The organism is Pseudomonas sp. FYR_7 (assembly GCF_043106155.1).
Taxonomy (GTDB): domain Bacteria; phylum Pseudomonadota; class Gammaproteobacteria; order Pseudomonadales; family Pseudomonadaceae; genus Aquipseudomonas; species Aquipseudomonas parafulva_B.
In genome coordinates this window covers 1-56059 of sequence record NZ_JBICMI010000080.1, presented here as the reverse complement: position 1 = coordinate 56059, position 56059 = coordinate 1, and the positions used below count along the sequence as shown (strand labels likewise).

The 56059-nt window shown below is 62.3% G+C and carries 49 protein-coding genes and 3 pseudogenes (1 of these 52 cut by a window edge); 23 read left to right on the top strand and 29 right to left on the bottom strand.

Annotated elements, in window-relative coordinates; all coding sequences use genetic code 11:
* The 3 genes from ACF8R3_RS20845 to ACF8R3_RS20835 all read right to left on the bottom strand — a co-directional run.
* Positions 1–1940, bottom strand: partial view of a putative bifunctional diguanylate cyclase/phosphodiesterase gene (locus ACF8R3_RS20845; protein WP_392516084.1) — the 5' portion only. The gene continues 115 nt to the left of window position 1, outside the view; only the first 1940 of its 2055 coding nucleotides appear in the window; its start codon is at positions 1938–1940; its stop codon lies beyond the left edge, outside the window.
* 234 nt (positions 1941–2174) lie between these two features.
* Entirely contained in the window at positions 2175–2771 is a 597-nt protein-coding gene (locus ACF8R3_RS20840) for a superoxide dismutase (RefSeq protein ID WP_023534404.1), read from the bottom strand.
* Positions 2772–3021: 250 nt separating this feature from the next.
* On the bottom strand, positions 3022–3621 hold the full coding sequence (locus ACF8R3_RS20835) for a LysE/ArgO family amino acid transporter (protein WP_058603268.1): 600 nt from the start codon (positions 3619–3621) through the stop codon (positions 3022–3024).
* A 91-nt stretch (positions 3622–3712) separates the two neighbouring features.
* On the opposite strand from ACF8R3_RS20835, the gene ACF8R3_RS20830 reads away from it, so the two are divergent.
* From ACF8R3_RS20830 to ACF8R3_RS20820, 3 genes are all read left to right on the top strand, one after another.
* Positions 3713–4603: a LysR family transcriptional regulator ArgP gene (locus ACF8R3_RS20830; RefSeq protein ID WP_058637137.1), complete on the top strand. Its 891-nt coding sequence runs from the start codon at positions 3713–3715 to the stop codon at positions 4601–4603.
* A gap of 50 nt (positions 4604–4653) precedes the next feature.
* The gene (locus ACF8R3_RS20825) at positions 4654–5649 is read left to right on the top strand and encodes an NAD(P)-dependent oxidoreductase (protein WP_058637136.1); all 996 of its coding nucleotides are present in this window, start codon (positions 4654–4656) and stop codon (positions 5647–5649) included.
* Between the two features lie 82 nt (positions 5650–5731).
* Positions 5732–6562 (top strand): hypothetical protein, encoded by an 831-nt coding sequence (locus tag ACF8R3_RS20820; RefSeq protein WP_058637135.1) that lies wholly within the window; start codon positions 5732–5734, stop codon positions 6560–6562.
* A gap of 42 nt (positions 6563–6604) precedes the next feature.
* Here ACF8R3_RS20820 and ACF8R3_RS20815 read toward each other — a convergent pair whose 3' ends face one another.
* Positions 6605–7654: an alkene reductase gene (locus tag ACF8R3_RS20815; protein ID WP_392516083.1), complete on the bottom strand. Its 1050-nt coding sequence runs from the start codon at positions 7652–7654 to the stop codon at positions 6605–6607.
* A gap of 113 nt (positions 7655–7767) precedes the next feature.
* On the opposite strand from ACF8R3_RS20815, the gene ACF8R3_RS20810 reads away from it, so the two are divergent.
* Positions 7768–8364, top strand: coding sequence for an ACP phosphodiesterase (locus tag ACF8R3_RS20810; RefSeq protein WP_196126406.1), 597 nt, complete (start codon positions 7768–7770; stop codon positions 8362–8364).
* A gap of 36 nt (positions 8365–8400) precedes the next feature.
* Here the strand turns inward: ACF8R3_RS20810 and ACF8R3_RS20805 are convergent, their stop codons facing one another.
* Both ACF8R3_RS20805 and olsB read right to left on the bottom strand, forming a co-directional pair.
* Positions 8401–9192 (bottom strand): lysophospholipid acyltransferase family protein, encoded by a 792-nt coding sequence (locus tag ACF8R3_RS20805; protein ID WP_392516082.1) that lies wholly within the window; start codon positions 9190–9192, stop codon positions 8401–8403.
* Positions 9189–9944 (bottom strand): L-ornithine N(alpha)-acyltransferase, encoded by a 756-nt coding sequence (gene olsB, locus ACF8R3_RS20800; protein ID WP_392516081.1) that lies wholly within the window; start codon positions 9942–9944, stop codon positions 9189–9191. Before olsB ends, ACF8R3_RS20805 begins: the two co-directional genes overlap by 4 nt.
* A gap of 206 nt (positions 9945–10150) precedes the next feature.
* On the opposite strand from olsB, the gene ACF8R3_RS20795 reads away from it, so the two are divergent.
* Genes ACF8R3_RS20795 through ACF8R3_RS20785 form a run of 3 tightly spaced genes read left to right on the top strand, consistent with a single transcriptional unit; the run spans position 10151 to position 12521 of the window.
* On the top strand, positions 10151–10732 hold the full coding sequence (locus ACF8R3_RS20795; RefSeq protein WP_196121581.1) for a YceI family protein: 582 nt from the start codon (positions 10151–10153) through the stop codon (positions 10730–10732).
* A gap of 1 nt (position 10733) precedes the next feature.
* Positions 10734–11891 carry a phosphatidylserine/phosphatidylglycerophosphate/cardiolipin synthase family protein gene (locus tag ACF8R3_RS20790; protein WP_182139217.1) on the top strand — a complete coding sequence of 386 codons (1158 nt, stop codon included), beginning with the start codon at positions 10734–10736 and terminating at the stop codon, positions 11889–11891.
* A 51-nt stretch (positions 11892–11942) separates the two neighbouring features.
* Positions 11943–12521: a DJ-1/PfpI family protein gene (locus ACF8R3_RS20785; protein WP_058637230.1), complete on the top strand. Its 579-nt coding sequence runs from the start codon at positions 11943–11945 to the stop codon at positions 12519–12521.
* A 25-nt stretch (positions 12522–12546) separates the two neighbouring features.
* Here the strand turns inward: ACF8R3_RS20785 and ACF8R3_RS20780 are convergent, their stop codons facing one another.
* Positions 12547–12945, bottom strand: a complete 399-nt coding sequence (locus tag ACF8R3_RS20780) for a nuclear transport factor 2 family protein (RefSeq protein ID WP_027914521.1) — start codon at positions 12943–12945, stop codon at positions 12547–12549.
* A 115-nt stretch (positions 12946–13060) separates the two neighbouring features.
* Here ACF8R3_RS20780 and ACF8R3_RS20775 point away from each other — a divergent pair, with 115 nt between their 5' ends.
* Together ACF8R3_RS20775 and ACF8R3_RS20770 are read left to right on the top strand one after the other, a co-directional pair.
* Positions 13061–13651 carry a GNAT family N-acetyltransferase gene (locus tag ACF8R3_RS20775; RefSeq protein WP_058603257.1) on the top strand — a complete coding sequence of 197 codons (591 nt, stop codon included), beginning with the start codon at positions 13061–13063 and terminating at the stop codon, positions 13649–13651.
* A complete protein-coding gene (locus ACF8R3_RS20770; protein ID WP_392516080.1) occupies positions 13648–14517 on the top strand; it encodes a carbon-nitrogen hydrolase family protein in 870 nt (289 codons plus the stop codon). The genes ACF8R3_RS20775 and ACF8R3_RS20770 overlap by 4 nt, the downstream gene beginning before the upstream one ends.
* Positions 14518–14624: 107 nt before the next feature.
* On the opposite strand, the gene ACF8R3_RS20765 is transcribed toward ACF8R3_RS20770, so the two are convergent.
* Positions 14625–16148: a fumarate hydratase gene (locus tag ACF8R3_RS20765; protein ID WP_058603255.1), complete on the bottom strand. Its 1524-nt coding sequence runs from the start codon at positions 16146–16148 to the stop codon at positions 14625–14627.
* Positions 16149–16428: 280 nt separating this feature from the next.
* Here ACF8R3_RS20765 and ACF8R3_RS20760 point away from each other — a divergent pair, with 280 nt between their 5' ends.
* The gene (locus ACF8R3_RS20760; RefSeq protein WP_392516079.1) at positions 16429–17349 is read left to right on the top strand and encodes an iron-sulfur-binding ferredoxin reductase; all 921 of its coding nucleotides are present in this window, start codon (positions 16429–16431) and stop codon (positions 17347–17349) included.
* An 80-nt stretch (positions 17350–17429) separates the two neighbouring features.
* Here the strand turns inward: ACF8R3_RS20760 and pyk are convergent, their stop codons facing one another.
* Positions 17430–18884 carry a pyruvate kinase gene (gene pyk, locus ACF8R3_RS20755; protein ID WP_027914526.1) on the bottom strand — a complete coding sequence of 485 codons (1455 nt, stop codon included), beginning with the start codon at positions 18882–18884 and terminating at the stop codon, positions 17430–17432.
* A 212-nt stretch (positions 18885–19096) separates the two neighbouring features.
* Here pyk and ACF8R3_RS20750 point away from each other — a divergent pair, with 212 nt between their 5' ends.
* The 3 genes from ACF8R3_RS20750 to sbcB all read left to right on the top strand — a co-directional run bounded on the left by ACF8R3_RS20750 (position 19097) and on the right by sbcB (position 21557).
* Positions 19097–19483 (top strand): hypothetical protein, encoded by a 387-nt coding sequence (locus ACF8R3_RS20750; protein ID WP_023534272.1) that lies wholly within the window; start codon positions 19097–19099, stop codon positions 19481–19483.
* A 115-nt stretch (positions 19484–19598) separates the two neighbouring features.
* Entirely contained in the window at positions 19599–19964 is a 366-nt protein-coding gene (locus ACF8R3_RS20745; protein ID WP_196185186.1) for a PilZ domain-containing protein, read from the top strand.
* A gap of 159 nt (positions 19965–20123) precedes the next feature.
* The gene (gene sbcB / locus ACF8R3_RS20740) at positions 20124–21557 is read left to right on the top strand and encodes an exodeoxyribonuclease I (protein WP_392516078.1); all 1434 of its coding nucleotides are present in this window, start codon (positions 20124–20126) and stop codon (positions 21555–21557) included.
* Between the two features lie 70 nt (positions 21558–21627).
* Here sbcB and mvaT read toward each other — a convergent pair whose 3' ends face one another.
* Positions 21628–22005, bottom strand: a complete 378-nt coding sequence (gene mvaT / locus ACF8R3_RS20735; RefSeq protein ID WP_023534419.1) for a histone-like nucleoid-structuring protein MvaT — start codon at positions 22003–22005, stop codon at positions 21628–21630.
* A gap of 281 nt (positions 22006–22286) precedes the next feature.
* Here mvaT and purU point away from each other — a divergent pair, with 281 nt between their 5' ends.
* Positions 22287–23138: a formyltetrahydrofolate deformylase gene (purU, locus tag ACF8R3_RS20730; RefSeq protein WP_023534293.1), complete on the top strand. Its 852-nt coding sequence runs from the start codon at positions 22287–22289 to the stop codon at positions 23136–23138.
* Between the two features lie 182 nt (positions 23139–23320).
* On the opposite strand, the gene ACF8R3_RS20725 is transcribed toward purU, so the two are convergent.
* From ACF8R3_RS20725 to ACF8R3_RS20705, 5 genes and pseudogenes are all read right to left on the bottom strand, one after another.
* Positions 23321–24313, bottom strand: a complete 993-nt coding sequence (locus ACF8R3_RS20725; RefSeq protein ID WP_058637124.1) for a lysylphosphatidylglycerol synthase transmembrane domain-containing protein — start codon at positions 24311–24313, stop codon at positions 23321–23323.
* Positions 24310–25074: a DUF2334 domain-containing protein gene (locus ACF8R3_RS20720; protein WP_058637123.1), complete on the bottom strand. Its 765-nt coding sequence runs from the start codon at positions 25072–25074 to the stop codon at positions 24310–24312. The genes ACF8R3_RS20725 and ACF8R3_RS20720 overlap by 4 nt, the downstream gene beginning before the upstream one ends.
* Entirely contained in the window at positions 25067–26218 is a 1152-nt protein-coding gene (locus ACF8R3_RS20715) for a glycosyltransferase family 1 protein (RefSeq protein ID WP_081321260.1), read from the bottom strand. The genes ACF8R3_RS20720 and ACF8R3_RS20715 overlap by 8 nt, the downstream gene beginning before the upstream one ends.
* 146 nt (positions 26219–26364) lie before the next feature.
* Positions 26365–26961: pseudogene (locus ACF8R3_RS20710) on the bottom strand (methyl-accepting chemotaxis protein); the annotation flags it as partial.
* A gap of 261 nt (positions 26962–27222) precedes the next feature.
* Positions 27223–28095 (bottom strand): annotated as a pseudogene (locus ACF8R3_RS20705) (cache domain-containing protein); the annotation flags it as partial.
* Between the two features lie 311 nt (positions 28096–28406).
* Between ACF8R3_RS20705 and ACF8R3_RS20700 the strand changes: the two are divergent.
* The gene (locus tag ACF8R3_RS20700) at positions 28407–29882 is read left to right on the top strand and encodes a helicase HerA-like domain-containing protein (RefSeq protein ID WP_392516077.1); all 1476 of its coding nucleotides are present in this window, start codon (positions 28407–28409) and stop codon (positions 29880–29882) included.
* Positions 29883–29948: 66 nt separating this feature from the next.
* On the opposite strand, the gene ACF8R3_RS20695 is transcribed toward ACF8R3_RS20700, so the two are convergent.
* Together ACF8R3_RS20695 and ACF8R3_RS20690 are read right to left on the bottom strand one after the other, a co-directional pair.
* Entirely contained in the window at positions 29949–31421 is a 1473-nt protein-coding gene (locus ACF8R3_RS20695; RefSeq protein WP_058603246.1) for an inorganic phosphate transporter, read from the bottom strand.
* Between the two features lie 307 nt (positions 31422–31728).
* Positions 31729–31929 carry a hypothetical protein gene (locus tag ACF8R3_RS20690; RefSeq protein WP_196141401.1) on the bottom strand — a complete coding sequence of 67 codons (201 nt, stop codon included), beginning with the start codon at positions 31927–31929 and terminating at the stop codon, positions 31729–31731.
* A 429-nt stretch (positions 31930–32358) separates the two neighbouring features.
* On the opposite strand from ACF8R3_RS20690, the gene pcaR reads away from it, so the two are divergent.
* The 3 genes from pcaR (at position 32359) to ACF8R3_RS20675 (ending at position 36054) form a co-directional block, all read left to right on the top strand.
* A complete protein-coding gene (pcaR, locus tag ACF8R3_RS20685) occupies positions 32359–33234 on the top strand; it encodes a pca regulon transcriptional regulator PcaR (protein WP_230375064.1) in 876 nt (291 codons plus the stop codon).
* Between the two features lie 191 nt (positions 33235–33425).
* Positions 33426–34628 carry a 3-oxoadipyl-CoA thiolase gene (pcaF, locus tag ACF8R3_RS20680; protein ID WP_392516076.1) on the top strand — a complete coding sequence of 401 codons (1203 nt, stop codon included), beginning with the start codon at positions 33426–33428 and terminating at the stop codon, positions 34626–34628.
* Between the two features lie 136 nt (positions 34629–34764).
* Positions 34765–36054, top strand: coding sequence for an MFS family transporter (locus ACF8R3_RS20675; protein ID WP_196126413.1), 1290 nt, complete (start codon positions 34765–34767; stop codon positions 36052–36054).
* A 64-nt stretch (positions 36055–36118) separates the two neighbouring features.
* On the opposite strand, the gene ACF8R3_RS20670 is transcribed toward ACF8R3_RS20675, so the two are convergent.
* The 4 genes from ACF8R3_RS20670 to ACF8R3_RS20655 form a co-directional block, all read right to left on the bottom strand.
* Positions 36119–36640: a DUF962 domain-containing protein gene (locus tag ACF8R3_RS20670; RefSeq protein ID WP_078478063.1), complete on the bottom strand. Its 522-nt coding sequence runs from the start codon at positions 36638–36640 to the stop codon at positions 36119–36121.
* 158 nt (positions 36641–36798) lie between these two features.
* Positions 36799–38253 carry an AdeC/AdeK/OprM family multidrug efflux complex outer membrane factor gene (locus ACF8R3_RS20665; protein WP_058637117.1) on the bottom strand — a complete coding sequence of 485 codons (1455 nt, stop codon included), beginning with the start codon at positions 38251–38253 and terminating at the stop codon, positions 36799–36801.
* Positions 38250–41402 (bottom strand): multidrug efflux RND transporter permease subunit TtgB, encoded by a 3153-nt coding sequence (gene ttgB / locus ACF8R3_RS20660; protein ID WP_144964826.1) that lies wholly within the window; start codon positions 41400–41402, stop codon positions 38250–38252. Before ttgB ends, ACF8R3_RS20665 begins: the two co-directional genes overlap by 4 nt.
* A gap of 3 nt (positions 41403–41405) precedes the next feature.
* Complete coding sequence (locus ACF8R3_RS20655) at positions 41406–42575, bottom strand: efflux RND transporter periplasmic adaptor subunit (protein ID WP_058603240.1); 1170 nt, start codon at positions 42573–42575, stop codon at positions 41406–41408.
* A 256-nt stretch (positions 42576–42831) separates the two neighbouring features.
* On the opposite strand from ACF8R3_RS20655, the gene ttgR reads away from it, so the two are divergent.
* The gene (gene ttgR, locus ACF8R3_RS20650) at positions 42832–43464 is read left to right on the top strand and encodes an efflux transport transcriptional regulator TtgR (RefSeq protein WP_058603239.1); all 633 of its coding nucleotides are present in this window, start codon (positions 42832–42834) and stop codon (positions 43462–43464) included.
* A gap of 79 nt (positions 43465–43543) precedes the next feature.
* Here the strand turns inward: ttgR and ACF8R3_RS20645 are convergent, their stop codons facing one another.
* The gene (locus ACF8R3_RS20645) at positions 43544–44995 is read right to left on the bottom strand and encodes an MDR family MFS transporter (protein WP_392516075.1); all 1452 of its coding nucleotides are present in this window, start codon (positions 44993–44995) and stop codon (positions 43544–43546) included.
* A 347-nt stretch (positions 44996–45342) separates the two neighbouring features.
* Here ACF8R3_RS20645 and ACF8R3_RS20640 point away from each other — a divergent pair, with 347 nt between their 5' ends.
* Positions 45343–46212, top strand: coding sequence for an oxaloacetate decarboxylase (locus tag ACF8R3_RS20640; RefSeq protein ID WP_058603237.1), 870 nt, complete (start codon positions 45343–45345; stop codon positions 46210–46212).
* A gap of 8 nt (positions 46213–46220) precedes the next feature.
* Here ACF8R3_RS20640 and ACF8R3_RS20635 read toward each other — a convergent pair whose 3' ends face one another.
* Positions 46221–47126, bottom strand: a complete 906-nt coding sequence (locus tag ACF8R3_RS20635) for a LysR family transcriptional regulator (RefSeq protein WP_058637225.1) — start codon at positions 47124–47126, stop codon at positions 46221–46223.
* A 103-nt stretch (positions 47127–47229) separates the two neighbouring features.
* Between ACF8R3_RS20635 and ACF8R3_RS20630 the strand changes: the two genes are divergently transcribed.
* Entirely contained in the window at positions 47230–48114 is an 885-nt protein-coding gene (locus ACF8R3_RS20630; protein ID WP_058637114.1) for an MBL fold metallo-hydrolase, read from the top strand.
* A gap of 44 nt (positions 48115–48158) precedes the next feature.
* On the opposite strand, the gene ACF8R3_RS20625 is transcribed toward ACF8R3_RS20630, so the two are convergent.
* Positions 48159–49079 carry an AraC family transcriptional regulator gene (locus ACF8R3_RS20625; RefSeq protein ID WP_058637113.1) on the bottom strand — a complete coding sequence of 307 codons (921 nt, stop codon included), beginning with the start codon at positions 49077–49079 and terminating at the stop codon, positions 48159–48161.
* Between the two features lie 195 nt (positions 49080–49274).
* On the opposite strand from ACF8R3_RS20625, the gene ACF8R3_RS20620 reads away from it, so the two are divergent.
* A complete protein-coding gene (locus ACF8R3_RS20620; RefSeq protein WP_058637112.1) occupies positions 49275–49568 on the top strand; it encodes an antibiotic biosynthesis monooxygenase family protein in 294 nt (97 codons plus the stop codon).
* Between the two features lie 81 nt (positions 49569–49649).
* Positions 49650–49892 carry a hypothetical protein gene (locus tag ACF8R3_RS20615; RefSeq protein WP_058637111.1) on the top strand — a complete coding sequence of 81 codons (243 nt, stop codon included), beginning with the start codon at positions 49650–49652 and terminating at the stop codon, positions 49890–49892.
* Here ACF8R3_RS20615 and ACF8R3_RS20610 read toward each other — a convergent pair whose 3' ends face one another.
* The 5 genes and pseudogenes from ACF8R3_RS20610 to ACF8R3_RS20590 form a co-directional block, all read right to left on the bottom strand.
* On the bottom strand, positions 49893–50498 hold the full coding sequence (locus tag ACF8R3_RS20610) for a flavin reductase family protein (RefSeq protein WP_058637110.1): 606 nt from the start codon (positions 50496–50498) through the stop codon (positions 49893–49895).
* A gap of 138 nt (positions 50499–50636) precedes the next feature.
* Positions 50637–50825: pseudogene (locus tag ACF8R3_RS20605) on the bottom strand (heme utilization protein); the annotation flags it as partial.
* A 380-nt stretch (positions 50826–51205) separates the two neighbouring features.
* The gene (locus ACF8R3_RS20600; RefSeq protein ID WP_058603230.1) at positions 51206–52525 is read right to left on the bottom strand and encodes an MFS transporter; all 1320 of its coding nucleotides are present in this window, start codon (positions 52523–52525) and stop codon (positions 51206–51208) included.
* Between the two features lie 242 nt (positions 52526–52767).
* Entirely contained in the window at positions 52768–54102 is a 1335-nt protein-coding gene (locus ACF8R3_RS20595; RefSeq protein ID WP_392516074.1) for a sigma-54-dependent transcriptional regulator, read from the bottom strand.
* Positions 54096–55853, bottom strand: coding sequence for an ATP-binding protein (locus ACF8R3_RS20590; protein ID WP_058637106.1), 1758 nt, complete (start codon positions 55851–55853; stop codon positions 54096–54098). Before ACF8R3_RS20590 ends, ACF8R3_RS20595 begins: the two co-directional genes overlap by 7 nt.
* Positions 55854–56059 lie beyond the last annotated feature (206 nt).

The window sequence follows — 56059 nt, the reverse complement described above, 5'->3', positions numbered from 1 at the left end:
ATGTAGGCTTCCTGTTCGGCGGTTTCCACGCCTTCGGCAATGACCTGCATGCCCAGGCTTTTGCCCAACTGAATGATGGCGCGCACGATGGTCGCGTCATCGTCGTCATCGAGCAGGTCCTGCACGAAGCTCTTGTCGATCTTGATCTTGTCCAAGGGCAAGGACTTGAGGTAGCTCAAAGACGAGTACCCAGTACCGAAGTCGTCGATGGCGATCAGGGCGCCCGAACGCCGCAGGCTCAGCAAGTGCTGGGCTGCGGTGCTGATGTCCTCCATCAGGCCGGTTTCGGTCACCTCCAGTTCCAGGCTGCGCGGAGGCAGGCGATAGGCCTGGAGCAGATTGTTCACCACCCGCGGCAGTTCGCTGTGGTGAAGTTGCACAGTGGACAGGTTGACCGCCATGCGCAGCTCGCTGAAGCCCAGGTCGTGCCATTCGCGCAACTGCCGGCAGGCCTGATCCAGCACCCACTCGCCGATCCCGATGATGCTGCCGTTCTGTTCGGCCAGCGGTATGAACTGATCGGGCGGCACCATGCCCAGTTCCGGATGCTGCCAGCGCAGCAACGCCTCGACCCCTACAACGCGATGATCGCAATAGCTGATCTGCGGTTGGTAGACCAGGTACAGCTGGTTGCGTGGCAGGGCCTCGCGCAGGTCCTTTTCCAGTTCGCGGCGCCGGCGCATCTCGGTGTCCACGCTGGCGATGTAGAACTGGTAGCGATTGCGTGAACGCGCCTTGGCCAGGGTCATGGTCTGCTCGGCTTTTTGCAGGAGCTTCTCGGTGCTGTCGCCGTCTTCCGGGAACAGGGTGATGCCAATGGTGGCGCGCAGGCGGATCTGCTGGTGGTGGTCCAGGTCGAAAGGCACCTCCAGGTCGTCCAGGATGCTTTGCGCAAGCTCTGCCGCTTCGTAGGGCTGTTCGATGTTGGCCTGCACCAGGGCGAACTGGTCGCCCCCCAGCCGCGCCAGCGCGCCCAAGCGTCCGCTGTGGGCCCTCAGACGATCGGCCAGGGCCAGCAGCAGCTGATCACCGACCTGATAGGTGAACTGCTCGTTGATGCCCTTGAAGTCGTCAAGGCCTACACAGAGCACGGCCACTCGATGTTGCAGGCGCCCACCGTCCACCAGGATCTTGTCCAGTTGCTGCTGCAGTTGCTGGCGATTGGGCAGGCCGGTGAGGAAGTCGTACTGGGCCATGCGCTGCAGACTGTTCTCGGCCTCATGGCGCAGGTGGGTATTGCGTTCGATCGATGCCAGCAACTGGTTGGCGGTGTTCACCCAAAGGCCCAGTTCGTTCTTCTCATGGCCCCTTATCAGTGGGATCTGATGCTGGCTGGGGCGGTCTGGATTGATCTGGGTGAGGTGTTCGATGATTTTGGAGAGTGGCTTAGTCAACAGCCAGTGGTAGACCAGGTACAGCACCAGCCCCATGGCAAGCGCCCGAAGCACGCCGGAGATGAAGATGATCACGGCGTTGATCAGAAAGTCTTCGCCATAGGCGGCCGTGTCGAGGGTGATGTTGAGGTCGCCGTAATATTCACTGTAGGGCCCCCGGCCTACCAGCTGCGTGGTGTAGGTACGCTCCTGGCCAAGAATCAGATCGGTGAGCCAGCGCAGGGGCATGTCCTGCAACGGCCTGGACTTTTCTGCCAGCATGGTTTCGTTGGGGTGACCGATGGAGGCCATTCGCACCGACTCGTCCTGAAACAGACCTTCCATGACCTGCATGCCCATTTCACGGTCCAGGCTGTAGACCGCCTGTGTAGAAGGATCGCGGAACATGTCAAGAATGCGCTGGGCGTCATTGTTGACGGCCTGGCGGGTCTTGTAGGTGTCATAGACGATTTGCGCACAGCTGAGCACGACGCCGACCGCTAGCGCCGCCAGGAGCACGACCCTGAGCAACTTGGCCGACAAGCTGTTACGCAATTCCAGCTTCAATGGAGGTTCCTTAATCCATGCAAATGACATTATTTTGCCATCAATCATGACCTTTCACTACGGGACGGTCATTAGCAGTGTATCGGTTGAAGCCCTGGGTAACTTGAGTGGGCGTCGTCAAGAAACCGGAAATTTGATGTTAGCGCGCTATGCACGCTGAGCAAGTGCGGCATCGTCCAGTAGCAGGCATGAAAAAGCCCGGCACGTGGCCGGGCTTCAAGAACAGTGCTGGACTCAGGCCTTGAAGGTCTTGCCTTCGAACTGCTCAGCCACGAAGGCCCAGTTGACCAGGTTCCAGAACGCCTCGACATACTTTGGACGCAGGTTGCGGTAGTCGATGTAGTAGGCGTGTTCCCAGACATCGCAGGTCAGCAGCGGAGTGTCGCCGCTGGTCAGCGGGTTGCCGGCACCGATGGTGCTGGCCAGCGCCAGGGAACCATCCGCTTTCTTGACCAGCCAGCCCCAGCCGGAACCGAAGGTGCCGACGGACGTCTTGGTGAACTCTTCCTTGAACTTGTCGAAGGAACCGAAAGCGGTGTTGATGGCTTCTGCCAGGGCGCCGGTCGGCTGGCCGCCGCCGTTTGGCGACAGGCAGTTCCAGTAGAAGGTGTGGTTCCACACTTGAGCGGCGTTGTTGAAGATGCCACCCGACGAAGAGGTGACGATCTCTTCCAGGGTCTTGCCTTCGAATTCGGTGCCCGGTACCAGGTTGTTCAGGTTCACGACATAGGTGTTGTGGTGCTTGTCGTGGTGATACTCCAGGGTTTCCTTGGAGATGTGCGGCTGCAGGGCATCGTGGGCGTAGGGCAGCGGCGGCAATTCAAAAGCCATGGTAGATCTCCTGATTCAGGTCTAGTTCGCGGTTTGCGCAGGGCCGATCACGGGCGGCCCTATGTGCGTCGGCGAGTTTGTACTCTTTGCGACGCAAGGGCTGGATCATAGCACCAAGCCTTGGCGCATAACCACGCAACAAACATAGGGATTAGAGGTTCCAGGTGCCTTGGCGGGCAGCGACCGGTGGCGGTCGTTTCCAGGCAGGATGGGCAGGGACGTCACGCGCTGGCACCCTGGGCTCGAATGATCAGTTGAAGATCAGTTGCGCTGCCACGGCAAACATCATCACGGCCACCATCAGGTCCAACAGACGCCAGGTGCCTGGCCGTGCCAGCCAGGGAGCCAGCCATGCCGCCCCGATCGCCAGGGTCGAGAACCATAGCAGCGAGGCGCTGGCAGCCCCCGCCACGTAGGCCCCTGGCGCCGTCTGCTGGGCCCCGAGCGAGCCGATCAGTAGCACAGTGTCAAGATAGACGTGGGGGTTGAGCAAGGTGACCGCCAGGGCACTGAGCAGCACGGCCCGCCGTGAACGCATGCCCTGGCCCTGCTGGTGCTGCAGGCTCTGGTCGGAGAAGGCACTGCGCAGGGCTTTGATCCCGTACCAGATGAGGAATACCGCGCCCCCCCAGCGGGCAACGCTCAGCAGCGTCGGATTATGGGCCAAGGCCGTGGCAAGACCGAACACACCTGCGGCGACCAACAGGGCATCACACAGGATGCACAGCGCCGCTACCGGCAAGTGATGCTCGCGGCGCAGGCTTTGCGCCAGAACGAATGCGTTCTGCGTGCCAATGGCCATGATCAGGCCCAGGGCGACCAGCAGGCCATTGAGATAACTCTGCCACATGGAAGACGACTCCTCGAAAGATGCTGGCCAGTGTGACAACTTGCGGGTTATAAGAAAAATCAATAAAGCTCACCGGTCATTAGGAAAATCGATGTTCGACTACAAGTTGCTTGCGGCCCTCGCTGCCGTCGTCGAGCAAGGCGGCTTCGAGCGTGCAGCGCAGGTGCTGGGCCTGTCCCAATCGGCCGTGTCGCAGCGCATCAAGTTGCTGGAGGCGCGCGTGGGGCAGCCGGTACTGGTTCGCATTGCTCCGCCTGGCCCGACGGAGGTAGGCCGGCAATTGCTCAACCATGTGCAGCAGGTGCGCCTGCTAGAGCGCGACTTGCAGCGCCAAGTACCCGCGCTCGAAGACGGGGGTATGCCGGAACGTCTGCGCATCGCGCTCAATGCCGATAGCCTGGCCACGTGGTGGGCCGGCGCAGTGGGGCAATTCTGTGCCGAGCACAAGGTGCTTACCGATCTGGTAGTCGAGGACCAGGAAGTAGGTCTCAAGCGCATGCGCGCCGGTGACGTGGCCGCCTGCCTGTGCGGCAGCGAACGCCCAGTGGCCGGCGCCCGCAGCCTGGCCCTGGGGGCAATGCGTTATCGGGCATTGGCCAGCCCTGCCTTCATGAAGCAGCATTTTGCCCAAGGCTTCGATGCCTGCCGCCTGGCTCGCACGCCCGCAATCGTCTATGGCCCCGACGATTTTCTACAGCACCGCTACTTGGCCTCTTTAGGTATGCAGGACGGTTTTCTGCATCATTTGTGCCCCTCTTCCGAAGGCTTTTTGCGCATGACCGAAGCGGGGTTGGGTTGGGGGCTGGTGCCGGAGTTGCAGGCCCGCGAGCAACTGGCAAGCGGCCAATTGGTGGAAATCTGCAGCGATACCCCGATCGACGTACCGTTGTACTGGCATCATTGGCGTAACGGCGGGCAACTGCTGGCACAGCTGACCGACCACCTGCGCCACAGCGCCCACCACTGGCTGGTGCCGTTGTAGCGCCGAAGGGCGTCAAAGGCTTCTGAACATCAGGCAAGGCGGAGTGTTACATGCGAATTCTGGTCACTGGCGCGAGTGGCTTCATCGGCGGGCGTTTCGCTCGGCTGGCCCTGGAGCGGGGGCTGGATGTGCGGGTCAGTGGCCGACGTGCCGAAGGTGTGGAGCATCTGGTGCGGCGTGGCGCGCAGTTCATCCCGGGCGACCTTGGCGACGCGGAATTGGCCCGGCGCCTGTGCCAGGGCGTCGAGGCCGTGGTGCATTGCGCCGGTGCTGTGGGGCACTGGGGGCCCTATCAGACGTTCGCCCAGGGCAACGTGGTGGTCACCGAGAACGTCGTCGAAGGCTGCCTGAAGGAACACGTACGTCGTCTTGTGCACCTGTCCTCGCCGTCGATCTACTTCAATGGTCGTTCACGCATGGCCATTGGCGAGGATCAGGTGCCCGGCCGGTTTGCCAATCACTACGCCAGGACCAAGTTCATTGCCGAACAGAAGGTTTTCGGTGCCCAGGAGTTTGGCCTCGAAGTATTGGCGCTGCGCCCACGTTTCGTCATCGGTGCAGGCGATACGAGCCTGCTGCCGCGGCTGGTGCACCTGCAACGCAAAGGCAGGCTGGCAATTATCGGCAACGGCTTGAACAAAGTTGACTTCACCAGTATTCACAACCTGAACGAAGCGCTGTACAGCGCAGTGTTCGCTGACGGGCGCGCGCTTGGGCAAGCGTACAACATCAGCAATGGCCAGCCCTTGCCGCTATGGGACGTGATCAACTATGTCCTGCGTCAGCTTCAGCTCCCCCAGGTCACCCGCTACCGAGGCTATGGGCTGGCCTACGGCCTGGCCGCGCTCAACGAGGCGGCGTGCGCCCTATGGCCGGGCCGGCCCGAGCCTACGCTGTCACGCCTGGCCATGCAGGTGATGAGTCGCGATTTTACCCTGGACATCAGCCGCGCCAGTCAGTACCTGGGCTACCAGCCCACCACTAGCGTATGGGCGGCATTGGACGAATTCTGCACCTGGTGGAAACACCAGCCGTCTGGCCGGTAAGCGCACCACGACGTCGGGCATCACCTGGCTGCGTGCGCGGTTTATAATCCCGCTTATTTGCAACCTCTGTGGTGGGATGCTCATGCGCTTTGATGCTCGCGATGATTTCGATGATGTACCGGCCTTGCGCGCAGGGACGCCGGATGACGACGATGAGGTGCTTGCGGCCCATGTCCCGCGCAGTCGTCGTCAAGCGACCAGGCCACCGAGCACCGGCCCGTTGTGGGCGATGCTGGTGGCCGCGTTCATCGCCCTGGGTTGTCTAGGGTGGTGGAGCTATCGGCAGATCTCCCTGATGGAGCAGCAACTGGTCGCCACCCAGGAGAGCTTCGCGCGCATCAGCGAAGACGCGGCAGGGCGATTGCAAGCGATCAGCGGCAAGGTCGAAGCCAGCGCCTCGTCCAACAACAGTGGCAGTGAAGCCCTCAAACAGCAGATCAGCCAGTTGCAGGCCAGTCTGGCCGAACAGGGCAAGCAGCAGGCGGGTGTGGCGGGCCAGGCCGGGGACCTTGGCAAGCGCCTGGAGCAGGTCCTGGCCGACACCCGTGAACAGCAGAGGGCGGTGACAGAACTGCAAACGCAGTTGCAGGCGCAGTTGAAGGCGGTGAACGGCGAGTTGGCAGCGCTCAAGTCGGGCCAGGTCGATGGGGGCAAGCTCGACGGGCAACTCAAGAGCCTGAGCGAGGAAGTGGCGGCGCTGAAAAAACAAGGCAACCCCAAGGCCGCCATCGAAAGCCTGGAGCAGGATGTGCTGGTGCTCAAAAGCCAGCTGGACAACCGCCCCAATACCACGGCCGGCGGTGGCGCATCGGTGCAGGAGTTCGACGCGTTTCGTGGTCAGATGACCCGTAACCTGAACAACGTCCAGAGCCAGTTGCAGAACCTGCAACAGCAGATCAACGCCAAGCCTTGACCGGGAAGGACAGGGGCCGGGTCCTGGCCCCTGTCTAAGGCCTTACAGGCGTGGGTAATCGATGTACCCCACCGGACCTTGGCCATAGAACGTTTCTGGGTGAGCTTCGTTCAATGGCGCATCGCCAGCCAGGCGTGCAGGCAAGTCCGGGTTGGCGATGAACGGCACGCCAAAGGCCACGGCATCAGCCTTGCCATTGGCCAAGGCCGCATTGGCACTGGCCTTGTCGAAACCTTCGTTGACGATATAGACGCCGCCAAATGCTGCTTTGAGTGCAGGGCCAAGGCTGTCGTCGCGCTCACGTTCCCGTGAGCAGATGAAGGCAATGCCCCGCTTGCCCAACTCCCGCGCCACATACGTGAAGGTCTGGGCACGGTCGGTATCGCCCATGTCGTGGGCATCGGCGCGCGGCGCCAAGTGCATCCCGACGCGCTGCGCTCCCCATACCTGGACTACGGCGTCGGTGATCTCCAGCAGCAGGCGGGCCCGGTTTTCCAGCGAGCCGCCGTACGCGTCAGTACGCTGGTTGGTGCTGCTTTGCAGGAACTGGTCGAGCAGATAGCCGTTGGCGCCATGAATCTCGACGCCGTCAAAGCCTGCGGCCTTGGCGTTTTCGGCGCCCGTGCGGAAGGCCTCGACGATGTCGCTGATCTCTTCGGTATCCAGCGCCCGAGGCGTGGGGTAGTCGCTGAGCGGGCGAACCAGACTCACGTGCCCCTTGGGTTGGATAGCGCTGGGTGCGACCGGTAACTGGCCATCGAGGTAGCGTGGATGGGAAATGCGGCCCACATGCCACAGCTGCAAGAAGATTCGGCCGCCAGCGGCATGCACGGCATTGGTGACATTGGTCCAGCCCCTGACCTGTTCAGCGCTCCATATGCCCGGCGTGTCCGGGTAGCCCACGCCCATGGAGCTGACCGAGGTCGCCTCGCTGATGATCAGGCCGGCACTGGCACGTTGCACATAGTATTCGGCCATCAGTGCGTTCGGCACGCGGCCGGCGTCTGCGCGGCAGCGGGTGAGTGGGGCCATGATGATGCGATTGGGCAGTTCCAGGTCGCCCAGGGTGATTGGATCGAATAGCGTGGTCATGACGGATACCTGAGAGTCAAAGGGAGTCGCAAAGCTTTAAGTGTTCCGAACAGATAGCCAGACGGTATATCGCTCGGCGGCGATGCATTCCAGGCAAGTGATAGACTGGCGCCATGAATTATCTTGCACACCTTCACCTTGGGGGACCAGCCCCACAGCAGTTGCTGGGCAGCCTCTACGGGGACTTCGTCAAAGGCTCGCTGGAAGGGCGGTTCGCGCCGCAAATCGAGGCGTCCATCCGCCTGCACCGGCACATCGACAGTTTCACTGACACGCACCCTGTCGTGCTGGCCTCCCTGGCGCGTTTTACGCAGGTGCGACGCCGGTTTGCGGGGATTGCGCTGGACGTCTTCTTCGACCACTGCCTGGCGCGTCACTGGCCTGAATATGGGCGCCAGCCGCTGCGTCAGTTCACCCATGGGTTCTATCAGGTGCTGTTGGCCGAGCCCGCGCTGCCGGGCCGGTTGGCCCACATCGCGCCTTCCATGGCGCAGTCTGACTGGCTGGGCTCCTATGCTGACTTCGCCACGCTAGAACAGGTGTTCGCCGGGATCGCCCGGCGCTTGTCACGGCCTGAAGGCTTGGCAGGGGTCATGGAGGAACTTGATCGCCTGTACATGCCGTTGCTCGATGATTTCCGCGCGTTCTACCCCCTGGTACAAGCCTTTGCTGCCAGTCATCGGGCACAGGCCGGCCCGCTCGTGGATTGACTGATCTGCCGCGTGGTTGGCGCCAGGGCGCTGCGTTCAGGTGGCGGTCGCACACGGCCTGTGAAGTACCGGTGGCTCTGGTGTGCCGTAGAGCGCCTGATGGATCGAACGCTGGGCCTGGAGCGCCAGCAGCGTGCGGCCCTTGCCATGACTTGTCAGTGGATCGAGCAGGTGAATGCGCACTTGGCCGCGAGGTTGTGCCAGCAACCGCAGCAGGTGTGACACTAGATCATCATCCCCCACGAAGGGCGCCAAGGAGTCGATCTGGCCCCGCCGCTGGTATTGGATGGCCACCGGTTGCACGGCGATGCCCTGGTCGATGGCTGCCGCCAACAGGCGCCCATGAAAGGTCCTGAGCTGGTGCCCGTCGGTGGTCGTGCCTTCGGGGAACAGCAGCAGGGGGTGGCCTGTGACCAACTGCTGGCCGATCTGCACGCGTAGCTGCTGCCCATCGCCGGCGCCGCGCCTGATGAACAGGGTGCCTGCCTGCTCGGCCAGCCACCCGGCAAGCGGCCAGTGCCGGACCTCCGCCTTGGACAGAAACGACATAGGCGCGAGCATGCCCAGCAGGGGGATGTCGGTCCAGGACACATGGTTGCCGACCCACAGCATGGGCGTGCTCGGCAGCTTGCCCGTCACGCAGACTTCGAAGGGCAGTACTGCTACCAGGCGCCGCATGAACAGCCGGGTCCAGCGTTGCCGGCGTTCGAGCGAGGTTTTGATGCCAAGGTGCATCCCGATGACGAGCAGGTTGGCCATCAGCAGCCCCAGCACCACCACCAGCAGCAGGTGAATCAGGCGCCCCACCTGCCGAAGACGGCCCCTCACACAGCGGCCTTGAAGTGACGGGCGTAGCGCGGGCACAGCGCCTCGCGCTTGAGCAGGATGAACACATCGGCGACCTGAAAGTCTTCATCCCAGCACGGTTCGCCACAGACCTTGGCGCCCAGGCGCATGTAGGCCTTGAGCAAGGCCGGCATCTGGGCGCTCACGTTATCCGGCAACGTCAGCGGCGGCAGCGGATTGCGGGGTTCGGCACGCAGGTCCTGGGTGCACAGGTGGCGTTCGCGCAGGCGTTGCATGACGGCATGCGCCTGCACCCCGCCGTCCTGCATCGAGATGCTGGCGCAACCCATCAGGTAGCGATAACCGCCTTCGTTGAGTACGTCGGCCAGCTCGCTCCAGAGCGTGGCAATGGTGCCCCCGTTGCGGTACGGCGCGGCCACACAGGTACGACCCACTTCCAGGATGGGGCCCTGGAGTTGCAGCAGCCCTTGCAGGCTGAACCCCTCCTCGCTGTAGAAGCGGCCCAGGTTGCTGGCCGCCTCGTGGTCGAGCAGTCGCGTGGTGGCCACCAGCCGTCCGCTGGTGACATCGCGTACGCCGATATGGCGGCAGTGCGGGTCAAATTCGTCCTGGTCCAGGCCGTGCTCGGCACCCTTGAACCTTGCATCGAACGCTTCGCTGAAGACCTGATAGCGCAGGGCCTGAGCCTCCCGCAACGCGGCGTGACCCATCAGGCGCTCGGCGTGCAGGCGGTGTCCGGTGCAGGTGTCGGCAACATGAGCGATTCGCGTCATTACGAGTCTCCATAAAACCAGCCATGCAAGGGTGGCCGGTAGGCTTTTATGTGCGCGTTCAGGCTAGAAACACGGGATGTCATGGCGATGAAGGTTCGATGATGCTTGCATGACCCGCCGGTTGGGCGTGGCGGCGAACGTGCTGGCGCTTGCTGTGCCAAAGACCTGCGCGGTAAGGTGAGTCGCCTGCATTTTCGAGACCCCTCATGCTCAAGTCACTCCGCCTATGGCCTGCACTGCTGCTTGCGTTGTGCCTGCCCGCACACGCCAATTGGCACCTTGACGGCGAGTCGTCTCGCCTGTCGTTCATCACCGGCACCAACGGCGAAGCGGCGCAGGTGCACCGCTTCCTGGTGCTGCATGGCACGGTGGACCGCAAGGGCGCCGCTAGCCTTCGTATCGAGATGGATTCGGTCAGCAGCGGCGTCCCGTTGCGGGATGAGCGCATGCGGGACACATTGTTCGACGTCGCACGGTTTGCCGAAGCGACCGTGCAGGCGCAACTGGATCTGCGCCCGATCAACGACCTGGCCAACGGTGCGCAGATCGAATTGCGCCTACCGCTGACGGTAACGTTGCACGGTCAGTCCCACCGCTACGACGCCTTGCTGTTGGCCACCCGCCTGGACGAGCGTCGGTTCCAGGTCGTCACCCTGGAGCCTCTGGTGCTGCGCGCCGAGGATTTCGGCCTGATGCCGGGGCTGCAAGCCCTGCGCAAGTTCGCCAACCTTACGGCCATCAACCCATCCGTACCGGTCAATGCGGTACTGATCTTCACTGCACGCTGACATGCCGGGCCCGGTCTTCCCCTGGCGGGATGGCAACCAGTTCGAGCTGCTGATCGATGGGCCACAATTCTTCCCCCGCATGCTGTCGGCCATTGAACATGCCCGGAAGCAGGTCGACCTGGAACTGTACCTGGTCGAGTCCGGGGCCTGCGCCGAGGCTGTGGTCCAGGTGCTGGAACAGACGGCCCACCGCGGGGTACGGGTGCGCTGCCTGTTCGATTATTACGGGTCGCTGGCCTTGAGCGCCAAGCTGCGGCAACGTCTGCTGGATGCCGGCGTTTACCTGCGCTGGTACAACCGGCTGCATTGGAAACGCGGGCTGCGCAATCTGTACCGCGACCATCGCAAGTTGCTTGTGGTCGACGAGCAGTGGGCGGTGGTGGGCGGTACCGGGGTTACCGATGAGTTCTGGCAACCGGGCCAGCCCAGCAGCGAATGGCACGAGGTGATGGTGCTGATGCAAGGCCCGGTGGTGAGCGACTGGCAATTGCTGTTCGATCGCCAGTGGCAGGCCAACCATCGCCGCACGGCCTGGCGCCCTGCCGAGGGCTTCGGCCTGCCGCGCCTGCCCAAGGTGCCTGCGCAAGGGCAGGGCATGGGCCGGGTGGCCTATGCCGACGCCCGCCAGCATCAGGACATCCTGCATTCGTTGGTACGTGCCCTCAACAGCGGCAAGCAGCGCATTTGGCTGGCCACGCCTTACTTTCTGCCGACCTGGAGCGTGCGTCGCTCGCTGCGCCGCGCAGCTGGCAAGGGCGTCGATGTGCGGTTGCTGCTCACCGGCCCGCGCACCGATCACCCTTCGGTACGGTATGCCGGTCACCGGTACTATCCACGCCTGCTGCGCGCTGGCGTGCGTATTTTCGAGTATCAGCCGTGCTTTTTGCACCTGAAGATGGTGGTGGTGGACGATTGGGTCAGCATCGGCTCCTGCAACTTCGACCATTGGAACCTGCGCTTCAATCTGGAGGCCAATATAGAAGCGTTGGACCTGCCGCTGACGAGCGCGGTGGTCGAAAGTTTCGAACGCGATTTTGCCCTGAGCGAGGAAGTTGACCTGGCGCATTGGAACGCCAGGCCGTTCTGGCGACGGGTCAAACAGCGCATCTGGGGATGGCTGGACCGGTTGGTGGCCAACGTGCTCGACCGGCGCGACTGAGTGCAGCTATCGTGCAATGACGGTTCACAGGCAATCGAGGGAATGGATGCGATGACGGTTAAGAAGATACTCATGCTGGTGGGCGATTACGTCGAGGACTACGAGGTCATGGTGCCCTTCCAGGCGCTGAGCATGGTTGGGCATACCGTGCACGCCGTGTGCCCGGAAAAGGTGGCGGGCCAGACCGTGCGCACGGCTATCCACGACTTCGAAGGCGACCAGACCTACAGTGAAAAGCCGGGGCACCAGTTTGCCCTGAACCACGATTTCGTCCGGGCCCGCGCCGAAAGTTACGATGCACTGGTAATCCCGGGCGGGCGTGCCCCGGAATACCTGCGCCTTAACGAGAAAGTGCTCGAGCTGGTGCGAGCGTTCGACCAGGCAGGCAAGCCCATCGCTGCCGTTTGTCACGGCGCCCAGTTGCTAGCCGCTGCCGGGGTGCTCAAAGGCCGGGAGTGCAGTGCGTACCCGGCCTGCGCGCCCGAGGTGCGCCTGGCCGGCGGCACCTATATCGACATTGCGGTGGACCAGGCCCATGTGGACGGCAACCTGGTCACTGCGCCCGCCTGGCCGGCTCACCCTGCGTGGTTGGCGGCGTTTTTGAAGGTGTTGGGCACCCGTATCCTCTGACTCATCAGGCCGGCCAGTCCATGGGTCAGCCGACTTGCTCGACCCAATCGTTGAGGTTGTAGTAGTTGGTTACGCGGGCGATCTTGCCGCAATGGATATAGAAGAACGCGCCGGCCGGCAGGACATAGGTCTGGCCGGTGGCCGCAGGCAGGCCTTCGTCATCGGCCACATATTGCCCGTGCACGGTGAATTCCGCCGCCGCGCGACTGCCGTCGGCATTCTGCATCACCACGATGTCGGCCAGGCGCTCGCGGTAGCAGCGGTTCATCTTGTCCATGAAGGCGGCGAACCTGGCCTTGCCCATCTGCCGCTCACCCTGATTGATGTCGTGAATCACATCTTCGCTGAGCAGGGCCAGAAACCCTGGCATGTCACCTGCGTTGAACGCGGCGTAGTAAGCGTTTACCAATTCGGTAGCGGTCATGGAACATTACCTGTCGTGTAGGGAAAAGGCGTGTCGTTGGCCTGGATGATAGGGTTTCCCCTCAAGCCCGGCTTAGCCGAGCGCGTCATCCACATCGACAAAACGACCGCCAAGCATGCAAATACGCCTACTGCACGGCGCCGCCATCGCGCCCTATATCGATGACCTCGCTCGTCTGCGCCTAACTGTGTTCCGCGAGTTCCCCTACCTCTACGATGGCTCGCCCGAGTACGAAGCCGACTACCTGGCCGCCTATGCCCGTTCCGGGCGCAGCCTGGTGGTGCTGGCCATGGATGAGGACAAGGTAGTGGGCGCCTCCACGGGCCTGCCCCTGGTCGACGTTGCGCCCGAGTTCCAGGAGCCGTTCGTGGCCCAGGGCCGCGACCCGGCCAGCGTCTACTATTTCGGCGAGTCTGTGGTTCTGCCGCCATACCGAGGGCAGGGGCTTGGGGTACGTTTTTTCATCGAACGCGAATCCTATGCCCACAAACTGGCCGAGTTCGATTACTGCGCGTTCTGCGCCGTGGAGCGGCCCGGTGTACATCCGCGCCGCCCGGCCGACTACAAGCCTTTGCATGGGTTCTGGCGCAACCGCGGTTTCCTCCATGACCCATCACTGCGTACCCGGTATGCCTGGCGCGACCTGGACGAGCAGGAAAGCTCGGACAAGCTGATGTCGTTCTGGCTCAAGGAACTGCCCCTTTGATCCGTGTCGCGGCCTGCCAATACGCCATTGAGCTGCACGAAACCTGGGAGGCTTATGCCGACCACCTGCAGGGCTTGTGTGCAGAGGCGGTGGAGGCGGGCGCGCGCCTGCTGCTGCTGCCCGAATATGCAGGGCTGGTGCTCAGCGGGCAGCTGACACCCGAGCAGCGGGGGGACCTGAAGGCTTCCATTGCAGGCATCCAGCCTTTGATCGAGCCGTGGAAGGCCCTGTGTGCAGGCCTGGCCAAGCGTTGGGGCATCTACCTGCAACCAGGCACGCTTCCGGTACTGGACAGCGACGGCGCCTACCGCAACCGCGCCTGGCTGTTTGGCCCCAAAGGCGCGCTAGGGCATCAGGACAAGCTGATGATGACCCGCTTCGAGCGGGAACAGTGGGGCATTGCCGCAGGCCATGGGCTGACGGTGTTCGACACCGATCTGGGCCGTCTTGGCATCCTGGTCTGTTACGACAATGAGTTCCCGCTCTTGGCACGCCGGTTGGCAGAGCGTGGGGCTGACCTGATCCTGGCGCCGAGCTGCACCGACACCGAAGCCGGCTATCACCGTGTACGGATCGGGGCTCAGGCACGCGCCTTGGAGAACCAGCTGGCCGTATTGCAGAGCCCGACCGTAGGGCTGGCACCCTGGTCGCCGGCATTGGACGAGAACCTAGGCCGGGCAGGGCTGTTCGTGCCGCCTGATCGTGGCATGCCGGGGGATGGGGTAATGGCTCTGAGCGAATCGCTCGACTCGCAGTGCAGCCGTTGGCTGGTGTGCGATCTGGACCTGGAGGCCGTGCGCCGGGTCAGGCAGCAGGGGCAGGTATTTACCCGCAGGGACTGGCCCGAACAATTCGAACGTCTTTAAACGCAACGGCGGCGGGCCCTGGCATCAAGGTCCGCCGCCGCAGGTTGGGCTGCGCATGGCTGCGCACGCGAGCGGCCCCTGAAAGCGCCGCCCGCTGTTGCCATGGGTTACTTCACTTCGACGGCCAGGCTCTGGGCAATCTTGCTCTGCCACAAGGCGGGGCCTGTGATGTGCACCGACTCACCGTTGCTGTCCACGGCCACGGTCACGGGCATGTCCTTGACCTCGAACTCGTAGATGGCTTCCATACCCAGCTCGGCAAAGGCCAGGACCTTGGATTTGCGGATGGCTTGCGCAACCAGATAGGCGGCGCCACCTACGGCCATCAGGTAGACGGCCTTGTTGTCCTTGATCGCTTCGATGGCGGTCGGGCCGCGCTCGGACTTGCCGATCATGCCCAGCAGACCGGTCTGCTCCAGAATCTGGCGGGTGAACTTGTCCATGCGCGTGGCGGTGGTGGGGCCAGCAGGGCCGACCACTTCGTCGCCTACCGGGTCGACCGGGCCGACGTAGTAGATGAAGCGGCCCTTGAGATCCACCGGCAGTGCTTCGCCGCGGTTGAGCATTTCGACCATGCGCTTGTGGGCTGCGTCCCGGCCGGTCAGCATCTTGCCGTTGAGCAGGATGGTTTCACCCGGTTTCCAGCTGGCCACTTCTTCGGGCGTGATGCTGTCGAGGTTGACACGACGGGCGCTTGGCCCCGCTTCCCAGACGATCTCGGGGTAGGCGTCCAGCGAAGGCGCTTCGAGCTCCGCAGGGCCTGTGCCGTCGAGCACGAAGTGGGCGTGGCGAGTGGCCGCGCAGTTGGGGATCATGCACACCGGCAGCGAGGCGGCGTGGGTCGGGTAGTCCATGATCTTGACGTCGAGCACGGTGGTCAGGCCACCGAGGCCCTGGGCGCCGATGCCCAGTTGGTTGACCTTCTCGAACAGCTCCAGGCGGATTTCTTCCAGGCGGTTCTGCGGGCCGCGTGCCTTGAGCTCATGGATGTCGATGGACTCCATGAGCACTTCCTTGGCCATGACCGCGGCTTTTTCGGCAGTGCCGCCGATACCGATGCCCAGCATGCCAGGCGGGCACCAGCCAGCGCCCATGGTCGGAACGGTCTTGAGTACCCAGTCGACGATGGAGTCGGACGGGTTGAGCATGGCCATCTTGGACTTGTTTTCCGAACCGCCGCCCTTGGCTGCAACATCCACCTCGACCTTGTCGCCGGGGACGATGGAGTAGTGGATAACGGCCGGCGTGTTGTCCTTGGTGTTCTTGCGGGCACCGGCCGGGTCGGCCAGGATCGATGCGCGCAGCACGTTTTCAGGCAGGTTGTAGGCGCGGCGCACACCTTCGTTGATCATGTCGTCGACGCTCAGGGTGGCGCCGTCCCAGCGCACATCCATACCCACGCGCACGAATACGGTGACGATGCCGGTGTCCTGGCAGATAGGCCGGTGACCGGTGGCACACATGCGCGAGTTGATCAGGATCTGGGCGATGGAGTCGCGCGCAGCCGGCGACTCTTCGCGCAGGTAGGCCTCGTGCATGGCCTGGATGAAATCGACGGGGTGGTAGTACGAGATGAATTGCAGGGCGTCGGCCACGCTCTGAATCAGGTCGTCTTGCTTGATCACGGTCATGCAGCGCGCTCCTCTTAAAGACGGGAACATTCAGTGAGACGTTCGACGGAGCCGACCAGCCTGTCGAAACGCCTTGCAAAGGCGCGCCGACAGCCTGCCGACGCAAAAAAGGCGCGGCAGTATAGCGCGCCTGCCCCTGTGAAACACCTGCGAGTGGTCAGGACCATGGTCTGGCCGGTAGCCGGCATCCTTTTTGCTGCTAGGCACAGGACAGGGCATTAGAATCGACGGGCGCGCGGTCGCGTCCATCGGCACAAGGGGTTTGAACAGGTGAGTGAACATGCCCGAAATTAGGGTGGGCACGCGTTGTTGGGCGGTGCCGACGGGTGCCAACTTGCTCGATGCCCTGAACGAGGCAGGGCTCGGGGTGCCCTACAGCTGCCGCGCAGGGAGCTGCCATGCATGCCTGGTACGGTGTGAGGACGGGTTGCCCCTCGACGCCCTGCCAGAAGCCCTGGCGCTGGACAGGCATGCCGTGGGCTGGCGCCTGGCTTGCCAGTGCCGCGTGGTCGAAGACCTGCGCGTGGAGGTGTTCGATCCGTTGCGCGACGGTGTAGGTGGCACTGTCAGCGAGCTGGACTGGTTCGGTGATGTGCTGCGGTTGCGCCTGCGGACCCAGCGCAGCGTCCGCTACCAGCCGGGCCAGCACGCGGTGCTCTGGTTGGGTGGGGTGGCGCGGCCCTATTCGCTGGCCAGCCTGCCGGGTGAAGACGATTACCTGGAGTTTCATATCGATTGCCAGCACCCCGGTGCATTCTGTGACCGGGCGCGGGCGCTGGAAGTGGGCGATGTGTTGCGCGTTGGCGAGGTGAGGGGCGGGGCATTGCATTACGACCTTGACTGGCAGGACCGACCGTTATGGCTACTGGCTGCCGGTACCGGGCTTGCACCGCTGTGGGGCATCGTGCGCGAAGCCTTGCGCCAAGGCCATCAGGGGGAGATCAGGTTGCTGCACGTGGCCCGCGACCGCGCAGGGCACTACTTGGCAGCGCCGTTGCAGCAGTTGCCAGGTGTAAACGTGGAATTGGTGATGGTCGCGCAGCTGGAGGAGGCACTGGCTGCGCTGCGGCCTTCATCGAGACAGACTCTGGCCTTGCTATGCGGCGCGCCCGCCAGCGTCGAACGCTTTGCCCGACGGCTGTTCATCGCTGGGGTGCCGAGGGGGCAGGTGTTTGCAGACAGCTTTGTCGAGCACGCCTAAGCCGACGTATCTGCGGTGCCTGCACAGGGCCGCTTGCGCACGGGGGAACGCGCGCGAAGCAACCCTGGCTCGTCAGCCGATCAGCCGACCAGCGGATCACCGACATGCAGGATCTTCATGCCGTTGGTCCCGCCGATGGTGTGGTAGCTGTCGCCCTTGGTGAGGATCACCCAGTCACCTTGCTCGACCAGCCCACGCTTGAGCAGCTCGTCCACGGCGGCCTGGCTGACCTTGTCGGCCGGCAGCGATGCCGGGTCGAAATCGATCGGGTAAACACCGCGGAACATTGAGGCACGGGCCTGGGTGGCGCGGTGCGGAGACAGGGCGAAGATTGGCACGTGCGAGCGCAGGCGGGACATGATCAGTGGGGTATAACCGCTCTCGGTCAGAGCGATGATCGCCTTCACACCCGGGAAGTGGTTGGCCGTGTACATGGCTGCCAGGGCGATGCTTTCGTCGCAGCGCTCGAACGTGGTGTGCAGGCGGTGGCTGGAGCGCTGGCTGGTCGGGTGCTTCTCGGCACCCAGGCAGATGCGCGCCATGGCCTGGACCGCTTCGATCGGGTATGACCCGGCGGCGCTTTCGGCCGACAGCATCACGGCATCGGTGTTGTCGAGCACGGCGTTTGCCACGTCGGACACTTCGGCACGGGTCGGCATCGGGTTCTGGATCATCGACTCCATCATCTGGGTCGCGACGATCACTGCCTTGTTGTTGCGGCGGGCGTGCTGGATGATCTTCTTCTGGATGGCGATCAGCTCGGCGTCGCCGATTTCCACGCCCAGGTCACCACGGGCAACCATGACGGCGTCGGAGGCTGCGATGAGCTTGTCGAGGGTTTCGTCGTCGGCAACCGCTTCGGCGCGTTCGATCTTGGCCACCAGCCAGGCGCTGCCACCGGACTCGTCACGCAGTTTGCGGGCGTATTCCATGTCGCTGGCGTCACGCGGGAAGGATACGGCCAGGTAGTCCAGGTCCATCTCGGCAGCCAGCTTGATGTCGGCTTTGTCCTTCTCGGTCAGGGCCGGTGCAGTCAGACCGCCACCTTTGCGGTTGATGCCCTTGTGGTCCGACAGCGGGCCACCGATGATCACCACGCAGTGCAGGGCGTCGGCGGTGGCGGTTTCGACGCGCATGACCACGCGGCCATCGTCGAGCAGCAGTTCGTCGCCAACGCCACAGTCCTTGACCAGGTCGGGATAGTCGATACCGACGATGTCCTGGTTGCCTTCTGTCAGCGGATGAGCGGTCGAGAAGGTGAAGGTGTCACCGACTTTCAGTTCGATGCGCTTGTTGGCGAACTTGGCGATGCGGATCTTCGGACCCTGCAGGTCGCCGAGCAAGGCCACGTGACGGCCATTCTTGGCAGCGATTTCACGGATCAGGCGGGCGCGTGCCTTATGCTCGTCCGGAGTGCCATGAGAGAAGTTCAGGCGAGCCACGTCCAGGCCGGCGAGGATCAACTGTTCGATCACTTCCGGCGAATTGCTGGCGGGGCCAAGGGTGGCGACGATTTTGGTACGGCGGATGGTCATGCACAGACTCCTATAGTGAAGCGCAGCGAGAGGCTACTCCTGAATCGGGCTGTAGTCATCGTTAGGTTGCACTACCTGGCTTTGGAAAACTGTGCAGGTGACAGGGGCACGGGTTTGTTGGCTGGTATGTGTCGGTCAACAAACGCGGTAAGTGCCGATCGTTGAAGAATCCGATGGGTCGGCCGATATGCTGTTCAGCAAAGGAGAGTCCCATGCGCATGCTGATCGTTTTAGCCCTCGCGGCCAGTGCCGTCGGGTGTACCCGCTGGTCCATGGACCACCATCTCAACAATGCCTACCGCGCTTATGATCGGGGTGATTGCCAGCGGGTAATGCTGGAGCTGTCCCAGGTCGATCGTACCAGCCGCGCCCGGCCGTTCATCCACCCGGAAGTCGCGTTGCTGCGTGGGCAGTGCCTGGAGCGGCAAGCGTTGTATGTGGATGCCGCACAGACCTACCAGTACCTGATCCAGCGCTATCCGGGCAATGAATATGCCTACCGTGCCCAGGCGCGCCTGCAAACACTGGAGAAACTCGGCCACTACCGCGGCGGTGAACCGGCCGTGACCAGGCCAGCGACGAGCGTACCTTGGCGCTAATGCCAAGGTGTGTTGTATTGACAGGGAGATTTGCCGCAGCGTGCGCTAACCTGTCACTCAACTGATACAACAACCGCCAGTACCAGGCATTCCTGGCATCGCGGACGGACTGCCCTTGACGCTATTCAATAAACGACTTATCGACCGCCACCAGCTGCCCTTTGTCCTGAAAGTGTTCAATCGCTTCAACGGCCAGGAGATGGGCCAGCTCGGCAACGCCTCCGAAAACGGCATGATGCTGATCAGCGAACTGCCGGTCATGGTGGGCCCCGATTACGAATTGCAGTTGCGCCTGCCGTTGACGGGGGGTGGGCATCAGTTCGTCAACCTTACGGCCAGTTGCCTGTGGTGCCGCGAGGACCAGACCCCTGGGTATTACGATTCGGGTTTCATGTTGTTGCAGGCCCCTCGCGAATACGATGGCTTTGTACGCTCCCTGCAGGAGTATTTCAGTTTTCGCGCTTCCTCTACCTCGGTTTGACAGGTCGGTATTGCCAACGCTGATGCCTGCCCATGGGACTGGCCCGCGCCAGTAGGGGCTGCATAGCACCCCCTACTGGCCCCAGGTAGCTTCATCGGCTCGACGTCAGGCCCGGCTCAACGCGTTAGAATCAGGGCGACCCTGCAACAGGACGGCCCTGTGACCTCAAGCATCTTCTGGCATGACTACGAAACCACTGGCATCAACCCGCGCTGCGACCGGCCCGTGCAGATGGCAGGGGTACGTACTGACCTTGACCTCAATGAAATCGACGATCCGGTCAACCTCTATTGCCGCCTATCGGACGATATACTGCCGCACCCTGCTGCCTGCCTGGTGACGGGCGTCACGCCGCAACAGTTGGCCGAAAAAGGCCTCGGCGAGGCCGAGTTCATGGCGCGGGTGCACGCCGAGCTGGCACAACCCGGCACCTGTGGCGCCGGCTACAACACGCTGCGTTTCGACGACGAGGTCACCCGCTACAGCCTCTACCGCAACTTCTTCGACCCTTACGCCCGCGAATGGCAGGGCGGCAACAGCCGCTGGGACTTGATCGATGTCGTTAGAGCGGCGTGCGCCTTGCGGCCCGATGGCATCCAATGGCCCCAGCAGGACGGGCGCACCCGTCTGCGCCTTGAGTTGTTGAGCAAGGCCAATGGCATCGAGCATGGCCATGCACACGAAGCGCTGTCCGATGTTCGGGCGACCATTGCCCTTGCTCGGCTGATACGCGAGAAGCAGCCCAAGTTGTACGACTGGTTGTTTCAGCTTCGCAGCAAGCATAAGGTCATGGAGCAAATACGGTTGCTACAGCCGATGGTGCATATTTCCGGGCGTTTCAGTGCCGCGCGTCATTACCTGGGCATTGTGTTGCCATTGGCCTGGCACCCTAAGAACCGCAATGCATTGATTGTTTGCGATCTGCATCAGCAAACCCTGCCGCTGGTTGAGGAAAATGCTGAAACTTTACGCCAGCGGCTCTATACCCGTCGAGAAACACTTGGCGAAGGCGAGCTGCCCGTACCGCTCAAACTCATTCAGATCAACCGCTGTCCGGTGGTCGCGCCCCTTTCTGTAATACGACCGGCCGATCAAGCGCGTCTTGGGATCGACCTGGATACGTTACAACGGCGCGCAGAGGCATTGGCCCGTCAACAGGATCAATGGCAGGAAAAACTGGCGCTTATTTATACACAAGACGGTTTTGCGGCCAGTGAAGATCCTGAACAGCAATTGTATGAGCGGTTTCTCGGCCAGCGTGACCGGCGGCTATGCGATCAAGTGCGTTCGCTGGCGCCCGCACAGTTGGGCGCCGGGCAGTGGATGTTCGATGATCCACGCCTGCCCGAACTACTCTTTCGCTACCGTGCGCGTAACTTTCCGGACACCTTGAACGATGAAGAGCGCGCGCGATGGCAGGATTTTTGTAGGCAGCGTCTGGCTGACCCCCGCTGGGGTGCGCCCAATACCTTGGGTGATTTCGCCCATGCCCTGGCCGTAGCCTGGCCTGACGCGGATGAAGCAGGACGGCAAGTGCTGACTGCCTGGCAACTGCATGCCAACGCGTTGCAAACGCGGTTCGCCGTCAATTGAAACCCATAAAAAAACGCCGGTTATTAACCGGCGTTTTCTTTACGAATATCAAATAGCGGGCAACGGACAATCAGTCCAGCAGGGTTGCCCAGCTTTCTACCTCGTCACCGCCCCATTGAGCTTTCCACTCTTTCAGGGTTTTGTGGTTGCCACCTTTGGTTTCGATGACTTCACCGTTGTGCGGGTTCTTGTATTGCTTGACCTTGCGCGCGCGTTTAGTGCCAGTGGTTTTCACGGCGCCACGCGGCAGTTTGCTCATCTTGGCATCAGGGTCGAGCAGGGCAATGATGTCACGCAGCGATTTGGAATATTCGCCCATCAGGGTGCGCAGTTTGCCTTCGAACTCCAGTTCTTTTTTCAGCTTGTCATCCTGAGACAGGTTGGCCAGGCGGGCCTGAAGTTCCTTGATGGCTTCTTCGGTGGCACGGTACTCGTTGATCAGGGACATGGAGTGTTCCTTAATGCGTGTTCGGGAATGTGTGGAGCAATAGTAAACAGGCAACTCTCGCAAGTAAACATATGATTGATGTATTAACAGTTGGATAAGCTGTGACAGTATTTCTCCAAGTGAACAAAAATTTACCTAGGTTGCCGTTTCATCTATAAATCTTGTCAGAAGATTCCCAACGCGTAGGCCCAACGGCCCTATGCAGCACGTCGCAATCATTACTGCGTTTTTCTCAGCGTGCCGCTAGAATGAGCGCCTTTGCGAGTTCTGGAGTCTTATTCATGCGCACCTACCGTCTGGTGATCGCTTGCCCCGACCGTGTCGGCATCGTGGCGAAAGTCAGTAATTTCCTGGCCTTGTACAACGGCTGGATCACCGAAGCCAGCCATCACTCCGACGAGCAGACTGGCTGGTTCTTCATGCGTCATGAAATTCGCGCCGAGTCGCTGCCCTTCGGCATCGAGGCTTTTCGCGAGGCGTTCGCGCCCATCGCCGAAGAGTTCTCCATGACCTGGCGCGTGACCGATTCTGCCCAGAAGAAGCGGGTCGTGTTGATGGCCAGCCGTGAATCCCATTGCCTGGCTGACCTGCTGCACCGCTGGCACAGCGATGAGCTCGATTGCGACATTCCCTGCGTCATTTCCAACCACAATGACCTGCGCAGCATGGTCGAGTGGCACGGTATTCCGTTTTTCCATGTTCCAGTAGACCCCAAGGACAAGGCCCCGGCGTTTGCCGAAGTGTCACGCCTGGTGCAGGAACATGCAGCCGATGTGGTTGTGCTGGCGCGGTACATGCAAATTCTGCCGCCGCAACTCTGCCAGGACTATGCTGAGAAGGTGATCAACATCCACCATAGCTTCCTGCCATCGTTCGTCGGCGCCAAGCCGTACCACCAGGCGGCGCTGCGTGGCGTGAAACTGATCGGCGCGACTTGCCACTATGTGACCGAAGAGCTGGACGCCGGCCCTATCATCGAGCAGGACGTGGTGCGGGTTACCCACGCCGACAGCATCGAGGACATGGTCCGCTTCGGGCGTGACGTGGAAAAAATGGTCCTGGCCCGCGGCCTGCGCTATCACCTGGAAGATCGGGTTCTGGTGCACGGCAACAAGACAGTGGTGTTCGACTGATCGCAGGGCTACTCCCAGACCTGTCGAGCAACGTGAGGATCGACCCATGGGACGGCGCGGTACCCCTACAGCCTCACCTCCCCCTGTAGTGGGTCAGGGTTGCCTGGCCCGCTACGATCCCGACGCCTTGCAGGACACCGACGGTACCGACTTTCCCGGTGCCGCGGCGCTTTGGCAAGCGCTTAACCCACCTGACGGCGCCAGCGCTCCAGCAGCGGACGCGCCAGCAGGCACACGAACACCGGCCCTCCGGCGAGCAGATACAGGTAGTAAGTGATGGCACGCCAGATCAGGATCGCTGCCGCCGCCGTCGAGCTGCCCACCATGGGTGTCAGCAGGCTGGCCGAGGTCAGCTCGGCAGCGCCTGCGCCCCCGGGCATCATGCTGAACTGACCGGCGCTGAGCGATAGCATCTGGACCAGGAAGCTGGGAATCCAGGCCAGCTCCACGCCCAAGCCCCTGACCACGAGATACAGCACGCTAAAGCGCAGTCCCCAGTGGACGCATGTCAGGCTGAACACCAGAAACAAAGTGCGCTTGGGCAACTGCCAGGTTTGCGCCAAGGCCTGCACGAAACGAAGCAGCTTGCGTGCCCAGCGTCGTTTACGCGGTGCGCTGGTGCCCAGGCGCTGCAACAGCCGGCCGTTCAGACGCATCACCTTGCGCCGGTAGCGCAGCAACATCACCACGCCTGCCAGCGCCGCGCATAGCAGTGCTGCACTGCCTAGCAACATGCTTTCCTGGCTGCGCCCAAGGCTGTGAAACAGCGCATAGCCTGCGATCGCCAGCATGGCGCAGAAGAAAAAAACCAAGTCATTGAGCTGATCCATCGCGAACACCGCGCCGCTGCGGGCTGCACTGATGCCCTCGCGGGCCAGCAAGGCCATCAGGGTCAAGGGGCCGCCGCCGCCACCTGGAGTGGTGCAGATGGCGAACTCGGTGGCCATGACCACACCCAATGTGCGCACCCGCGATACACGCGCTGCCTGATCGCCCAGCAGCAGGCGCATCCGGCAGGCGTTGATCACCCAGCACAGCAGGATCATGCCCACCAACGTCATGAGCAGCTGCGGATCGAAACGGCTCAGCTTGGGCAGCAGTTCGCTGCCGCCCAACAGTGCAGGCACCAACGCTGCGCCCAACAGCGCCAAGCCCAGCAGCAGCCAGCGGTTCACGCTGCCACCTGCCGCTCCAGCCAGGCTGACTTAGTCAAGGGTTCACGCCCGTCTTCGATCAGTTTTTCAAGGGTGCGCAACCAGTAGTCCCGTGAGTAGCGATGGCGCATGTCCACCGGATGCAACCCGAGGCGTAGGGTGTTGGCGCCTTGCCAACGTCGACATTGCCAGTCACTGAGCACCCGCGACACGCCACGGCGCCAGGCGCTGCGCGCGCTCCAGACCAGGCCGGGTGCATCGATGGCGGTAAAGTCCGGCAGGCGATAGAGGTGCTGCGGGGTGCTGGTGTACTTCAGCGGCAGTTGGCGCAGTGCTTGTCGTGTGCCCTGGCTCATCAACCAGGCGGGGGCCACGAAGCCAGCCACGGGCCAGCCTTGACGGTCGAACAGCGCCAGGCCGTCTTGTAGTCGGGCGATGGCCTGGTGTTCGTCCAGCGCGTAGAACTCGCCTTCATGGGTATAAATCCGCCGCATGAAGTAGTCCAGGGGCGTGCGCGGCGTGGGACCTTCATCGGCATGGGCGTAACCATGCAGGGCCAGCTCGTCACCCGCGGCCAGACGGCGATCGAGCAACTGGCAGAAGCCGGGAGACTGAGTCAGCAGGTTACGTCGATGAAAATCGGGTACCACCAGCCAAGTCATGGGCACGTTACCCAATGCATCGACCGCCTGCACGAACGGCTCGTAGTCTGGCCAGGTCTCTGGGGCCACGTCATGCAGCACCAGCATCACGCTGCGGGAACGGAGAGAGGCCTCAAGCATGTGCCCGCACCTGCTGTTGGTGGCCCAGTACGGCCTGGTAATGCTCAAGCAGGCCGTTGACCACGTTGTCCCATGAGTAATGCTGCTCTACATGGCGCCTGGCCTGGGCACCGAGCTTGCGCGCACCCGCTTCGAACGCCTCGCGCACGGCCAGGGCCATTGCCCTGGCGTCGTTGGGTTGGCACAAGCGACCGCACTGGTCGTTGACGATTTCGCCGAAGGCGCCGGCACGCACTGCAACCACGGGCGTACCACTGGCCATGGCTTCGAGGATGACCAGGCCGAACGTTTCCTGGTCACCGGCATGCACCAACAGGTCGGCGCTGGCCATCAGGCGTGCCACCTGGTCAGGTGGGCAGAACTGGCCGATCACGCTGACGTTGTCGGGCACATTGGCGGGCATATTGGACCCCACCAGCAGCAGGTGATAACCGCGCCCCAACTGCCGCATGCACTCAAGCAGAACGGGCAGGTTCTTCTCCCGTGAGCCACGGCCTGCATAGATCAGCAGCCGGCAGGTGTCGGCGATGCCCAGTTCGGCTCGCACCTGTGGATCGCGGCGTGCAGGATTGAAGGTTTCCAGGTCTACGCCCAAAGGCTGCACGTGGACATCACGTACTCCCAGGCGACGGAGCTTGTCTGCCATGACCTTGCTCGGTGCGAGCACCCGGTCGAAATTGCCATACAACTTGCTGACATAAGCCTCGACGTTGGGCGTGAACCAATTGCCCATGCGGTTGCTCACTAACAGCGGCAGGTCGGAGTGATAGAAGCCAATGACCGGCACGTCCAGCTGACGGCGAGCTTCCAGCGCCGCCCAGGCGGTCAGATACGGATCGCCGACTTCGATCAGGTCTGGCTTTAGCGTGCGCAGCGTGTTGCACCATGGCGCCAGGCGTACCGGAAAGCGGTAGCCTTTGCCAAAGGGCAGGGGTAGTGCAGGCACATGATAGACACCGCCTTCATGCCGAGCGCTGGCGCCGGGGATCAACAGGCTGTGACGGACACCTTGCACGGCATCCAGGCGGTGGTGTTTGGCATCAAGGTAAGTGCGTACGCCGCCGCTGGCCGGGGCGTAGAACATGGTGATGTCGGCAATGTGCACGATCTGCGTCCCTCCGGGATCGTCTTTCGGGTCTGTCATCGCGCGGTAACGAAACCGGCGTTGACATGCCATGAAGTTGACCTTTCAGAAGGGTAGTTTGTTCGATCAGCTTGTGCGGTTGGCCGCCCGGCAGCCGAGCGCTAGGCAATAGCGCTCGGTGGGTCGGTGCCGGGGCTGGGCCGGCTTCAGATACGGAAGGTGCCGACCAGGTGTTTCAGGCGGCTGGCCTGCTGCTCCAGGTCAGAACAGGCACGCAGCGTCGCCTGCAGGTTTTCCACGCCTTCCTGGTTGAGCATGTTGATTTCGTTGATATCCATGTTGATGGCTTCGACCACGGCCGTCTGCTCTTCGGTGGCCGTGGCCACGGACTGGTTCATGCCATCGATTTCGCCAATGCGCACGGTGACACTTTCCAGCCGCTCACCTGCCTGGTTGGCGATCTGCACGCTGTCCAGGCTGTGACGCTGGCTCTGGTCCATGGTTTCGACCGACTCGCGGGCACCCACTTGCAGCTCCTCGATCATGCCCTGGACCTGCTGCGCGGATTCCTGAGTGCGATGGGCCAGGTTGCGCACCTCGTCGGCCACCACTGCGAAACCACGACCTGCTTCACCGGCGCGCGCGGCCTCGATGGCGGCGTTGAGCGCCAGCAGGTTGGTCTGCTGGGAGATGCTGGTGATCACTTCGAGAATCTGGCCGATGTTGACGGTCTTGCTGTTGAGCGTCTCGATGTGGGCGCTGGACGTTACGATCAAGTCGGAAAGACGGTTCATGGCGGCGATGTTGCGATCGACCACCTGCTGGCCTTCTTCTGCCAGGCGCCTTGCAGAGCTTGCGTGCTGGGACGCCTGCGCCGCGTTGCCGGCGATCTCCTGGGCGGCAGCGCCCAGCTCGTTAATGGCGGCCGCCACGCTGTTGGTGCGGTTGGACTGTTCGTCGGAATTGGCCATCGACGAGTTGGACGCACTGATGACACGCAACGCGACTTCGTTCACCTGCTCGGTGGCCGAGGACACTTCACGGATCGAGCCGTGGATACGCTCGACGAAGCGGTTGAAGGCGTTGCCCAGGATGCCGAACTCGTCGTGGTGGTGGATGCGCAGGCGCTTGGTAAGGTCGCCTTCACCCTCGGCGATGTCCTCCATGGCCCGTGTCATGGTGTGCAGCGGCTGCATCAGCACACGGATCAGCAGCCCCAGCAGGGCGATGATGATCACCACGGCCACCACGGTGGCAATCACGGCGGAGGTGCGGAATGTGCTGAGCATCGCGAAGGCCTTGTCCTTGTCCAACGACAGGCCGATGTACCAGTTGGCCGAAGGCAAGCCGGTCACCGGTGTGAACGTCAGCAGGCGGGCCTGGCCGTCACTTTGCACTTCGGTGAGCTCGGACGTGAGCTTTGGTGTGCGCTCGGGGAACAGGTCTGACAATGATTTCATCACCAGGCCTTGATCCGGATGGACCAGGATCTTGCCTTGGTCATTTACCAGGAACGCATAGCCCATGCCGCCGAAATTCAGCGAGTTGATGATTTGCGCCAGGCCGTCCAGTGCCAGGTCACCCCCGACCACGCCCACCGAATCGGCCACCTTGTCGAGGATGCCGATGACCATCTTGTTGGTGGTCATGTCGATGTAGGGTTCGGTCAGCAGGGTGCCGCTGGCACTCATGCCATCCTTGTACCAAGGGCGTGTGCGGGGGTCGTAGCCGTCAGGCATCTTTGCATCCGGGCGTACGCTGAAGCTGCCATCGACCCTGCCCAGGTAGACGGTTAGGAAACTCGATGTCAGCGCCTGCTGGCCCATCAGGGTTTCAGCGTTGGCCGGTTGCTGGGCAATATTCTGCGCCAGGTTTTCGACCAGTTTGATACGCCCCTCGAACAAACTGCGGATGTTGGTCGAAGTGGAAGCGCCCATCTCAGTCAGGTAGTCCTGAAGGTCCTCGCGAATCGCATTACGCTGCAGATAATCGTTGTAGAGGGTGAACAGGCTGAATGCGAGGATCACGATCAGTGATGCTGCCAGCAGAATCTTGTGGCTGAAACGAAGGCTTTTGTTCATGAAATCATCGGGTCCGCTAAGGTTTTGTATCAGGCATTCGCAGCTGTAGGGCCCAGCCAGTGCAACATCCCGAAAAGTCCTTTTTCGGTTGTTCTCTCTGAGTAAGGCGAATATCACCCAGAGGTATCGGCCGGAGTAAGACAAAGCTTGAGCAGAGGATTAAAGAGATGTCGGAATCTTCATTTATCGTTGTAGGATCGAGCCCTGATGGCCAGCCCGTAGGGCAGGCGATGCGGCTTGCCAACCGGCACGGGCTGGTGGCAGGGGCCACCGGTACCGGCAAGACCGTGACCCTGCAACACTTGGCCGAAGCGTTCAGCGATGCCGGGGTGGCGGTGTTCGCGGCCGACGTCAAGGGCGACCTGTGTGGGCTGGGCGCCAAAGGCGCGCCTGAGGGCAAGGTGGCCGAGCGCATCGCCGGGATGCCTTGGTTGCGCCACCAGCCACAGGCCTATCCGGTGAGCGTGTGGGACATTGCGGGCCAGTCGGGTCATCCGTTGCGTACCACGATCAGCGAAATGGGGCCTTTGCTGCTGGGCAACCTGCTTGAGCTCACCGATAGCCAACAGGCAGCGCTGTATGCCAGTTTCAAGGTGGCTGATCGCGAAGGCCTGCTGTTGCTGGACCTCAAGGACCTCAAAGCGCTGCTTGGCCACTTGAAGGACAACCCGCAGGTGTTGGGCGAAGACAGTGCGCTGGTGACCGGCGCGTCCGTTCAGGCGTTGCTGCGCAGGCTGGCCACCCTGGAGCAACAGGGGGCAGAGGCGTTGTTCGGTGAACCGGCATTGCAGCTCGAGGACATTCTACGGCCCGACCCGGATGGGCGAGGGCGCATCCATTTGCTCGACGCCAGCCGACTGGTGCATGAGGCACCCAAGGTCTATGCCACGTTTCTGCTGTGGCTGCTGGCCGAACTGTTCGAGCAACTGCCCGAGCGTGGCGATGCCGAAAAACCGGTGCTGGCGTTGTTCTTCGATGAAGCGCACCTGCTGTTCAAGGACACCCCCAAGGCATTGCAGGACCGCCTGGAGCAGGTGGTGCGGCTGATTCGCTCAAAGGGGGTAGGGGTGTATTTCGTCACCCAGTCCCCAGCGGATCTACCCGATGCAGTCCTGGCCCAACTGGGTTTGCGAATCCAGCATGGCCTGCGGGCTTATACGGCCAAGGAGCAGAAGGCGTTGCGTGCCGTAGCTGAGGGCTTTCGCCCCAACCCTTCATTCGATGCGTTGTCTTCGCTGACCGAACTGGGTATCGGGGAGGCCTTGGTCGGCACGCTTGAGGACAAGGGAACACCTGCCAGGGTGCAGCGGGTGCTGATTGCGCCCCCGCAATCGCGTATCGGCCCGTTGAGTGAGTCTGAACGCAGTGCGCTGATTGCGCGTTCACCCTTGGTTGGCCGTTATGACAAACCCATAGACCGGGACTCGGCTTACGAAAGGCTCAACCAGCGCAAAGGCGAAGCGGTGGAGCCCGCGCCGCAACCCAAGGCCGATGACAGCAGTTTTGCCGAAAAGGCGGGCGAATTCCTGCAAGGCGCGGCCGGGCAGGCGATCAAGTCGGCGGTGCGTCAGGCTGCCAATCAACTGGGGCGGCAGTTGGTGCGCGGGCTGATGGGCTCGTTGCTGGGCGGGAAGAAGAAGTAGCTGCGCGGTGTGAAGCCATCGCCCATAAAAAAGGCGCCCTACGGCGCCTTCTTATACGGGCTGAGGTCAGCCGATTGCCTTGGACGCCAACCAGAACAGGCCGGCTGCAAGACCCATCGAGGCAGGCAGGGTTAGCACCCAAGCCATCAGGATGGTCTTCACCGTGCCGCCCTGCAGGCCGCTTTTGTTGGCGACCATGGTGCCGGCAACGCCGGAAGACAGTACATGCGTAGTGGAAACCGGCAGCGCAAACACGTTGGCCATGCCAATGGCGCAGGCCGCGGTGATCTGCGCCGACATGCCCTGGGCGTAAGTCATGCCCTGCTTGCCGATCTTCTCGCCGACGGTCAACACCACGCGGCGCCAGCCAACCATGGTGCCCAGGCCCAGGGCCAGGGCAACGGCCACGATCACCCAGAACGGGGCGTACTCAGTGGTGGCGGTCAGGTCCTTGCGCAGCTTTTCAAGGTCGGACTTTTCACGCGCGTCCAGGCCTGGCAGCTTGCCAACCTTCTTCGCGGTGTCGTCCAGGCACAGCAGGTAACGGCGTACTTCGACACGCTTGTCCGCGTCCAGGGCCCGGTAGTCGGTCACGCCCTGCAGCGAGGATTGCAGCGCGGCGATGGTCGGCTCGGTCTGCTGCGGATTGCAGCTGAACTGCTCAGGCAGGTCACTGGCCTTGGCCTTGCCCAGCGCCAGGAATTCACCCAGCGTGGCAGCGTTGCGCTCGTAGAACTGGCTCATGTGCAACGTGGCATCACGGGTGCGTTCGATCTGGTAGGTGGTGCTGTTCAGGTCGAGCACGAACTTGGCCGGTACGATGCCGATCAATACCAGCATGATCAGGCCAATGCCTTTCTGACCGTCATTGGAGCCGTGCACGAAGCTCACGCCCATGGCCGAAATCACCAGCACCAGGCGATTCCAGAAAGGCGGGTGCTTCTTGTCGTCCAGTTTGCGGCGTTGTTCAGGCGTCTTGTGCATCTTCGACAGCGGGCGCCACCATTTCAGGCCAAGCAGGACCAGCGCAGCCACGGCAAACCCGGCAATCGGCGAAACCACCAGGGACATGGCGATATCGATGGCTTTCTGCCAATTGACGCCGTCACCCAGCGGAATGCCGTTGATGAGCGCGTTGGCCAGGCCCACCCCCAGGATCGAGCCGATCAGGGTGTGCGAGCTGGACGCAGGAATACCGAAGTACCAGGTGCCCAGGTTCCAGGTAATGGCTGCGGCCAGCAGCGAGAAGACCATGGCCAGGCCATGCCCGGTGTTCACATTGATCAGCAACTCTACCGGTAGCAGGTGCACGATGGCGTAAGCCACCCCGACCCCACCCAGCAGAACGCCAAGGAAGTTGAACACGCCGGAGAAGAACACGGCCAGGTGTGGCGGCATGGCTTTGGTGTAGATGACGGTGGCTACCGCGTTGGCGGTGTCATGAAAGCCATTGATGAACTCGAAGGCGAGCACGAAGGTCAAGGCGAGCAGCAGGCTCACCAATACCCAGGCATCCAGTCCGCTGAATAAATCGATCATGAAGGTTGTCTGGCGGTCGTAGGGGGGCCGGATTATGCCAGAAAACGTTGGCAATCGATGCACCCACCGCAGCCGCTGATCATGTCGCGCAGGTCAGAAAACGCCATTCGCAGCCGCAGGTGGGCCGGCATCATCTAAGGCAAATGCATTCAACGTCAGCGAAAAATCAACAAAATACGCGAAAAGGTGATGCCTTTATCGTTTTAAACGGCTGTATGAAATTTGTGAAATTCCGTTACAACCACTGCGCCAGAGCACTCAGGCGCTTTGGGCACCCCTTGCGCAACTTGACGACTGGGCAAAGCACTCAGGGTGCGGCGCTGCGCAATTCCTTCTCCATGCGTTCCAGCTCCTGACTGAATGCCTGGTCGCGCATGTTGGCACGTTTACGCCATGGTTTGCGTTCCGGTTCCGGCTGCGCCGCATAGGTGGTCACTTCGCCGCCATACACATCCTTGAAACGCTCGGCTTGGCGCTCGAGTTCTGCGCGCAATTCTTCTTTTGTCACATGCAGTACCTGAATTGATTTGAAAAGAGGACCGCCCTGTCGGCGTAACCGTTATGCGGTATCGACACGTTAACATGCCAGCGGGATCTACATCGGCGAGTCGTCCAACAAGACGATCGGAGTATATCAACACGCGAACAAGGCTAGCGCGATGGGATTGGCGCGATGGGCAATCAAACACATGTCGAAATTAAGAAAACCTCAACGTATGAAAGTTCGATACCCAACGATGCGAGTCGCACAAACAAAACGGCCCCACCAATTGGCAGGGCCGTTGCCTGGGACTTCTACGGTGGGTACCTGACCAGTCTCTCCAAAGAAGCCACAAGTGGCACTGGAAAGGTATAAGCAAACGTGTCGCCGGTCAATTGCGATTATCGGCCGGTTGTTCGATAATCGCACAAGTCGGCGATTTTTTTGAGGTGTGCGATGAAGGACGTTAAAACAGCCCGTGACGGTGGCCTGCCCGAAACAGCGCGCAGCCCGGCGCCAGCCCTGGCCCCGCCGATCGTGGCATCACCGGCCAAGCGCATTCAGGCGTTCACCGGCGATCCTGACTTCATGACCTCCTTAGCGCGCGGGCTTGCCGTCATCCAGGCATTTCAGGAACGCAAGCGGCACCTGACCATCGCGCAAATCAGCCACCGCACTGAAATCCCCCGGGCAGCCGTGCGCCGGTGCCTGCATACCCTGATGAAGCTGGGGTACGCGACCACCGACGGGCGTACCTACTCCTTACTGCCCAAAGTGCTTACGCTCGGCCATGCGTACCTGTCATCGACACCCCTGGCCATTTCCGCGCAGCCTTACCTGGACCGAATCAGCGACCAGTTGCACGAAGCGGCCAACATGGCGACCCTCGAAGGGGACGATATTCTGTACATCGCCCGCTCGGCGACAGTAGAGCGCCTGATCTCGGTGGACTTGTCTGTCGGTGGGCGCCTCCCGGCGTATTGCACGTCCATGGGCCGCATCCTCCTGGCGGCCATGGACGACACCAGCCTGCGCGAATACTTCGACCGCGCCGACCTCAAGGCGCGCACCAGCCGTACCCTGCACGACGCCCCGTCGCTGTTCGCCTGCATCGAGCAAGTGCGTAGCCAGGGATGGTGCGTGGTCGACCAGGAACTCGAACAGGGGCTGCGCTCGGTTGCCGTGCCCGTCTACGACGCCTCAGGCCAGGTGCTGGCGGCGTTGAACGTCAGTACTCACGTCGGGCGTGTGCCGCGCAGTGAACTGGAACAACGGTTTCTTCCTGTTCTGCTGGAGGCTAGCCAAGAGTTGAGCCATCAGCTGTTTGGTTGAGAATGCATGCTTGCCTGCGGATTATCGGCCCAGCCTACCTGACAAAAGCGTTCGATAATCGCCCATTTCAGTCTTGAGCCAATTGTGGTGGATCCGCCTTTGTCCCTAACCTGATGCCCATTCGGCGGACAGTTGCAGTAACCGATTGTGCCTCTGTCCCCGGCGCCCATGGCCATTGCAGGAGAGGCAAGATGCGCGAGGTGTATATATGTGATGCCGTTCGTACGCCCATTGGCCGATTCGGCGGTGCCTTGGCCGGCATACGGGCTGACGATCTGGCGGCGGTACCACTCAGGGCGCTGATCGCACGCAACTCCAGTGTGGACTGGACGCAACTGGACGAGGTGTTTTACGGCTGTGCCAACCAGGCCGGCGAAGACAACCGGAACGTGGCGCGCATGGCGCTGCTGCTGGCCGGGCTGCCGGAATGCGTGCCGGGCGTCACCCTCAACCGCTTGTGCGCTTCAGGCATGGAGGCCGTTGGCGCGGCGTTCCGCGCCATCGCCAGCGGCGAGATGGAGCTGGCCATCGCGGGCGGCGTGGAGTCGATGTCGCGTGCGCCATTTGTCACGGGCAAGGCACAAAGCGCTTATTCACGCAGCATGCAACTTGAAGACACCACCATTGGCTGGCGTTTCGTCAACCCGCTCATGAAAGCGCAATACGGTGTGGATGCCATGCCGCAAACGGCCGACAACGTGGCTGACGACTACGGTATCTCCCGCGCCGACCAGGATGCGTTTGCCTTGCGCAGTCAGCACAAGGCCGCAGCGGCGCAAGCTGCCGGGTTCTTCGCCGAGGAAATCGTGCCGGTGTGCATCGCGCATAAAAAGGGTGAGACCTGGGTAGAGCATGATGAGCACTTGCGGCCCAATACCACCCTTGAGGCCTTGGCCAAGCTCAACCCCGTCAATGGCGTGGGCAAAACGGTCACGGCGGGCAATGCATCGGGGGTCAACGATGGCGCGGCAGCGATGATCCTGGCATCTGCCGAGGCCGTGCACACCCATGGCCTGACCGCTCGCGCCAAGGTGCTGGGCATGGCCAGTGCGGGGGTAGCCCCGCGGGTCATGGGCATCGGGCCGGTGCCTGCGGTGCGCAAGCTGATCGAGCGACTGGGCATTTCCATCAGCGCCTTCGATGTCATCGAACTCAACGAAGCCTTCGCCAGCCAAGGGCTGGCCGTTCTTCGCGGGCTGGGGGTGGCGGACGATGCGCCCCAGGTCAATCCCAACGGCGGGGCCATCGCCCTGGGCCACCCATTGGGCATGAGCGGTGCGCGCCTGGTGCTGACGGCGCTGCACCACCTTGAGCGCACAGGCGGGCGCAAAGGCTTGGCCACGATGTGCGTAGGTGTCGGCCAAGGGCTGGCGCTGGCAATTGAACGCCTTTGACGAAACCAGCCCGCAGGTGCCTCAGGGATCAGGGCAGCCTCCACCGCCTCGCTGCACCGGATTGCACACCACGCGGAACGACTGTGTAACCAGGTATGTCTAGACTTACCTTGTATCCTCCAGGAGCACGACTGACATGACCACCCCTCACTACACCGGCGAGGAGCGTAGCAAACGCATCTTCGCCATCGTCGGCGCCTCTTCAGGCAACCTGGTGGAATGGTTCGACTTCTATGTCTACGCCTTCTGCGCCATTTATTTTGCCCCGGCGTTCTTCCCCTCCGATGACCCGACCGTGCAGCTGCTCAACACCGCCGGCGTGTTTGCCGCAGGCTTTCTGATGCGGCCTATCGGCGGCTGGATCTTTGGACGCCTGGCCGACCGCCACGGTCGCAAGAACTCACTGATGATCTCGGTACTGATGATGTGCTTCGGGTCCTTGGCCATCGCGTGCCTGCCCACCTACGTCAGCATTGGTACCTGGGCCCCGGCATTGCTGCTGCTGGCGCGCTTGATTCAAGGCCTGTCGGTGGGTGGCGAATACGGCACCACGGCGACCTACATGAGCGAAGTGGCTCTGCGTGGCCAGCGGGGCTTCTTTGCATCGTTCCAGTACGTGACCTTGATTGGCGGCCAGTTGCTGGCAGTATTGGTGGTGGTGATCCTGCAGCAGTTACTGACCGAAGACGAGCTGCGCGCCTGGGGCTGGCGAATTCCTTTCGTGGTCGGTGCGGTCGCTGCCGTTATCTCCTTGATGCTGCGCCGCTCGCTGCACGAAACCAGCAGCGCAGAGACGCGCCAGGACAAGGACGCCGGGAGTATTCGCGGTCTGTTCGGCAATCACCTGGCGGCCTTCATCACGGTGCTGGGCTATACCGCCGGCGGCTCGCTGATCTTCTACACCTTTACCACCTACATGCAGAAGTACCTGGTCAACACGGCCGGCATGACCGCCAAGCACGCCAGCTACGCAATGACTGGGGCGCTGTTCCTGTTCATGGTGATGCAGCCGTTCTTCGGCATGTTGTCCGACCGCATTGGCCGGCGTAACTCCATGCTGCTGTTCGGCGCGCTGGGCACGGTGTTCACGGTGCCATTGCTCATGGCGCTCAAGACGGTCAGCAGCCCATTCATGGCGTTCGTGCTGGTGAGCCTGGCGCTGTGCATCGTCAGCTTCTACACCTCCATCAGCGGCCTGGTGAAGGCCGAGATGTTCCCACCCCAGGTACGGGCATTGGGCGTGGGGCTTGCGTATGCGGTGGCCAACGCCATGTTTGGCGGGTCAGCGGAGTACGTGGCTTTGGGCCTCAAAACCCTGGGCATGGAGAACACGTTCTACTGGTACGTGACGGCAATGATGGCCGTTGCCTTCCTGTTCAGCCTGCGCTTGCCAAAACAAGCCAAGTACCTGCACCACGATCATTGAGGGCCGACACAGGACGTCAGGCTCGGTGGGCCGTCTGCTGTGACGGGACGGCCTGCCGGCGATGTCAGTGTCGCATGGCCTTACGCACCGCCACGGGGCCGGCGGCGCGCTCGACCTGACGCTTGAGCGAAGGGCACAGGCCCATCAGGAACGCCGCCTCGGCCACCACGAACAGCGGCCCGATGATCAAGCCGCTGATGTCATCGACGAACGCTGGCTTGCGCCCCTCGTAGTGGTGACCGACGAACTGAATGATCCAGCCCACCACGAACGCCCCCACGCCTATCGACAGCCACAGCGCCGTGGTCTGCACCGCCAGCAGGCGACCCAGCCACAGACACAGGCCCAGCAGGACGCCCATCACCAGCCCGAAGCGAAGCTCAAGACGCAGGTAGAACCAGGTAGCCGCCGCCGAGACAAACAGGGCAGGGGATAACCAGATGCCGCCCAGGGACACGCCTGGCCGCGACAACAGAATGGCCACGGACAGGACGATCAAGGGTATGCCGACGAAATGGGTGACGATATTGCGTGGGTCGCGGTGATAGCCCGCGTAACGGATCAGGTGCTCGGCGAGGGTGTTCATGGTGCTGCCTCCTGGTGGGCTTGCCGGGGTGTGCCCGATATAGCTCAGGATAGCTGTGGTCACCATCATCATCAGCCTGGCGAATGCCAAGGCCGCGCCTTGCTCACCACCCACCGCGTCTGTTGGGGCCTGGCCGGTGGTGAGCAAGCGGGCGGGTATCAGCCGCGGGGCGTCTGTACCGAGGCCTGTTGGCTGGCCTGCCCGGTGCGCTCGTACCAGCCACCACCGAGCGCCTTGTACAGGTTGACCTCGCTGGTCAACTGCGAAAGGCGGTCACCGATCAGCGCCTGCTGCGCACTGAACAGGTTGCGCTGGGCGTCGAGGAAGGTCAGGTTGCTGTCGATGCCGATACGGTAACGACGCTCGGCCAGGCGGTAGTAGTCCTGGTTGGCTTGCACCAGGTCTTGCTGGGCCTGCAATTGCTCCTCGAAGGTCTTGCGCGCGGCCAGCCCGTCGGACACTTCCTGGAACGCAGTTTGAATGGACTTCTCGTAGCGGGCGACGTTGATGTCCTTCTGGATTTTGGCGTAATCCAGGCTCGCTTTCAGGCTCCCGGCGGTGAAGATCGGCAGGTTGATCTGCGGCTGGAACAGCCAGGTGCCCGACCCCCCCTTGAACAGCCCGTCCATGTCAGTGCTCAAGGTGCCTGCATTGGCCGTGAGGCTGATGCTGGGGAAGAAGGCCGCGCGGGCAGCGCCGATGTTGGCGTTGGCCGCCTTGAGCAGGTGCTCGGCCTCCTGGATGTCAGGGCGGCGCTGCAACAGGTCCGACGGCAGGCCCGCCGGTACCTCGGCCAGCTGATCGGCATCCAGGCGCAGCGGCTCAGGCAGGTTGGTGGGGATGCTGGTACCCAGCAGGACGGTCAGGCTGTTCACGTCCTGGGCAACCAGGCGCTGGTACTGCGAGTACTTGACCCGGGCACCTTCGACAGCCGTGCGGGCCTGGCTCAGGTCCAGCGCCGACGCCACGCCCACCTCGTTGCTGCGGCGGGTGAGGTTGTAGCTTTCCTGATAGTTCTTCAGGGTTTCCTCGGTCAGCTTGAACAGCGCCTGGTCGGCCTGCCAGGTGTAGTAGGCGTTTGCCACGCTCGCTACCAGGCTGATCTGGGTGGAGCGACGCGCCTGCTCGCTGGACAGGTAGGTCTCCAGCGCCTGCTCCGACAGGCTGCGCACGCGGCCGAACAGGTCGAGTTCATAGGCACTGACGCCCAGGGTCGCCGAATACTGGCTGGTGATGTCCGACTGGCCCGTCTGCGACATGTTCGCCGGGATGCGCTGGCGGCTGCCGCTGCCGTTGGCCGATACCGCCGGGAACAGGTCCGCACGCTGGATGCGGTACTGAGCGCGGTAGGCGTCGATGTTCAGCGCCGCGACGCGCAGGTCCCGGTTGTTGACCAGTGCGGTCTGGATCAGTTGCTGCAGCGCCGGGTCGTTGAAGAACTGCCGCCAGCCCTGTTCGGCGGCAGCGACGTCCGCCGATTGGGTAGGCGAGTAGGCCGGGCCTTGCGGCCACTGGGCAGCCACCGGTGCTTCCGGAGTCTGGTAGTCGGGGATCAGCGAGCAGCCGCCGAGAATGAAAGCGGTGACTGCCAGGGACAACAAAGACTTGGTCATTGCCCAGCCTCATAACGTGGAGTTTCAGGGGTGTCATCTTTTTTCGGCTCTTTGCTGCCGAACAGCGACGACACTGCGACGAAGAACAACGGTACCCAGAAGATGGCTAGTACGGTCGCACTGATCATGCCGCCGATCACGCCGGTACCAATGGCGTGCTGGCTGCCGGCGCCGGCGCCGCTGGCGATGGTCAACGGTACCACGCCGAGGATGAAGGCCAGCGAGGTCATGATGATCGGACGCAAACGCATGCGGCACGCCTCGATCGCCGCGTCGTACAGGCTGCGGCCCTGCTCGTGCAATTCCTTGGCGAACTCGACGATCAGAATGGCGTTCTTGGCCGCCAGGCCGATGGTGGTCAAAAGGCCGACCAGGAAGTACACGTCATTGGACAGCCCGCGCAGGCTGGTAGCGATCAACGCACCAATGATGCCCAGTGGCACCACCAGCACCACGGCGATCGGGATCGACCAGCTTTCGTACAGCGCTGCCAGGCACAGGAACACGAACAGCAGCGACAGGGCGAACAGGGCCGGCATTTGCGAACCGGAGAGCTTCTCCTCGTAGGACATGCCCGTCCAGGAGAACCCTACGCCGCTTGGCAGTTCACCCGCGATGCGCTCGACCTCGGCCATGGCCTCACCGGTACTGTAGCCAGGTGCAGGGGCACCGAGGATTTCCATGGCTTCCACGCCGTTGTAGCGCGAAAGCTTGGGCGAGCCGTAGGTCCATTCACCTTTGGCGAAGGACGAGAACGGCACCATTTCGCCGTCGGCGTTGCGCACATACCACTTCTGCAGGTCTTCCGGGCTCATCCGGGCATTGGCTTCGCCCTGGATGTAGACCTTCTTGACCCGGCCGCGGTCGATGAAGTCGTTGACGTAGCTGGCACCGAAGGCAATCGACAGGGTGTTGTTGATGTCCGAGATGGTCACGCCCAGGGCGCTGGCACGCTCGTCATCGATGGTCAGCTGGTACTGCGGCTCGTCGTTCAGGCCGTTGGGGCGTACACCGCTGAGCACCTTGCTCTGCGAAGCCTTGGCCAGGAACTGGTTGCGAGCCTCCATCAGCTTGGCATGGCCGACACCGCCGCGGTCTTGCAGGAATACGTCGAAGCCGGTGGCGTTACCCAGCTCGAGCACCGCTGGCGGGGCGAACGCGAAGACCATGGCGTCGCGGAAGCTGAAGAAGTGCTGCTGCGCCCGCTGGGCGAGGCCGAATACGCTATTTTCCGCCGTACGCTCACCCCAGGGCTTGAGCATGATGAACGCCATGCCCGAGCTCTGGCCGCGGCCGGCGAAGTTGAAGCCGTTGACGGTGAATACCGAGGACACCGTGTCGGCTTCGTCCTTGAGCAGGTATTCGCGCATCTGGTCGACCACTGCCTGGGTACGCTCGGCACTGGAACCGGCCGGCGTCTGGACCTGGGCAAACAGTACACCCTGGTCTTCCTCGGGCAGGAACGCAGTCGGAATGCGGGTGAACAGGAAAATCATGCCAGCCACGATCAGGGCATAGGCCAAGAGGAACGGAATCTTGTTGCGCAGGATGGCCCCCACGCTGCGCTCGTAACCGTTGACGCTGCGATCGAAGTTGCGGTTGAACCAGCCGAAGAACCCGCCCTTGGCCTCATGGTGCTGGCCCTTTTTCAAAGGCTTGAGCATGGTGGCGCACAGCGCCGGGGTGAAGACCAGCGCCACCAGCACCGACAGGCCCATGGCCGAGACGATGGTGATGGAGAACTGACGGTAGATCACACCGGTGGAGCCGCCGAAGAACGCCATGGGCAGCAATACGGCCGACAACACCAGGGCGATACCCACCAGCGCGCCCTGGATCTGCTCCATGGATCGCTTGGTGGCTTCCTTGGGCGGCAGCCCTTCTTCGGACATCACCCGCTCGACGTTTTCCACCACCACGATGGCATCGTCCACCAGCAGGCCGATGGCCAGCACCATGGCGAACATGGTCAAGGTGTTGATGCTGAAACCAGCGGCGGCAAGGATGCCGAATGTGCCCAGCAATACCACCGGTACGGTCATGGTGGTGATGACGGTGGCGCGGAAGTTCTGCAGGAACAGGTACATCACCAGGAACACCAGCACGACGGCTTCGATCAGGGTATGGATAACCCCGCTGATCGATTCGGTGACCACCGGCGTGGTGTCATACGGGAATACCGCCTTGACCCCTGGCGGGAAGAACGGCTCCAGGTCGGCAATGGTCTGGCGCAAGGCCTTGGCCGTGTCCAGTGCGTTGGCGCCCGTGGCCAGCTTGACGGCCAGGCCCGAGGCGGGCTTGCCGTTGAACTGGGCGCTGACGGCGTAGTTCTCGCCGCCCAGGCTGACCTGGGCGACATCACCCAGGCGGACCTGGGAGCCATCGTTGTTGACCTTGAGCAGGATCTTCTCGAACTGCTCGGCAGTCTGCAGGCGGGTCTTGCCGATGATGGTGGCGTTGAGCTGCGTCCCAGGCATGGCAGGCAGGCCGCCGAGCTGGCCGGAGGACACCTGTACGTTCTGGGCTGCCACGGCGGTCTTGACGTCCACCGGGGTGAGTTGGAACTTGTTCAACTTGGCCGGATCGAGCCAGATGCGCATGGCGTACTGGGCGCCGAACACCTGGAAGTCACCCACACCGGCCGTCCGCGAGATCGGGTCCTGCATGTTGGAGACGATGTAGTTGGCCAGGTCGTCCTTGGTCATGCTGCCGTCTTCGGATACCAGGCCGATCACCATCAGGAAGTTCTTCACGGCCTTGGTGACGCGGATACCCTGTTGCTGCACTTCCTGCGGCAGCAGGGGGGTGGCCAGGTTGAGCTTGTTCTGCACCTGAACCTGGGCGGTGTCGGGGTTGGTACCCTGCTCGAAGGTGGCGGTAATGGTCATGCTGCCATCGGAGTTACTTTCCGACGACACATAGCGCAGGTTGTCGATACCGTTGAGCTGCTGCTCGATCACCTGCACCACGGTGTCCTGCACGGTTTGCGCCGAAGCGCCCGGGTAGGTCACGGCAATGGCGATGGCCGGTGGGGCAATGCTGGGGTACTGGTTGATCGGCAACTTCAGGATCGACAAGGCGCCGACCAGCATGATCACCAAGGCGATCACCCAGGCGAAGATCGGGCGATCAATAAAGAACTTCGACATGGTTTACTCCGCTTTGGCGTCTGCTTTCGCTGCGTTGCCCTGGTTCGGGCTGTCCGGCTTCTTGACGTTGGTGGCTTCGCTGACCTTGACCTCGGCGCCTGGGCGCACGTACTGCAAGCCTTCGGTGATCAGGCGGTCGCCTGGGTTGAGGCCTTCCTCGATCAGCCAGTCGCTGCCCACGGTCCGGCTGGCCTTGAGCTGGCGCAGTTCGACCTTGTTGTCCTTGTTGACCACCAGCGCGGTAGGGGCGCCCTTGAGGTCGCGCGTCACGCCCTGCTGCGGTGCCAGGATGGCGTTGGCGTTCACGCCGGCCTTGAGCCGTGCATGCACGAACATGCCAGGCAGCAACGTGTGGTCAGGGTTGGGGAAAATGGCACGCAGGGTGACCGAGCCGGTGGTTTCGTCCACGGCCACTTCGGAGAACTCCAGGCGGCCTTCCTGCTTGTACAGGGTGCCGTCTTCGAGCACCAGTTGCACGGACGCTGCGTTGTCGCCGGCGCGCTGCAGTTGGCCGCTTTCCAGCTCGCGCCGCAGCTTGAGCAGCTCGGCGGTGGATTGGGTCACGTCCACGTAGATCGGGTCCAGTTGCTGGATGGTGGCCATGGCATTGGTCTGGCCGCTGTTGACCAGCGCACCTTCGGTTACCGCCGAACGACCGATGCGGCCACTGATGGGGGCCAGGACCTTGGTGTAGCGCAGGTCGATCTGCGCACTCTTGAGCGAGGCCTCGGCTTGCAGGCGCTTGGCATTGGCGTCGTCGTATTCCTGCCGGGAAACCGCCTGCTCCTCGATTAGCTGCTTGTAGCGATCAGCCAGAGAGCGGGTAGCCTGCAGGTCCGCCTGGGCCTTGCTCAGGTTGGCTTCATACACGGCCGGGTCGATCTGATACAGCTGCTGGCCCTGCTTGACCTCGCTGCCTTCCTTGAACAGGCGCTTGAGGATGATCCCGTTGACCTGTGGACGAACTTCGGCGATCCGGTAGGCATTGGTGCGGCCCGGCAGCTCGGTGGTCAAGGTGAAGGCTTGCGGCTGTAGGGTCACTACACCGACTTGAGGCGCCTGCTGCTGCTGTTGCTGCTGCTGCGCGGCTTGGTCTTCTTTATTGCAGCCACTGAGCAGGGTTGCGAGGGCTACGGCTGAAACCAGGGCGGTAACGGCTGGCTTGAATTGCATGAGAATCCTCGGATCGCAGGAGCAGGGAGACGCTCAAGAGTAATGGAATGTCTTGATCTGGATAAATGGCTATCCGGTGGATAAATAGCTTGCTAAGGAATATACTTACATTCATGGTTGTTTGTAAATACCGCCGGGTTGTCCATGGCTACCGCCACAGCCCTTGATTAGCTTGATCCGCCAGGTGCCCCCAAGAGGCGCCCCGGAGCCTTCCCGCACGCGTCGCCGCGTTCGGGCCAGATGAGGTTGTACTGCCATGGTCCGTCGAACCAAAGAGGAAGCCCAGGAAACCCGCGCCCAGATCATCCAGGCGGCGGAAAGGGCTTTCTACAAGCGCGGGGTTGCGCGAACCACCCTCGCGGACATCGCCGAACAGGCGGGCGTCACGCGAGGTGCAATCTACTGGCACTTCAATAACAAGGCCGAACTGGTGCAGGCACTGCTCGACAGCCTGCATGAAACCCATGACCATCTTGCACGCGCCAGCGAAAGCGAAGACGAACTCGACCCGCTCGACTGCATGCGCAAATTGCTGCTGCAAGTGTTCAACGACCTGGTGCTCGACGCCAGGACACGCCGTATCAATGAGATTCTGCATCACAAGTGCGAGTTCACCGATGACATGTGCGAAATCCGCCAGCAGCGCCAGGTGGCGGTAGTGGACTGCCATACAGGCATTACCCTGGCCTTGGCCAATGCCGTGCGCCGCGGCCAACTGCCGGTGGAACTGGATGTGGAGCGGGCCGCGGTGGCCATGTTTTCCTACGTCGACGGGTTGATCAGGCGTTGGCTGTTGTTGCCCGACAGCGTGGACCTGCTGGGCAACGCCGAGAAATGGGTCGACGCCGGGCTGGATATGCTGCGCTTGAGCCCGGCGATGCGCAAATGAGACTTTGTGAAGGTTTGTGAGGGCTTGATTCTCAGGGGACGGGCCAGTGATCCGCACCTGAGCCTACCTGCGTGCCACCTCAGTGCCCGCGCAGTGGCCGATCAGGCAGCAACACCGCCACCACCAGTGCAATGACGCCAACCCCTGCGCTGGCCATCAACAGATGCCGGAACGTGACCGCCAGGTGTGCCTGCAGTCCGGGGCTCACTGGGTTGGCCTTGAAAGTCCCTATCAGCGGATTGTCCAGCAACGCCAGCCCGCCTTGGTGCAGCAAGGCCAGCAACAGGCTCGACATGCACGCCACGCCCATGGCGCCACCGAGGGACCGAAACAGGTTGGTGGTGCTGGTGGCGACCCCCATGTCCTGGATCTGCACGGCATTCTGTGTGCCTACCAGTGACGTCGGGAACTGCATCCCGCACGCGATTCCTGTCAGCAGCATGAACAGTGCACTGGCCAGTCCGGCCTGTGGCGGGGTGATCGCCAAGGCCAGGATAGACACGGGCATCAGCAGGGCGCCAACCAGGATCTGCGGCTTGTAGCGGCCAAGCCGCGTTGTCAGTCGTCCTGCGGTAAAAGCACCGATGGGTAACCCCATGGCCAACGGCAGCAGATGCAAGGCGGCGCTGTCGGCACCGGCACCGGTGAGGCCTTGGTAGCGCAAGGGCATCAGCATGGTCAGGGAAATGGCCTGGAAACTGGCGAAGAAAATCACCCCCCAGCACAGCACCGCGGCGCGATTATTGAATAGCTTCAACGGCAGCAGTGGCTCGACGCAGCGACGCTCCTGGAGGATGAACATGGCCATGGCGACCACGGTGCAGGTGATCAGGCCCAGCACGCTGGGGGCCGTCCAGGCCTGCCCCTGGCCGACCAGGGTGATGCCGAGCAGCAGGCTGCCCAGCCCCACGATCAGCAGCAGCGCGCCCGGGTAATCCACTTGTGCGGGCCGATGCTGCACGGGCAGACCGGCCAGAGCGCGCTGGATAGCCCATAGCGCGGCGATGCCCAGCGGCAGGTTGATCCAGAATACCCAGCGCCAGGACAGGTACTCGGTCAGCCAGCCGCCCAGTACCGGCCCCGCCACGCTGGCCAGGGCATACATGCTGCTGAAATAGCCCTGATAACGCCCACGTTCGCGCGGGGGCACGAAGTCGCCGATGATCGCCTGGCTCACCGATACCATGCCGCCGGCGCCGATGCCTTGCAGCACTCTGGCCAGGACCAGTTGCGGCATGTCCTGAGCCAGCGCACAGCCGATCGAGGCGACGGTGAACACGCCAATCCCGGTCAGGATCATGCGACGCCTTCCATAGAGATCGCCCAGCTTTCCGTAGATCGGCACGGCCACGGTCATGGCTACCATATAGCCGGAAATGACCCAGGCCAGCAGACCGACATCGTTGAACTGCGCGGAAATCGCAGGCAATGACACTGCCACGATGGTTTGATCCAGCGCGCCGAGAAAGATGGCCAGCATCAAGGCGGTCAGGATCTGGCGCAGGGCAATCGCGGGCAGGGCAGGGGGCACGGCAATTCCTTGTTTTTGAGCAGTTAAAGCATGGCAGTGTAACCTGAGTTACGTAGCTTCCTATGTACTCTGGGCATTGCCTATGCACGATCGGCATCAGAGCATTCATCCAGCAAAGGCTGGCCCCGTGATATCTTTGGTATGCCAATCCCGCTCTAAACCCCTGTTTGCACCAGCTTGGTGCGACCTCTCGGGGGTTAATCGGATTCCCCTGGCTCCTACACCTTTATTCCTCTGCCTGCATGTGGAGCATGACCCCGAATTGAGTGGTCCATGAATTGTGCAGGTACGCCTGATACAGAGGCCGGTAGTTACCGTTCAGAAATTTCTACAATTGCGGAGTGATCATGCCCAAGGCTTCCCACCAAGATCTGCGTATTGCCTTCCGCGAGCTGCTCGCTTCAGGTTCTTGCTACCACACCGCCTCGGTGTTCGACCCCATGTCTGCGCGTATTGCCGCAGACCTGGGTTTTGAGGTCGGCATCCTTGGAGGGTCGGTGGCATCGTTGCAGGTACTGGCTGCGCCGGATTTTGCCCTGATCACACTCAGCGAATTCGTCGAGCAGGCCACGCGAATTGGTCGCGTAGCCCAATTGCCGGTACTGGCAGACGCTGACCACGGATACGGCAATGCGCTTAACGTGATGCGCACGGTCACGGAGCTGGAGCGCGCCGGTGTGGCGGCGTTGACGATCGAAGATACGCTCTTGCCGGCCCAGTTCGGCCGCAAGTCCACCGACCTGATATCGGTAGAAGAAGGCGTGGGCAAAATTCGCGCGGGGCTTGAGGCGCGCGTCGATTCGTCCCTGTCGATCATCGCCCGTACCAACGCTGGCGTGCTGAGCACCGAGGAAGTGATCGTGCGGACCCAGAGCTACCAGAAAGCGGGTGCTGACGGCATCTGCATGGTAGGGGTGAAGGACTTCGACCAGCTCGAACAGATCGCCAGCCACCTGACCGTACCCTTGATGCTGGTGACCTACGGTAATCCCAACCTGCACGACGACGAGCGCCTGGCAAGCCTTGGCGTGCGCATCGCCGTCGACGGTCACGCGGCTTACTTCGCCGCCATCAAGGCGACGTACGACTGCCTGCGCCAGCAGCGTGGCCAGCAGCACAAGTCCGATAACTTGAGCGCCACCGAGCTTTCGCATACCTACACCCAGCCCGAGGACTACATCCGCTGGGCCAAGGAATACATGAGCGTCGAAGAGTAAGCGGGCGCTTACAGGTCCCGGTCCCAGGCCGGTTCCTCCTCAAAGCGCTGGACGAGAAAGTCCAGCAGGGTGCGCAAGGTCGCCGGCATGTGCTTGCGTGAGGTATAGACCGCCGTCAGGTCCAGGGCCTGCGGCCTGGCCTCGGGAAGCAGGCGCACCAGTTCTGCGCTGCGCAGGGCGGCGGCCGCCTGGTAGGACGGGAGCAAGGCGATGCCGGCCCCTGCTGCTACGGCCCTTTGCAAAGTCAGGGATTCGTTGGCACTGATGTTGCCCTTGACCGGCACCGCAACCGGTTGGCCGTCGACCTCGAATTGCCACACGCCATTGCCGTAATAGCTGTGTGTCAGGCAATTGTGGTGCGCCAGGTCCTCGACCCGCTCGGGCGTGCCGTGTTCGGCCAGGTAGGCGGGCGCGGCGCAGATCACCGAGCGGCATACGCTCAGGCGGCGGGCAACCAGGCTGGGGTCCAGGTCATTGCTGTTGCGGATGGCCAGGTCGATGCGTTCGTCCACCAGGTTCACGGTGCGATCGAGCATCTGCAGATCGACTTTTACCAAGGGGTACTGGCGCACGTAGGCGGCCACGGCATCGGCCAGCTGCGCCTGTCCAAATGACGTACTGACGCTGATACGCAATGTCCCTCGCGGTGTCTGGTCTTGCTGTTGTACGGCCCCCTGCAGTTCGCTGGCCAGCTCCAGCAATTGCCTGCAGCGCGGCAGGATGTCCTGGCCCGCGGCAGTGAGGCTGAGCCGGCGCGTGGTGCGCTGCATCAACCGCGCCCCCACCCACGCTTCGAGCTGTGCCAGGTACCGAGAGATCACGGGCCGCGAGAGCAGCAGGTGCTCGGCCGCCGCCGACTGACTGCCAAGGTCCACGACCGTGACGAAAACGCGCATAGCGGTTAGACGATCCATCATTTGCCCGATTTTAGAAACAAACCATGTGCAAGCATGGCATTTTTCTGCAGGGTATCGCCCCTTAAGCTCCCAGGCATTCCCATTCTGACGGATGCCTGCGATGACACTGCTTTCTCCCTTGCGTGGCCTGGTGCTCGGATGCCTGGCCTGTGCCGCCCCACTGCTGGCAGCCGCCCCCCTGCAACTGGACGTTTACAACCCTGGCGCCGATGCGCCGTTCGCGGTCAGCTCCGTGATCGTAAGCGGTCAACGTGACGCCGTGTTGATCGATGCACAATTTGGCAATGACCACGCCCGGCAACTGGTGCAGCGACTGCGCGCCAGTGGCAAGCGCCTGACGACGATCTACATCAGCCAGGGCGACCCCGATTACTACTTCGGCCTGGCAACCCTGACCCAGGCGTTCCCGGACGCCGAGGTAGTGGCCTCGGCCGCCACTGTCGAACACATCCGCAACACCATGGAGGCCAAACTGGCGTACTGGGGGCCTGAAATGGGGGCGGACAAACCTGAACGGCTGGTGCTGCCCAAGGCGCTGGCAGGCAACCGTCTGCTGCTCGAGGACCAAGTGCTGGAGGTGCGCGGCCTCGAAGGACCGCAGCCAGACCGCAGCTTTGTCTGGATACCTTCGATCAAGGCAGTGGTTGGCGGCGTCGTGGTTTCGCAGAACATTCATGTGTGGATGGCCGACACACAATCGGCACCCTCGCGTGCCCATTGGCTGCAAACCCTGGCGGACATCCAGGCACTTGCGCCGCAAACCGTGGTGCCCGGCCACTTTGTCGGTGCCAGTGATTACTCACCGCAGTCCGTTGGCTTTACCGCCGATTACATCCGCACCTTCGAGGCGCAGGCGCGAGTGGCAAGGGATGCGGCGGCGCTGGTCGAGGCCATGAAACGACACTATCCGGGGTTGGGCGATCAGAGTGCGCTTGAGCTCAGCGCCAAGGTGGCCAAGGGCGAGATGCAATGGCCGCTTCAGTGACTGTGCGCGTTACGCTATGCAGCGCTGCGGTGACCTTGTTGTCGCTACACCGCGCTTGACCGCAGCCGGGCCATGTCACGAATAGGCGGGGCGCCGTAGAGGCGGCTGTACTCACGGCTGAATTGCGAAGGGCTCTCGTAACCCACCCGATAGGCCGCCACAGCGGCCTCCAGGCCATCGTTGAGCATCAGGCGCCGGGCTTCCTGCAAGCGCAGTTGTTTCTGGTACTGCAGCGGGCTCATCGAAGTCACCGCCTTGAAACGATGGTGCAGGGTAGAAACGCTGAGGTTGACCTCGCGGGCCAGGTCCTCGATGCGCAGTGGCCGCTGGTAGTTGTCGTTGAGCCAGCTGATGGCCTGGCACACGCGGTGGGTCTGGCTATTGGCCAAGGCAATTTCGTACAGCCGGTAGCCCTGCGGGCCGCGCAGCAGGCGGTAGAGAATCTCTCTGCGCACCAGCGGGGCCAGCATGGCGATGTCGCGTGGCGTGTCGAGCAGGCGCAGCAGACGCAGCAAGGCATCGAGCAGCGCGCCGTCGGTTTTTTCCACATACAGGCCGCGCCCATAGGGGCGATTGGGTACCAGCATCGGACCGCTGTCGGCGATCAGCTGGCTGATCTCGGCAGGGTCCAGGTCCATGCGCAACCCCAGGCTAGGGCGCTGCGGGCTGGCGTCGAGCTTGACCGCGCTCAGGGGCAAGGTGACCGACACCACCATGTAGTGCAGCGGGTCGTAGGCGTACTGTTCGTCCCCGAGAAACAAGCTCTTGCTGCCTTGGGCCAGAATGCACAGCGCAGGTTGCGCCAGGGTGGGTACGGAACGAATGTTCTCGGTGTAGCGCACCAGGAAAAGGTTGTCGATGGCTGAGGCCGGCCCATAGGGGTCGCCTGCATGGCGAGCGATCAAGTCGGCCAGCTCCTGGCGCTGAACCTCCAGGTGCGGATCTAGGGACGGGGCGATGGGCATGGGGCTTTCCTCTGCTGACCGACGCAGCATAGGTTTGGGCAATCGTCGAAGCTAGTCGAATACTGCAGATCGATTGCCTGATCCTGCCGCGTTGCAGAATCAGGCAATCGGTGTGCAGTAATGGCCTAACGCGCAGACGCGCCCAGGCCCTAGCCTTGCAAGCCAGGTATTGGACTGCTTGAGGGAGATTGTGCAATGAGGCTACAACAACCGGTCACCCATCTTGCCTTGATTCGGGCCAGCAGCGGGCGCTCGGCCGAACTCGGCGCACGCTTGCGCGACCTGTTGGTGCCGTCGCTGGATACCCCGGGTTGCCTGAGCTTTTCGGTGCAGCGCTCGCAGGCCGATGACGACTTGTGGTTATTGAGCGGTAGCTGGCAGGATCAGCAGGCGATGAATGGTTACTTCGCTTCGCCAACGCTCAATGTGTTCGGTGAGTTGGTGCAAGCCCAGGTGGTGAGCAGCCTGGATCTGCACACGTTCGGCTGAGCCGGTGCTGCGGGCGCCCAGGCCAGTGATTGGCGCGTCAACGAGCCAGTGGGTACCATCTCGGTTTCACTCACAAGGCGTATGGCAAAGATGGCACGTAGAGAGTTTCCCCAGTACGAAGCCGTGTCGGCAATGGTGCCGGCCGAAGGCGGTGGCTACCACGCAGCCATTGCCGTGAAGGCCATTGGCATGGGCGGCGCACCGCGCTTTCACAAGGTGCTCGATGGGCAAGTATTCAAGGGCGCCGTGGCTGCCGACGAGGCGGCCACGGGCCAGTTGCAACGCCTGCAAGGGGTCAGCGAGGCGGGTGAGCTGATCTGGTGATCAGGCTTTGGGCCTGGGCATCTTGAACAGGTTGCCCAGCTCGAAGTAGTCCGCCGGCCCACCGCCACGCAGGATGGGCTCGGCTGCCGCGGTGTCGTAGATGCCGTCCTTGAGCAGGCGCTCGGCGATGTGCACCGCCACCACCTCGCCCAGGATCAACCAGCTGGGTACCAGTGCCTGGTCGGCGCGCTGCAGTTGCACGATCTGCGTCACCTTGCATTCGAACGCCACGGGGGTTTCCCCTACCCGTGGCACCTTCACCACGCTCGAGGGTGTGGCCGTCAGACCGCTGAGGTCGAACTCGTTCACCTCCGGCGCTACAGCAGAGCAGCTCAGGTTCATCTGATCGGCCAAAGGGCGGGTGGCCAGGTTCCAGACGAACTCACCGGTTTGCTCGATATTGTTCAGGCTGTCTTTGCGCCCGACGCTGCAGAAACCGATGATCGGTGGAATGTAGTTGAAGGCGTTGAAGAAGCTGTAAGGCGCGAGATTCAGACGGCCTTGCTGGTCCTGCGAGGATATCCAGCCGATCGGGCGAGGGCCGACGATGGCGTTGAAGGGATCATGGGGCAGGCCATGGCCTTTGGCGGGTTCGTAGTAATACATCTGCGCTGGGCTTGCCGGCCCACCTCCTGGTTTGAGAGGCGACCAGTGTGCCAAGGCTGAGGCCAACTGGGAATGCTGGAGCCCGGCGAAAGCCGGGCTGGATGCGCATGGTTGCTATCAGCTGATGCAATGAGCGTTGGTGCGGTCGAAGCCGTCTTCGGCGAAGCGTTGGCCGCCGGTGCGGTCAAAGCCATCCTCGGCATAGCCGGTGGCTTGAGCGGGCGCTGCCGCGAAGGTATGCGCATGGGTGCGATCGAATCCATCTTCGGCGGATGCGCCTGCGGCAAATGCGCAAAGGGCGAGGGTCAGGATGAGTTTGCTTTTCATGGGGATGCTCCAGTAAGTGGGTTGTCTCGATAAATTTAATGTTACGCCGATTAATGCGATTAAAAAGCGCTAAAAATAGTCCTTAATGATCGGTTTATTCGATTGTTTTGGGTGCGCAGCTGGATTGGTATGTAGCCAATCAGTGGGTTCGCACAGCAGGTACTTGCGCTGGTGCTGAGGGATGCAATATGCCGGGGTGTGATTAATAGGCCATTAAGCCAAGCGCGTCTGATGAACGTCGTGCCAGTGCGGGCGGCGTGGAGGTGCAAGCTGGGCCTGCAAGGAAGGGCTGGCGCCTGGATAATCCAACCAGGCTCGGGGTGTCCAAACGCAATCGGGCGCCCTTTAGGCGCCCGAAGCAGTGCTAAGCGTGGGATGGCTTAGTCAGTGGTGATACGCGAATGCTGCTTGGTGTCCTTCATGGTGGCGTACACCAGCAGCGAGCAGGCGATGCAGCCTGTGACGTACCAGTAGAAACCGCTTTCCATGCCGGCGCTCTTGAACCACAAGGCCACGTATTCGGCCGTACCGCCGAAGATGGACACGGTCAAGGCGTAGGGCAGACCAACGCCCAGGGCACGGATCTCGGTCGGGAACAGTTCAGCCTTCACCACTGCGTTGATCGAGGTGTAGCCGCTGACGATGATCAACGCCGCCATGATCAGGAAGAACGCGCCCCACCAGGTCTGGATGGTATGCAAGGTGCTGAGGATCGGCACCGTGAACAGCGTACCGAGCACCCCGAAGGCAATCAGAATAGGGCGCCGGCCGATCTTGTCCGACAGCCCACCCACCAAAGGTTGCAGGCACATGAACAGGAACAGCGTCGCGGCAGAGATAGTGGTCGAATCGCTGATGCTCATCCCGACTGTATTGACCAGGTATTTCTGCATGTAGGTGGTGTAGGTGTAGAAGGCCAGGGTACCGCCCATGGTCAGGCCGACCACGGTCAGCAGTTCCTTGGGGTGGCGCATCAAGGTGCGCATCAGGCTTTCCTTGGCTTTCTCCTTCTTGGTGAACGACGCGGTTTCTTCCATGCCCCGTCGCAGGTAGAGGGCAACCACCGCACACAGGGCACCGATCACGAACGGCACGCGCCAGCCCCAGGCGTACAGTTGCTCGGTGGTCAGGGTCTGTTGCAGAACGATCAGGACCGCCAGGGCGATGAGCTGGCCCGAGATCAGCGTCACGTATTGGAAGCTGGAGAAGAAGCCCCGACGCTCCTTGCTCGCCATTTCACTCAGGTAGGTGGCCGAGGTGCCGTATTCACCCCCCACCGACAACCCTTGCATCAAGCGAGCGACCACCAGCAGGACCGGCGCTGCCACACCGATGGTTTCATAGCCGGGGGTGAGGGCAATCACCAGCGAGCCTGCGCACATCAGCAGCACCGAGGCCATCAGTGCAGCCTTGCGCCCCTTGCGGTCGGCATACATGCCCATCAGCCAGCCACCAATCGGGCGCATCAAAAAGCCCACGGCAAAGATGGCAGCGGTATTGAGCAGTTGAGCCGTGGAATCGCCGGCCGGGAAGAAAGCCTTGGCGAAATACAGCGAGAACGCTGCATAGACGTACCAGTCGTACCATTCGACCATGTTGCCGATCGAACCGCTGAAGATCGATTTGAGGCGACTGGCAGTGGTTCTTGGCGCGGCAGGCGTTGCGGCCGCCCCGTTAGGCAGGGAGGTAGCGTTATCCATCAGGGACACCTTCTCATTGTTGTTGTGAAAGCGCGCAGGGCGCAGCTTGCAGGGGCTTTTGCAGAAGGTGTGCCAAAACGAAGCGCGATTGCTTCATCCGGGTGCACGCTGACGTGGAACCCGTATGGATCATGGCGTTGAGCAGAAGTTGAGATGCACTCAGTACGGCGTGCGCGCAAAGGCGGTTCACCTATATAAGCAAGATTCCGCTCATCAGTGCGTAGATGTAGGCGAGTTTCCGCTTATGGCGCGTTGACGAATTCGTCCCGCACCAGCCCATGGCGCTGCATTTTCTCGTTCAAGGTACGGCGGGGCATTTGCAGGTCCTGCATCACCGCCTTGATCTCGCCGGCATGTTGGCGCAGGGAAGCACGCAGGCACTGCGCCTCGAATGCTTCCACGCGCTCAGCCAGCGACTGCCCGACAGGCGCCTGTTCTGGCATGGGCGAACCGAGCCCCAGCACGTGGCGCTCCGCCGCGTTGGCCAGTTCACGCACGTTGCCTGGCCAATCATGGGTCAGCAGTTGCGCCAACTGCTGACCCGACTGGGGCAGGGCTGTGCGGCCGATTCGGGACGCGGCTGCCTGCGCGAAGTGCTCGAATAACAGGACGATGTCTTCCCGTCGTTCGCGCAAAGGCGGCAGGCGCAACTCTGCAACATTCAGGCGGTAGGCCAAGTCCTCGCGAAAGCGGCCGGCCCGGGCTTCATCGAACAGGTCGGGCTTGGTGGCAGCGATGATGCGCAGGTCCACGCCGATGCTCTGGTTCGCGCCCAGGCGCTCGATCTTCTGGTCCTGGATCACGCGCAGCAATTTGGCCTGTTGCGCCAGGGGCATGCTTTCGATTTCATCGAGAAAGACCGTGCCGCCATCGGCGTATTCCAGCCTGCCGATGCGTTTGCCCTGGGCGCCGGTGAAGGCGCCGCTTTCATGGCCGAACAGCTCGGCCTCGAACAAGGCTTCGGGAATGGCGGCGCAGTTGAGCGCGACGAAAGGTTTGCTGGCGCGTGGGCCAAAGTCGTGCAGGCAGCGGGCGACCTGCTCCTTGCCGCTGCCGGTTTCGCCGCGAATCAGCACGTTCACCGGCAAGGCGGCCAGGTCCAGCACTTGCCGGCGCAACTGCTGCATACCCGGTGATACCCCAAGCAGCGTGGCTTCAAGCCGCGTCCTGAGGTCTGCCTGCTGATGCAGGCGTCGATTTTCCAGCACCAGCTGGCGCTTTTCCAGCGCGCGGCGAAGGCTGCCGAGCAGGTGCTGTGGAGTGAAGGGCTTTTCCAGGAAGTCGTAGGCGCCGCTGCGCATGGCCTCGACCGCCATGGGTACATCACCGTGACCGGTCAGCAGGATCACGGGCAGGTCCGGATCGTTGGCCTGCAGCCGTTCGAGCAGTTGCAGGCCGTCCATGCCAGGCATGCGCACGTCGCTGATGATCACGCCTGGATAGTCCTGGCCGATGTGCGCCATGCCCTCATCGGCACGGGCAAAGACCTGGACTTCGAAGCCTGACAGGCTCAGCCATTGCTCGACGGCCGTACGAATACTGGCTTCATCGTCTATGACCATCACTGAGTTCAACATGCAGGCTCCTGATCGCGAGGCAAGGTGATGCTAAGGCGCGCGCCGCCCGGTACGTTTTCGGCCAGCAGTTGCCCACCGGCGTCGTGCACGATGCCATAGGAGATCGCCAGGCCCAAGCCCAGGCCATCACCTACGGGCTTGGTGGTGAAGAAAGGGTCGAAGATCCTGGGCAGGTCCTCGGCTGCGATACCACCCCCTGAATCGAGCACGCTCAGGCGCCAATGCTGCGCATCGGGCTCGATGCGGATTTCCAGCCGCCGGTAGCGCTTGTCTGCCATCGCGTCCAACGCGTTGCTCAGAAGGTTGATCAGCACCTGTTCCAGGCGGATGGCATCGCCGCGCACCCACGCCGGACGCGCCAGGTACAGGGCCAATTGCACGTCCAGGGCATGCAGGCGCGCCTGCAACAGGTCCAGCGCCTGGTCGACCACGCCGGCCAAGTCCAGGCGCTCGCGCAAGCCGCCTGGGCTGTTACGGGCAAACGTCTTCAGGTGCCCGGTCAGCGACGCCATGCGCGTCAACATCTGCTCCAGTGGTTCCAGGGCCTGACGAGCCTCGTCGTAGCGCCCGTGGTCCAGCAGCAGCTTCAGGGTTTCCAGCTGCATGCGCTGGGTCGTGAGGGGCTGGTTGATTTCGTGCGCCATGGCGGCGGACATCTGCCCCAGGGCCGCCAGCTTGGCCGTTTGCACTAGCCCCTCCTGGGCCGTGCGCAGCTCGCGGGTGCGTTCCTCGACCTGGCGCTTGAGCTCCTCGCGGCTGCGTTGGCGCAGGCGTGACAGGCGCAGGCGCTGGCTGACCAGCAAGGCGGCGAATACCAGGCTCAGCCATACCGCTGCAGCACCCAGGCCGGCATTGCGCGCGTCGGTTCCCACCTGGGGCTTGCGCAGCAGGTGCAGGGTCCATTGCTCGCTTTCCAGCGGCAGGCTTTCCCACAAGAACTCGGTCTCGCCTTGTGGGGCCTGCACCCGGCTGAGGGTGCTGTTTTCAGCGAAACGCGTCAGCACCTGGTGCATCAGCGGTATCAACGGGTGCTTGTCGTACTGACGGGTCTGCGCCAGTTCGGCCCGGTCAGCGCCGTCCAATGGGCGCAGTTCCCGGTAACGCCAGCCGTCCTGGTTGGCGATGAAGGTAATGCCACGGGCATCGCTGACCAGCAATATGTCGCTGCCCTGGCGCCACTCGCGCTCAAGCTCGGGAAATTCCAGCTTGACCACCATGGCGCCGAGAAAGCGACCCTGTTCGTCGTTCACCGCGCTGGACAGAAAGTAGCCGGGTACCCCGCTGGTCACGCCAACGGCATAGAAGCGGCCATTACCCAGGCTGCGGGTTTGCTTGAAATAAGGGCGAAAGCCGTAGTTGGAACCCACATAGCTGGTGGGTAGCCGCCAGTTGCTGGCTGCCACCGCCAGCCCGTTGCGGTCGAGCAGTTCGAGGGTGGAAGAGTTGGCTGCACCGTTGATGCGCTCGAGCTTGCGGTTCAGGGCATCCTGGGTTCGCGCCTGGATCGGGCCGCGCAAAGCGTCGATCAGTTCCGGGTCCAGGGCCAGTACTGCAGGCAGGGCCCGATAGCGGTCGATGAGGGTGTGCAAGGCATTGGCATACAGCCCCAGTTGCTGGCTGGCCTGGCGGGCGTCCGCTTCCATGGCCTGGCGTTTGGCCTGGTGCATGGCCCAGCTGGCACAGAGGACGGTACCCAGCACGATCACCAGGGTGATCAGCCCCAGACGCAGGGCGCGAAAGGAAAAAGGCATTGGGAGCAGATCCGCGTGGGTGGGGAAGGAGCCTGCTTTGGCGAAACCGGAGCGCTGCACCGCCGCCCCGGTCTGTCCGCGAAAAGGCCGTCAAGGGTCCTGATGCTGTTCACTTAAGCGTGTTGGGGCCGTTTCACGGCCCATCGCGGCGCAAGGCCGCTCCCACAATGCTCAGTGAGCCCGCTAACTCAAGCGTCACGCAGGCA

What these genes read in the sequence shown, in the direction of transcription:
- ACF8R3_RS20840 (WP_023534404.1), bottom strand. Translation starts at nt 2,771, where the DNA reads ATGGCTTTTGAATTGCCGCCGCTGCCCTACGCCCACGATGCCCTGCAG.
- ACF8R3_RS20835 (WP_058603268.1), bottom strand. Translation starts at nt 3,621, where the DNA reads ATGTGGCAGAGTTATCTCAATGGCCTGCTGGTCGCCCTGGGCCTGATC.
- ACF8R3_RS20830 (WP_058637137.1), top strand. Translation starts at nt 3,713, where the DNA reads ATGTTCGACTACAAGTTGCTTGCGGCCCTCGCTGCCGTCGTCGAGCAA.
- ACF8R3_RS20825 (WP_058637136.1), top strand. Translation starts at nt 4,654, where the DNA reads ATGCGAATTCTGGTCACTGGCGCGAGTGGCTTCATCGGCGGGCGTTTC.
- ACF8R3_RS20820 (WP_058637135.1), top strand. Translation starts at nt 5,732, where the DNA reads ATGCGCTTTGATGCTCGCGATGATTTCGATGATGTACCGGCCTTGCGC.
- ACF8R3_RS20815 (WP_392516083.1), bottom strand. Translation starts at nt 7,654, where the DNA reads ATGACCACGCTATTCGATCCAATCACCCTGGGCGACCTGGAACTGCCC.
- ACF8R3_RS20810 (WP_196126406.1), top strand. Translation starts at nt 7,768, where the DNA reads ATGAATTATCTTGCACACCTTCACCTTGGGGGACCAGCCCCACAGCAG.
- olsB (WP_392516081.1), bottom strand. Translation starts at nt 9,944, where the DNA reads ATGACGCGAATCGCTCATGTTGCCGACACCTGCACCGGACACCGCCTG.
- ACF8R3_RS20795 (WP_196121581.1), top strand. Translation starts at nt 10,151, where the DNA reads ATGCTCAAGTCACTCCGCCTATGGCCTGCACTGCTGCTTGCGTTGTGC.
- ACF8R3_RS20790 (WP_182139217.1), top strand. Translation starts at nt 10,734, where the DNA reads ATGCCGGGCCCGGTCTTCCCCTGGCGGGATGGCAACCAGTTCGAGCTG.
- ACF8R3_RS20785 (WP_058637230.1), top strand. Translation starts at nt 11,943, where the DNA reads ATGACGGTTAAGAAGATACTCATGCTGGTGGGCGATTACGTCGAGGAC.
- ACF8R3_RS20780 (WP_027914521.1), bottom strand. Translation starts at nt 12,945, where the DNA reads ATGACCGCTACCGAATTGGTAAACGCTTACTACGCCGCGTTCAACGCA.
- ACF8R3_RS20775 (WP_058603257.1), top strand. Translation starts at nt 13,061, where the DNA reads ATGCAAATACGCCTACTGCACGGCGCCGCCATCGCGCCCTATATCGAT.
- ACF8R3_RS20765 (WP_058603255.1), bottom strand. Translation starts at nt 16,148, where the DNA reads ATGACCGTGATCAAGCAAGACGACCTGATTCAGAGCGTGGCCGACGCC.
- ACF8R3_RS20760 (WP_392516079.1), top strand. Translation starts at nt 16,429, where the DNA reads ATGCCCGAAATTAGGGTGGGCACGCGTTGTTGGGCGGTGCCGACGGGT.
- pyk (WP_027914526.1), bottom strand. Translation starts at nt 18,884, where the DNA reads ATGACCATCCGCCGTACCAAAATCGTCGCCACCCTTGGCCCCGCCAGC.
- ACF8R3_RS20750 (WP_023534272.1), top strand. Translation starts at nt 19,097, where the DNA reads ATGCGCATGCTGATCGTTTTAGCCCTCGCGGCCAGTGCCGTCGGGTGT.
- mvaT (WP_023534419.1), bottom strand. Translation starts at nt 22,005, where the DNA reads ATGTCCCTGATCAACGAGTACCGTGCCACCGAAGAAGCCATCAAGGAA.
- purU (WP_023534293.1), top strand. Translation starts at nt 22,287, where the DNA reads ATGCGCACCTACCGTCTGGTGATCGCTTGCCCCGACCGTGTCGGCATC.
- ACF8R3_RS20720 (WP_058637123.1), bottom strand. Translation starts at nt 25,074, where the DNA reads ATGCTTGAGGCCTCTCTCCGTTCCCGCAGCGTGATGCTGGTGCTGCAT.
- ACF8R3_RS20715 (WP_081321260.1), bottom strand. Translation starts at nt 26,218, where the DNA reads ATGACAGACCCGAAAGACGATCCCGGAGGGACGCAGATCGTGCACATT.
- ACF8R3_RS20700 (WP_392516077.1), top strand. Translation starts at nt 28,407, where the DNA reads ATGTCGGAATCTTCATTTATCGTTGTAGGATCGAGCCCTGATGGCCAG.
- ACF8R3_RS20695 (WP_058603246.1), bottom strand. Translation starts at nt 31,421, where the DNA reads ATGATCGATTTATTCAGCGGACTGGATGCCTGGGTATTGGTGAGCCTG.
- pcaR (WP_230375064.1), top strand. Translation starts at nt 32,359, where the DNA reads ATGAAGGACGTTAAAACAGCCCGTGACGGTGGCCTGCCCGAAACAGCG.
- pcaF (WP_392516076.1), top strand. Translation starts at nt 33,426, where the DNA reads ATGCGCGAGGTGTATATATGTGATGCCGTTCGTACGCCCATTGGCCGA.
- ACF8R3_RS20675 (WP_196126413.1), top strand. Translation starts at nt 34,765, where the DNA reads ATGACCACCCCTCACTACACCGGCGAGGAGCGTAGCAAACGCATCTTC.
- ACF8R3_RS20670 (WP_078478063.1), bottom strand. Translation starts at nt 36,640, where the DNA reads ATGAACACCCTCGCCGAGCACCTGATCCGTTACGCGGGCTATCACCGC.
- ACF8R3_RS20665 (WP_058637117.1), bottom strand. Translation starts at nt 38,253, where the DNA reads ATGACCAAGTCTTTGTTGTCCCTGGCAGTCACCGCTTTCATTCTCGGC.
- ttgB (WP_144964826.1), bottom strand. Translation starts at nt 41,402, where the DNA reads ATGTCGAAGTTCTTTATTGATCGCCCGATCTTCGCCTGGGTGATCGCC.
- ACF8R3_RS20655 (WP_058603240.1), bottom strand. Translation starts at nt 42,575, where the DNA reads ATGCAATTCAAGCCAGCCGTTACCGCCCTGGTTTCAGCCGTAGCCCTC.
- ttgR (WP_058603239.1), top strand. Translation starts at nt 42,832, where the DNA reads ATGGTCCGTCGAACCAAAGAGGAAGCCCAGGAAACCCGCGCCCAGATC.
- ACF8R3_RS20640 (WP_058603237.1), top strand. Translation starts at nt 45,343, where the DNA reads ATGCCCAAGGCTTCCCACCAAGATCTGCGTATTGCCTTCCGCGAGCTG.
- ACF8R3_RS20635 (WP_058637225.1), bottom strand. Translation starts at nt 47,126, where the DNA reads ATGGATCGTCTAACCGCTATGCGCGTTTTCGTCACGGTCGTGGACCTT.
- ACF8R3_RS20630 (WP_058637114.1), top strand. Translation starts at nt 47,230, where the DNA reads ATGACACTGCTTTCTCCCTTGCGTGGCCTGGTGCTCGGATGCCTGGCC.
- ACF8R3_RS20625 (WP_058637113.1), bottom strand. Translation starts at nt 49,079, where the DNA reads ATGCCCATCGCCCCGTCCCTAGATCCGCACCTGGAGGTTCAGCGCCAG.
- ACF8R3_RS20620 (WP_058637112.1), top strand. Translation starts at nt 49,275, where the DNA reads ATGAGGCTACAACAACCGGTCACCCATCTTGCCTTGATTCGGGCCAGC.
- ACF8R3_RS20615 (WP_058637111.1), top strand. Translation starts at nt 49,650, where the DNA reads ATGGCAAAGATGGCACGTAGAGAGTTTCCCCAGTACGAAGCCGTGTCG.
- ACF8R3_RS20610 (WP_058637110.1), bottom strand. Translation starts at nt 50,498, where the DNA reads ATGTATTACTACGAACCCGCCAAAGGCCATGGCCTGCCCCATGATCCC.
- ACF8R3_RS20600 (WP_058603230.1), bottom strand. Translation starts at nt 52,525, where the DNA reads ATGGATAACGCTACCTCCCTGCCTAACGGGGCGGCCGCAACGCCTGCC.
- ACF8R3_RS20595 (WP_392516074.1), bottom strand. Translation starts at nt 54,102, where the DNA reads ATGTTGAACTCAGTGATGGTCATAGACGATGAAGCCAGTATTCGTACG.
- ACF8R3_RS20590 (WP_058637106.1), bottom strand. Translation starts at nt 55,853, where the DNA reads ATGCCTTTTTCCTTTCGCGCCCTGCGTCTGGGGCTGATCACCCTGGTG.